The sequence below is a fragment of the Enterococcus sp. 2G9_DIV0600 genome (assembly GCF_002140615.1).
Taxonomy (GTDB): domain Bacteria; phylum Bacillota; class Bacilli; order Lactobacillales; family Enterococcaceae; genus Enterococcus_D; species Enterococcus_D innesii.
The window spans coordinates 100,179-151,805 of the sequence record NZ_NGLL01000001.1 but is presented as its reverse complement, the minus strand read 5'-3'; the positions used below and the strand labels follow the sequence as shown (position 1 = coordinate 151,805).

General features: G+C 39.9%; 52 protein-coding genes and 3 pseudogenes. 21 read left to right on the top strand and 34 right to left on the bottom strand.

The genetic code is table 11. From position 1 onward, the window contains the following. The first annotated feature begins 424 nt into the window (after nt 1-424). Nucleotides 425-712 (top strand): SdpI family protein, encoded by a 288-nt coding sequence (locus A5870_RS17765; protein ID WP_226818314.1) that lies wholly within the window; start codon nt 425-427, stop codon nt 710-712. Here A5870_RS17765 and A5870_RS17510 read toward each other — a convergent pair. The 10 genes and pseudogenes from A5870_RS17510 to A5870_RS00680 all read right to left on the bottom strand — a co-directional run. Beyond that, nucleotides 641-823: pseudogene (locus tag A5870_RS17510) on the bottom strand (hypothetical protein); the annotation flags it as partial. The gene A5870_RS17765 and the pseudogene A5870_RS17510 overlap by 72 nt on opposite strands. Before the next feature lie 24 nt (nt 824-847). Further along, entirely contained in the window at nt 848-1,360 is a 513-nt protein-coding gene (locus A5870_RS00720) for a GNAT family N-acetyltransferase (RefSeq protein WP_086291516.1), read from the bottom strand. A gap of 50 nt (nt 1,361-1,410) precedes the next feature. Beyond that, a pseudogene (locus A5870_RS00715) lies at nt 1,411-1,986 on the bottom strand (recombinase family protein). 15 nt (nt 1,987-2,001) lie between these two features. Next, nucleotides 2,002-2,606, bottom strand: a pseudogene (fic, locus tag A5870_RS00710) (protein adenylyltransferase Fic). 274 nt (nt 2,607-2,880) lie between these two features. After that, nucleotides 2,881-3,759 (bottom strand): AraC family transcriptional regulator, encoded by an 879-nt coding sequence (locus A5870_RS00705; RefSeq protein ID WP_086291514.1) that lies wholly within the window; start codon nt 3,757-3,759, stop codon nt 2,881-2,883. 542 nt (nt 3,760-4,301) lie between these two features. Next, nucleotides 4,302-4,514: a hypothetical protein gene (locus A5870_RS00700; protein ID WP_086291513.1), complete on the bottom strand. Its 213-nt coding sequence runs from the start codon at nt 4,512-4,514 to the stop codon at nt 4,302-4,304. Nucleotides 4,515-4,524: 10 nt separating this feature from the next. Next, nucleotides 4,525-5,172, bottom strand: coding sequence for a hypothetical protein (locus tag A5870_RS00695; RefSeq protein WP_086291512.1), 648 nt, complete (start codon nt 5,170-5,172; stop codon nt 4,525-4,527). 170 nt (nt 5,173-5,342) lie between these two features. Continuing rightward, nucleotides 5,343-5,537, bottom strand: a complete 195-nt coding sequence (locus A5870_RS00690) for a hypothetical protein (RefSeq protein ID WP_086291511.1) — start codon at nt 5,535-5,537, stop codon at nt 5,343-5,345. A gap of 23 nt (nt 5,538-5,560) precedes the next feature. After that, nucleotides 5,561-6,076 (bottom strand): helix-turn-helix domain-containing protein, encoded by a 516-nt coding sequence (locus A5870_RS00685; protein WP_242595943.1) that lies wholly within the window; start codon nt 6,074-6,076, stop codon nt 5,561-5,563. A 16-nt stretch (nt 6,077-6,092) separates the two neighbouring features. Next, entirely contained in the window at nt 6,093-6,545 is a 453-nt protein-coding gene (locus tag A5870_RS00680; protein ID WP_086291509.1) for a DUF5626 family protein, read from the bottom strand. A gap of 191 nt (nt 6,546-6,736) precedes the next feature. On the opposite strand from A5870_RS00680, the gene A5870_RS00675 reads away from it, so the two are divergent. The 3 genes from A5870_RS00675 (at nt 6,737) to A5870_RS00660 (ending at nt 8,839) form a co-directional block, all read left to right on the top strand. Beyond that, complete coding sequence (locus A5870_RS00675) at nt 6,737-7,687, top strand: hypothetical protein (RefSeq protein ID WP_086291508.1); 951 nt, start codon at nt 6,737-6,739, stop codon at nt 7,685-7,687. A gap of 239 nt (nt 7,688-7,926) precedes the next feature. Beyond that, entirely contained in the window at nt 7,927-8,400 is a 474-nt protein-coding gene (locus A5870_RS00665) for a hypothetical protein (protein WP_086291506.1), read from the top strand. 13 nt (nt 8,401-8,413) lie between these two features. After that, the gene (locus A5870_RS00660; protein WP_086291505.1) at nt 8,414-8,839 is read left to right on the top strand and encodes a hypothetical protein; all 426 of its coding nucleotides are present in this window, start codon (nt 8,414-8,416) and stop codon (nt 8,837-8,839) included. Between the two features lie 164 nt (nt 8,840-9,003). On the opposite strand, the gene A5870_RS00655 is transcribed toward A5870_RS00660, so the two are convergent. Together A5870_RS00655 and A5870_RS00650 are read right to left on the bottom strand one after the other, a co-directional pair. Further along, complete coding sequence (locus A5870_RS00655) at nt 9,004-9,645, bottom strand: hypothetical protein (RefSeq protein WP_086291504.1); 642 nt, start codon at nt 9,643-9,645, stop codon at nt 9,004-9,006. Between the two features lie 15 nt (nt 9,646-9,660). Next, on the bottom strand, nt 9,661-10,329 hold the full coding sequence (locus A5870_RS00650; RefSeq protein WP_242595942.1) for a hypothetical protein: 669 nt from the start codon (nt 10,327-10,329) through the stop codon (nt 9,661-9,663). Between the two features lie 165 nt (nt 10,330-10,494). Here A5870_RS00650 and A5870_RS00645 point away from each other — a divergent pair, with 165 nt between their 5' ends. Then, entirely contained in the window at nt 10,495-11,070 is a 576-nt protein-coding gene (locus tag A5870_RS00645) for a hypothetical protein (protein WP_086291503.1), read from the top strand. Nucleotides 11,071-11,307: 237 nt separating this feature from the next. Here the strand turns inward: A5870_RS00645 and A5870_RS00640 are convergent, their stop codons facing one another. From A5870_RS00640 to A5870_RS00625, 4 genes are all read right to left on the bottom strand, one after another. Then, entirely contained in the window at nt 11,308-11,934 is a 627-nt protein-coding gene (locus tag A5870_RS00640; protein ID WP_086291502.1) for a helix-turn-helix domain-containing protein, read from the bottom strand. Between the two features lie 965 nt (nt 11,935-12,899). Next, nucleotides 12,900-13,094 (bottom strand): hypothetical protein, encoded by a 195-nt coding sequence (locus A5870_RS00635; protein ID WP_242595941.1) that lies wholly within the window; start codon nt 13,092-13,094, stop codon nt 12,900-12,902. Between the two features lie 206 nt (nt 13,095-13,300). Next, nucleotides 13,301-13,504 carry a hypothetical protein gene (locus tag A5870_RS00630; RefSeq protein WP_086291500.1) on the bottom strand — a complete coding sequence of 68 codons (204 nt, stop codon included), beginning with the start codon at nt 13,502-13,504 and terminating at the stop codon, nt 13,301-13,303. A 202-nt stretch (nt 13,505-13,706) separates the two neighbouring features. Next, nucleotides 13,707-14,603: a LysR family transcriptional regulator gene (locus tag A5870_RS00625; RefSeq protein WP_086291499.1), complete on the bottom strand. Its 897-nt coding sequence runs from the start codon at nt 14,601-14,603 to the stop codon at nt 13,707-13,709. Between the two features lie 116 nt (nt 14,604-14,719). On the opposite strand from A5870_RS00625, the gene A5870_RS00620 reads away from it, so the two are divergent. Together A5870_RS00620 and A5870_RS00615 are read left to right on the top strand one after the other, a co-directional pair. Continuing rightward, nucleotides 14,720-16,381 (top strand): malolactic enzyme, encoded by a 1,662-nt coding sequence (locus A5870_RS00620; protein ID WP_278014713.1) that lies wholly within the window; start codon nt 14,720-14,722, stop codon nt 16,379-16,381. 13 nt (nt 16,382-16,394) lie between these two features. After that, on the top strand, nt 16,395-17,675 hold the full coding sequence (locus A5870_RS00615) for a 2-hydroxycarboxylate transporter family protein (protein WP_086291498.1): 1,281 nt from the start codon (nt 16,395-16,397) through the stop codon (nt 17,673-17,675). A gap of 178 nt (nt 17,676-17,853) precedes the next feature. Here the strand turns inward: A5870_RS00615 and A5870_RS00610 are convergent, their stop codons facing one another. Together A5870_RS00610 and A5870_RS00605 are read right to left on the bottom strand one after the other, a co-directional pair. Next, on the bottom strand, nt 17,854-19,236 hold the full coding sequence (locus tag A5870_RS00610; protein ID WP_170924052.1) for a lytic polysaccharide monooxygenase: 1,383 nt from the start codon (nt 19,234-19,236) through the stop codon (nt 17,854-17,856). 274 nt (nt 19,237-19,510) lie between these two features. Beyond that, the gene (locus A5870_RS00605; RefSeq protein ID WP_005233089.1) at nt 19,511-21,034 is read right to left on the bottom strand and encodes a flavocytochrome c; all 1,524 of its coding nucleotides are present in this window, start codon (nt 21,032-21,034) and stop codon (nt 19,511-19,513) included. A 478-nt stretch (nt 21,035-21,512) separates the two neighbouring features. Between A5870_RS00605 and A5870_RS00600 the strand changes: the two genes are divergently transcribed. After that, nucleotides 21,513-21,932, top strand: a complete 420-nt coding sequence (locus A5870_RS00600; RefSeq protein ID WP_008381850.1) for a phosphate-starvation-inducible PsiE family protein — start codon at nt 21,513-21,515, stop codon at nt 21,930-21,932. Nucleotides 21,933-21,947: 15 nt separating this feature from the next. Here A5870_RS00600 and A5870_RS00595 read toward each other — a convergent pair whose 3' ends face one another. Next, a complete protein-coding gene (locus A5870_RS00595) occupies nt 21,948-23,753 on the bottom strand; it encodes a sensor histidine kinase (protein WP_086291497.1) in 1,806 nt (601 codons plus the stop codon). A gap of 53 nt (nt 23,754-23,806) precedes the next feature. Between A5870_RS00595 and A5870_RS00590 the strand changes: the two genes are divergently transcribed. After that, complete coding sequence (locus A5870_RS00590; RefSeq protein WP_008381846.1) at nt 23,807-24,523, top strand: response regulator transcription factor; 717 nt, start codon at nt 23,807-23,809, stop codon at nt 24,521-24,523. Here A5870_RS00590 and citG read toward each other — a convergent pair. From citG to A5870_RS00575, 3 genes are all read right to left on the bottom strand, one after another. Next, entirely contained in the window at nt 24,500-25,363 is an 864-nt protein-coding gene (gene citG, locus A5870_RS00585) for a triphosphoribosyl-dephospho-CoA synthase CitG (protein WP_229045659.1), read from the bottom strand. The two genes, A5870_RS00590 and citG, sit on opposite strands and share 24 nt — an antisense overlap. Then, entirely contained in the window at nt 25,356-26,051 is a 696-nt protein-coding gene (locus A5870_RS00580; protein WP_005233081.1) for a GntR family transcriptional regulator, read from the bottom strand. The genes citG and A5870_RS00580 overlap by 8 nt, the downstream gene beginning before the upstream one ends. Before the next feature lie 116 nt (nt 26,052-26,167). Continuing rightward, nucleotides 26,168-27,514 carry a CitMHS family transporter gene (locus A5870_RS00575; protein ID WP_034872423.1) on the bottom strand — a complete coding sequence of 449 codons (1,347 nt, stop codon included), beginning with the start codon at nt 27,512-27,514 and terminating at the stop codon, nt 26,168-26,170. Nucleotides 27,515-27,910: 396 nt separating this feature from the next. On the opposite strand from A5870_RS00575, the gene A5870_RS00570 reads away from it, so the two are divergent. From A5870_RS00570 to A5870_RS00515, 11 genes are all read left to right on the top strand, one after another. Continuing rightward, nucleotides 27,911-28,294, top strand: coding sequence for a hypothetical protein (locus A5870_RS00570; protein ID WP_086291495.1), 384 nt, complete (start codon nt 27,911-27,913; stop codon nt 28,292-28,294). A 9-nt stretch (nt 28,295-28,303) separates the two neighbouring features. Beyond that, nucleotides 28,304-28,717: an acetyl-CoA carboxylase biotin carboxyl carrier protein subunit gene (locus tag A5870_RS00565; protein WP_086291494.1), complete on the top strand. Its 414-nt coding sequence runs from the start codon at nt 28,304-28,306 to the stop codon at nt 28,715-28,717. 23 nt (nt 28,718-28,740) lie between these two features. Then, on the top strand, nt 28,741-29,856 hold the full coding sequence (locus A5870_RS00560; protein WP_081119350.1) for a sodium ion-translocating decarboxylase subunit beta: 1,116 nt from the start codon (nt 28,741-28,743) through the stop codon (nt 29,854-29,856). Between the two features lie 24 nt (nt 29,857-29,880). Next, nucleotides 29,881-30,006 (top strand): OadG-related small transporter subunit, encoded by a 126-nt coding sequence (locus A5870_RS17505; protein ID WP_008381833.1) that lies wholly within the window; start codon nt 29,881-29,883, stop codon nt 30,004-30,006. A 12-nt stretch (nt 30,007-30,018) separates the two neighbouring features. Continuing rightward, nucleotides 30,019-31,014, top strand: a complete 996-nt coding sequence (gene citC / locus A5870_RS00550) for a [citrate (pro-3S)-lyase] ligase (protein ID WP_086291493.1) — start codon at nt 30,019-30,021, stop codon at nt 31,012-31,014. A 12-nt stretch (nt 31,015-31,026) separates the two neighbouring features. Continuing rightward, nucleotides 31,027-31,335 (top strand): citrate lyase acyl carrier protein, encoded by a 309-nt coding sequence (gene citD, locus A5870_RS00545; protein WP_005230465.1) that lies wholly within the window; start codon nt 31,027-31,029, stop codon nt 31,333-31,335. Then, nucleotides 31,323-32,210: a citrate (pro-3S)-lyase subunit beta gene (citE, locus tag A5870_RS00540; RefSeq protein WP_086291492.1), complete on the top strand. Its 888-nt coding sequence runs from the start codon at nt 31,323-31,325 to the stop codon at nt 32,208-32,210. Before citD ends, citE begins: the two co-directional genes overlap by 13 nt. A 2-nt stretch (nt 32,211-32,212) precedes the next feature. After that, nucleotides 32,213-33,745, top strand: coding sequence for a citrate lyase subunit alpha (gene citF, locus A5870_RS00535; RefSeq protein ID WP_086291491.1), 1,533 nt, complete (start codon nt 32,213-32,215; stop codon nt 33,743-33,745). Beyond that, nucleotides 33,738-34,280, top strand: coding sequence for a citrate lyase holo-[acyl-carrier protein] synthase (citX, locus tag A5870_RS00530; protein ID WP_242595940.1), 543 nt, complete (start codon nt 33,738-33,740; stop codon nt 34,278-34,280). Before citF ends, citX begins: the two co-directional genes overlap by 8 nt. Next, a complete protein-coding gene (locus A5870_RS00525) occupies nt 34,277-35,668 on the top strand; it encodes an oxaloacetate decarboxylase subunit alpha (protein ID WP_086291489.1) in 1,392 nt (463 codons plus the stop codon). The genes citX and A5870_RS00525 overlap by 4 nt, the downstream gene beginning before the upstream one ends. Before the next feature lie 274 nt (nt 35,669-35,942). Further along, nucleotides 35,943-36,482, top strand: a complete 540-nt coding sequence (locus A5870_RS00515; RefSeq protein ID WP_086291487.1) for a DUF1697 domain-containing protein — start codon at nt 35,943-35,945, stop codon at nt 36,480-36,482. A 442-nt stretch (nt 36,483-36,924) separates the two neighbouring features. Here A5870_RS00515 and A5870_RS00510 read toward each other — a convergent pair whose 3' ends face one another. The 11 genes from A5870_RS00510 to A5870_RS00460 form a co-directional block, all read right to left on the bottom strand. After that, nucleotides 36,925-37,794, bottom strand: a complete 870-nt coding sequence (locus A5870_RS00510) for an ROK family protein (protein WP_086293360.1) — start codon at nt 37,792-37,794, stop codon at nt 36,925-36,927. A 51-nt stretch (nt 37,795-37,845) separates the two neighbouring features. Next, nucleotides 37,846-38,838 carry a LacI family DNA-binding transcriptional regulator gene (locus A5870_RS00505; RefSeq protein ID WP_002323463.1) on the bottom strand — a complete coding sequence of 331 codons (993 nt, stop codon included), beginning with the start codon at nt 38,836-38,838 and terminating at the stop codon, nt 37,846-37,848. 176 nt (nt 38,839-39,014) lie between these two features. Continuing rightward, nucleotides 39,015-40,499 (bottom strand): glycoside hydrolase family 32 protein, encoded by a 1,485-nt coding sequence (locus A5870_RS00500; RefSeq protein WP_086291486.1) that lies wholly within the window; start codon nt 40,497-40,499, stop codon nt 39,015-39,017. After that, the gene (locus tag A5870_RS00495) at nt 40,500-42,107 is read right to left on the bottom strand and encodes an ABC transporter substrate-binding protein (RefSeq protein WP_086291485.1); all 1,608 of its coding nucleotides are present in this window, start codon (nt 42,105-42,107) and stop codon (nt 40,500-40,502) included. Nucleotides 42,108-42,155: 48 nt separating this feature from the next. Beyond that, nucleotides 42,156-43,040 carry a carbohydrate ABC transporter permease gene (locus A5870_RS00490; protein WP_010748894.1) on the bottom strand — a complete coding sequence of 295 codons (885 nt, stop codon included), beginning with the start codon at nt 43,038-43,040 and terminating at the stop codon, nt 42,156-42,158. A 15-nt stretch (nt 43,041-43,055) separates the two neighbouring features. Continuing rightward, nucleotides 43,056-44,048, bottom strand: a complete 993-nt coding sequence (locus A5870_RS00485) for an ABC transporter permease (RefSeq protein WP_005233042.1) — start codon at nt 44,046-44,048, stop codon at nt 43,056-43,058. A gap of 928 nt (nt 44,049-44,976) precedes the next feature. Continuing rightward, entirely contained in the window at nt 44,977-46,287 is a 1,311-nt protein-coding gene (locus A5870_RS00480; protein ID WP_086291484.1) for an alpha-glucosidase/alpha-galactosidase, read from the bottom strand. Nucleotides 46,288-46,357: 70 nt separating this feature from the next. Then, nucleotides 46,358-46,930 carry a YesL family protein gene (locus A5870_RS00475; RefSeq protein ID WP_086291483.1) on the bottom strand — a complete coding sequence of 191 codons (573 nt, stop codon included), beginning with the start codon at nt 46,928-46,930 and terminating at the stop codon, nt 46,358-46,360. Between the two features lie 59 nt (nt 46,931-46,989). Further along, the gene (locus A5870_RS00470; RefSeq protein WP_086291482.1) at nt 46,990-47,823 is read right to left on the bottom strand and encodes a carbohydrate ABC transporter permease; all 834 of its coding nucleotides are present in this window, start codon (nt 47,821-47,823) and stop codon (nt 46,990-46,992) included. Next, nucleotides 47,813-48,682, bottom strand: coding sequence for a carbohydrate ABC transporter permease (locus A5870_RS00465; RefSeq protein WP_086291481.1), 870 nt, complete (start codon nt 48,680-48,682; stop codon nt 47,813-47,815). The genes A5870_RS00470 and A5870_RS00465 overlap by 11 nt, the downstream gene beginning before the upstream one ends. Before the next feature lie 29 nt (nt 48,683-48,711). Continuing rightward, nucleotides 48,712-50,019, bottom strand: a complete 1,308-nt coding sequence (locus A5870_RS00460) for an ABC transporter substrate-binding protein (protein WP_086291480.1) — start codon at nt 50,017-50,019, stop codon at nt 48,712-48,714. Nucleotides 50,020-50,574: 555 nt separating this feature from the next. Here A5870_RS00460 and A5870_RS00455 point away from each other — a divergent pair. Then, the gene (locus tag A5870_RS00455; RefSeq protein ID WP_242595939.1) at nt 50,575-51,018 is read left to right on the top strand and encodes a helix-turn-helix domain-containing protein; all 444 of its coding nucleotides are present in this window, start codon (nt 50,575-50,577) and stop codon (nt 51,016-51,018) included. A 301-nt stretch (nt 51,019-51,319) separates the two neighbouring features. On the opposite strand, the gene A5870_RS00450 is transcribed toward A5870_RS00455, so the two are convergent. Further along, nucleotides 51,320-51,627 (bottom strand): DUF4411 family protein (locus tag A5870_RS00450; protein ID WP_176277847.1); only part of this gene is annotated, 308 nt, incomplete at its 5' end.

Here is a 51,627-nt window from a genome sequence, read left to right as displayed (position 1 = left end):
GTACTCATATTATTTTGCATCTATTATTCTCACAAAGTAATCTTTCTCTAATATCTATGACGTATCCATGTTTGGAAGCGGCAGAAAAATTTTAGCTTTACAACATAAAAGCACTCCCTAACTGCGAAGAAAGGGAACGCTTTGCTTGCTAATAACGACTAATATAAGTCGGCTTGCTACACTATCTTTAATTTTTTTCTATTCATTATAAATTTTAACCATATTTCGGAAATTTAATTTTCAAGTTATTAAAAACAGATTCACTTCGATACTTTCACCTTTTTCAAACTTATTGATAACATGCTTAAAAATAAGTTGGACATCTTCAGCCACAAAGACACTCGATTACTTTCTGTGATACAATTAATATATATTAATATATATGTTATAACAAGGAGGGTACATAGTGGATATTGGGTTATTTATGCTGACGCTTTCATTATTAGCATCACTTGCGAGTATTTTCAAATTAAATTCATCACCAAATTTTCTAATCGGCTACAGAACTAAACAAAGTATGTCTAACGATCAAAACTGGAGGTTCGCTCAAAAAACATTTTTCCCTATGTCGTTTATTTTTGTTTTCATCGTAATACTATTTAATAGGAATGGATTCATTGGAGATGGGGTCTATACTGTTTTATGTCTCGTCGTTTATATGCTTGCAGCTGTAGTCACTGAATATATGTTGTATAAGAAGAATAGGAAGTAACAAACAAATATGCTTAATTTTATCCAGAATCATTTCAAAGGTCTCATAGGTATCTATATCTAACTGGCACAACCAAAGCAGATACTTCTTTTCTTTGTAGGTCCAATCAACATTTGAATTATTACTTTCATAAAACTAATGATAGTATTTTGCCATAAAAAACTCATCTTTATTTTCTCCATCTATCTTCATTGATATCTTCCGTACACCTTCTATAACAAAACCGTTATGAGTATATAAATCAACGGCTCTTTTATTATGTGAAAGAACTGTCAGCTCTATTCTCTCAATCCCATTATCTTTAGCCCATGAGTCTAATAATACAAATAGCTTTTTCGCAATACCTTGTCCGCTATAGTCCTTTAATACTCCAATAGTTAAGTAGGCTACATGTTGATTTCTAGCAAAAATTCCACGTTCTGCTGATAGATAGCCTACCAATTTATTATTGTTCAATGCTACCTTAAGAAAGTCACGTTTTTTAATGGCTGATTTAATATTCTCTTCAATCTGATTTAAACTCTCCTCATCTTTCACTCGTTCTGACGGTTCATACATCATATACCTAGTTTCTTGATCCAATAACTTTTTCAAATCCCAAAATAAATGAACCTCACTCAGATTTAGATTTCTATAGGTGATATCCATCGCTAAACCAGTCCTCCTTTACTAGTCATCCTAATATAGTTGATACTTTTTTACTCATCCTCTTCAATTTTTTTCTTTATTCTAAAAAGTGTACTGCGGCTAAACCTAGTGATAGCTTCTACTTATTTGTATGATTTGCCGGAAATAAGAAGTTCATATGCATGGTGTTTCTTTGGAGTAATTGTAGCTTTCGGGCGTCCTTCTTTAAAGTTCGGATTATTCTTTTTAGCAAAAATCTTTCCTTCTTGAGTACGTTCTACGATCATGGCACGTTCCATTTCAGCAATACTCCTCAAGATGCGGACGATCATTTTCCCCATCAACGTATTTTCAATTGTCCCTAAATTCAAAACCTTGATCGTAACGGTTTCATCAAGCAAAGGCTCAATGACTTCTAAAGCTTCCCGTGTATTACGGGCGAACCGATCAAGTTTCGTAACAACGATTTCGTCTCCAGGCTTGAGACCAGCCAAAAGCTGATTGAACTTTGGCCGATCTCGTTTTGTACCTGTAAATTTTTCAGAAAAAATATTCTTCTTCTTAACATCGTTCTCAAGCAGCTGTTGAATCTGCTCCTTCGTACTTTGAGAAGTAGTTGAAATACGTGCATAGCCATATTTTGTCATTTGATCCACCTGCTCTTACAAATCATCGATCGTATATTCAGAGTACCCTTCATAAAAATAGCTAACATCGATTCCTTTCATATATAACTCACGATCGTCAATTTTATCAGTCAGAGCATTAGAAATTAAATAGCATATTTCTAAGTCATTTATTGGACTGCGCTCCATTGCGGAAAGATAGTCTTCTTTGTTGATTAAGCACCAATCGACAACTTTCTGCAATTCTTTTTTTTAAATGAGAGCCAGCCAAATTCTAGTAGTCCGACCATTTCCTTCACGAAAAGGGTGAGCGATATTCATCTCTACATATTTCTTGATAATCTCTTCAAAAGAAGTTTGCGGCAGCTGATCAATATGCTTTAACGAACGCTCCAAGTACATGACCAGCGCAAATTGAAAATTTCCTTTTGTGATATTGACTGTTCGAATTTTTCCTGCAAAATCGTAGATTTCTGAAAAGAGAAACTCATGAATTTCAGCTAAGCCTTTAAACGTGCCAACTTCGATTTCATTTATTTTTCCTGAATCATATAATTCCTTCGCTTTTTGCTTGCTTAGTTTTTCTTCAGCCTTGTCTAATGCAGCTTGATTGGTTAAACCAAAATGTTATCTAAAATCATGCAAAATCCTCTTAACTTTATGAAATAAGTTTATGGAAGACTCTCAAGCCTATTATACCGAGTGTTTACCAACGTATCAAAAACTATTAAGTTTCTGACCCTGTAACTCGCACTTCAAAACCTTACTTAAAAAGAAGTCTGAAAGAAAAAAAGAGTATTCAAAAATTCTTTTTTCTAAATAGCTACATCATATCTATATATTGACACTCAAAGAACCAGAATAAGTTATCTGAAAGCCGACTTATTCTGGTTAATGATGATCTTTATTATATTTTTACATTGAAAGAATTGCTTCCTTCTCTTTCACTGCAACCCAAATCTCACTGTAACAATTTTCTAGCCCTTCATCATAGTTTGTAAAAGAAAGCTCTGGGGCTTGGACCAATTCGTAGTTTGAAGAGGGCAGCCATTCAGAGTAGATCTTTCCCCAAGTATCTTGTAAAGTCTGAGGAAATGGTCCCTTATTTGGGAAAATCGCCCATTTGTGTTTCGCAATAGGTAGTTGCTCCAAATCATCAAAAAGATTTTCTTGTGTTGTCGCAAAACCGATGAAATGTGTTAGTTCTCCTGTTTCCTCCATCCTTCCTTCATCGAACCCGTAGGAAGCGTTCAACACCTGATTAGGATACATATTCCCTAATTTACGCATTTCTGTTCGTTGCTTTTCCGTCATTGATTGTGCCAGCTCTTGAACCACCTTGTTTGTTCCTTCAAATTGTATGGGAACACGCTTTGAGACACCCACTAAATTGAATGTGGGTTTTTCTTCAATTTTAAAATCCATTGAAACTCCTCCTTTAACATTAATATAAAAGGATAGTGGAGGAAAAGACTTTTGAAACTGATTTTTGATAATCTCGGAAGGCAAGAAGCCTGACCATTCTCGGAATGCTCTTGAAAATCCCTCTACGGACTGGTAGCCGTATTTAAAGGCTACTTCTGTTACGGATTCACCGTTGATTAAATCACTATTAGCCAATGCCAACCGTCGATTTCTAACATATTCTACTAATGAAATCCCAGCAATAAATGAAAACGTACGCTTTAAATGGTATTCAGATAACCCCATCGTTTTAGCAGCCTCTGCCAGTGAAATCTCTTGTGTTAATCGCTCTTCGATATACGTCATCAACCGATTCAACTCTTGAATCATTTCTTCCACCTCACCTATGTACTGATTCTATATAAGATTCCGTTATCGGACTTGATAAATGCTAGACTAATATTATCGGTTTCACCTATTGGAATGACGAATCGTTTAATCTCAAACTTCATGCACGTATTCCTATAAAAATAGTGCCTATTTCCAACTTGTTTTTCTTCAACACCTATTAAACACCTCCTTACTCACAATTGCTAACAGAATACTCGATAGATTTGAATGAGTCTAGAAGATTTTTTATGTTTTTATCGCTTTTCTCTGAAACTTCGTGGATATTCTTCCGGTAACGAACTGTTCTAAAATTCATCGTCTCCTATTTTCAGCTGAACATAGATTTTGTTACGAGTTTCTGTGCACTATATAGAATACTTTTCATAGAAATTTGTTCAAAGAAAAGAATGTCCAGAAAACAGTCATTTTCTGAACACTCCAATTTTAATGGTAACCACAGTTTTATAATTTTTCTTAATTTTGAATTCCATATCGAGATTATGTTAATTTGGGGAAGAATTAACACGCGCACTAATTTATTATCATTTCTTAATCGTTTTATAAATACCATATGCACAATATAAAATAAACAAGACGGGGATAGCGATTAATGGCGTTTTTAGTAATAAATAAGGATCTAAAACACCATTGACTGTACCTTGTTTAACCAAAAGATAGTTGCAGTAACTGATCAATTGTAATTGAAAAAATAGAATGAATCCGATAAATAAACTATAAATGTATTGTTTCTCCATCTTTTTCTCCTTAGAGGTTTTTAAATGAGTAATCCCAATGACCAAAGGTTTTTACAGTAGCGGTTTTAGTTGTCTTTGTTTTGACCCCACTTATATATTCACGCTGTACTACTTTTGTAGATTTGTACACTGGTCTAAAAATTATTTGTTGTCTTTTACCTGCGGGGATGTTTATAGAATAAGATACTCCGTAAGTCTTTGATTGCCCAATTGTAATTCCCAACGATGCTCCGATTTTATCGGCACCAATTGGATAACTACCTGAAATAGAAGACGAAACAGATCTACTAGAAGTATTTGAGTTAGTGGCTGACAATGTTGCTTTTCCCTTTCCAGACGGTCCATTTCTCCATGCGCCATAGGATGTACCAGCTGATGTTTTCGATTCAATTCTCCACATTCTATATTGAGCTACCCTAGTATTTACTTGTATACCTTTCGAGTACAAGTTCGTATCATTATCAAGATTAATTTCAGGAATGTTTAAGTACTCTGCTCCTTCGTCCGAAAAAATTGGTGCATTTTCGTCAGGAAGAATAAGTTCGTTAGTTTCTTCCATTGTTTCTGCTTTAGCATAAGTTACTGCACCACCAAAAGCTGTAAATACAGTGGATGCAATTATTGCTGTTAACATAGTTGTTACGATAGATTTATTCATTTTGATCCCTCTTTCATTTTTTATATACTAAGTATCCTTGAAATATGAAAAAAATGTAAGGAACAAAAAGTTTACATCATCGGTTTACTACTAAAGGTAAACGAAAAGGTTATTTTTAGTAGTTACTATTACACCTTCAGAATTAAAATTGTCTTCACCATAGAATGGGACTACTCATTTAATAGTTTATCTCTTTCTTGAACTAATTCTTTTTCTTTATCAATCAGTGTAAGAAATGTTTTATCAGAATACAGTTCTTCCTGAGTATTACCCCTAAATAGAAGAAATTCTTCCGCATAGTTTAATTTTTGCTGATTGACGCTTCTTCTTTCGTTACAAACAGTAAGTAAATTTCGTTTTTTCATTCTTACTCCTACTGATTTTGACGTTATTCAATCTGTTCGATCGAAACTGATCCCCAACCCATATAATTTGCTAAGTGTCCGTATCCAGCATATAAATTTAACGCCAGTGCTAAAATGCTGATAAGCCAAATTAATTTGTAGTATGAATTACAGCGCTTATTTCTGACAAATACGAACATACACACAATAATGCCTACTGGAAATATGAACGATGCTAACGCTGAAAGACCGATTAAAACCAGACTTTCATATTTTCCCAAGGTATTTCTTAAAAGTCTGAGCTTCTGTTTCTTACTAGCAATATCTTCATTATTATGTTCAATTTTTTTCTTCAATTTTTCATTCTCATCGAGTAGCTCTCCAATAGAAACTTCATAAAGTTGGCTCAATAGAATTAAGTTATCGTAGTCAGGATAGCCTCGGTCATTTTCCCACTTTGAAATAGATTGTCTTGAAACATTAAGCTTTTCAGCTACAAACACTTGTGAGAATCCTTTGTTTTCTCGATGTGACTTAAGTTTTTCCCCGAGTTCCATCATTAAATACACCTACTTATTATTTTACAACCAGTTTACCATTTGAAATAGTCGTCGTCACGCTCGCATTAGAAGTCATTGTTCCAATCTTGTGTTTGAAATTACAGATAGCTCTTGATGAATTGCTACTCAAAGAACTTGAAGTAATACTTCCTTGATAAGTGGTCATATTTAAATTAGTTGCAGATGTGAATTGTTTGTTCGAGTTAACAGTCACATTGTACGACACTAACCAATTACCCGTGCTTTTTTTTGAGACTTTGTATGTCCCTTTACCTACCCTAGTACCGGATGAAATATTTTCAATCATTAGTTCAATGGTTTCTCCCGAGTCATCTATATACGATGACTCGCTTCTAATAGTTGTTGAATCAAGGTCAAATACTAATTCCTCATTTTCGTGCGCAAGTCCCGTGGCTGGAAAAAAAAGAATACCTACCCCTAATATAAATAACGCAAATATTTTGTTCATTTCGTTCTCCTATTCTAAATTTTTCTCTTAGTATACATTGTAATAATGGCATTTATAAGTATCGTTCTATTTACACTACGTAAACTTCAGGTTTACATCCCTTCGTAAACCTGAAATGTAAATAGATTAGTCCTTTAAAGTAAATAGATATGTGGCATTATGAAAATGTAAATGGAAAAGGAGTGTGAATGATGGAAAAGAGAATATTTAAAAATAAAAAAACGTCATTATTGTTTACCATACTTTCAATAGTTGCATTATCCATACTTATTTTTTTAGTTTTGCCCGGCCTCTTATTAACTAATCCTAAGTCCGAAGAAACTCAAACTATTGTTTTCGAAAACACCATAAGTTATGGATTACGTGATAGTAATGGTCAGATAGTTGATGTAGGTACACAAATAAACCAAAGCGGCTCATCTTCATTTTCAGGGGATCTTGAAATTATCCAAGATATGGAGGGACAATACCTTTATTACTTAAACATTTTAAAGGACTTGCATGAAATTCCCTATGAAGTTAATGGTAAAGAAGTTACTTCGGCAAACATGTTTTCATTGACCAATAAACAGAAAATAAATATAGACCTTTCAATAGATAATATTTCTGAGGGAAACGAACTAATGGTTTTACTTTTTAAATATCCGAAATCGAACGACTCGATGACCTTGGAAAGAAGTTTAGAATACTCGGTTATGGGACTAAGATTCAATTTGACTAATAACAGTACCTATCCTCAGTCCATTAAATTTCTTAATGATAATGATACGAACGATTACAATGCCAGAATTTCAATGGTAAATGTTCAATCTTCAAATGAAGCGATCCTCGAACTTGAAAAAAGATCTAATGACAGTGTGGAGCTTCTTTTGGGACAAACTAGTCATGAGAACAGCAGACACTCTATCCTTTCCTTTGTAAATGGCTCTCTCATAGAAAAAAACGAACTGCCTCCAAACACCGTGTATGAAATCTCTGATAATAAATTGTATAGGATTCCGATTAAAATTCCCTTCACAAAAAAAGAAAACAGTATTTTTCAATTAGTTGATGTTCTGTCGCCATATCAAATGAACGATGGGATATATTCTATTACTGAGATTGATTTCTCAAATCCTATCCTCATAAAAAATAGTAAGTAGGTGGAAAAATATGAAAAAAACAGCAAATCTTGTAAATAACTTAATTTTCGCATATTTCATATATTGTATATACGTCATAATCTCGCCAATAGTTGTGCCATTTATTTTCCAGTTATTGTTAGCAAAAGAGGTTCCTTTGGATACAGTAAATCACAGTTTCTCTTTCGTGAAAGCAGTATTATTTATTGTTTTCATCTTGAAAGGTAACTTTGAGAATAAAAAGAAAGAAGGTCATCATAATGAAAAAAGTACTATATAAAATGGGGGTACTGAGCCTCTTACCACTCACGACACTACCAGGTTTTGCATACGCCTCTGAAGAAGGTGGAAATATTCAAGAAGAACCAATTCTAGAAGAAGTAGTCGTCTCGAATAGTGATTCCAGCTCCATGGCTGGTGGAGTTTCACGGGCTTCCATCAAGTGTACTACTACTGCTACAATCCATTACACACTCGCTCCAATAAGTGCAGCGTCCTCTGCAACTGGAGAAGCTGCTAAAATGATGGACAGTATCTTTGTACGATCACGACTTTACAATTCAAACGGTGTACTGAAAAATGATAAGTCCTCTACTAAAACAAAAACAGCCTATAATTCTGTTAAAACAAATCATGCACCAGTAAGTGTTTCAAAAAACTATACCTATGCAAATTCGACATTTAAAAAGTCAGGCTATTCAACAGTCACTCATGAAGTTAGAGCAAATCAATAAAGGAGAATAAGTAATGAAGAAAAAAATTATGCTTTTTACACTCTTTCTAAGTACCATAGCACTCACTGCCCCAACGACATCTCTTGCAAGCGAACAAGGAAATCTACTTGAAGTTGTTGACTCAAACGAAGCAACAATGGCGAACGCACGCACACGCTCTTCTATTTCAGTAAAAGGAAATCTATCAAAATCTAATCTAGTTTTTGTGGCTACTTCAACTGCTAGTCAAAAACAAGATTCTATCTGGTCGAAATGTGAGTCTTATACATCTGGAAAAAAACTCATAAACAGCGATCAGAATACAGTAAAAAATAGCAAATATGGAAGCGCTCAAGCAACGTTTGGTATACTGCACACTAGCCCTAAATCTTTAGGGTATCATCAGTTTAAAAAATCAGGCTACAACACTGTAACACTAACAACAAAATATAATTGGTAAAATGAAAATGGGGGCGTGACATAAGTTAATTAGATACGCCTTCCAAAAAATAAGGACCAAAACTCAAATTTTTATATGTATATTTTGGACACCCAAATTCCCTCGCCAATAAAGTGAATCTGGCGAGGGATATTTATTATTATAATCAAATATTTTTCAAGCAATTACAGGTTTAGTGCTGCTTCCAAGAATAATCTTCCCATACCACTAATACTGGTATAAGCAGACATGTATGCACGTCCATTTCCAGCTGTATTTTGGGAAGCATATCCCCATCCAGTATTATAAGAGAAGGTATTGCTAGTAGGATATTTCCATGCAGTCTGTTGAACATTTGGTCCTCTATAAGTTACATAACGATCGGAGACGATAATTGATGCGGTAGAAGCTTTGCTCCAGGATCCATGACATTTTTCAACCTTGATAGTATTACCAGAAATCCAATAGGTCAACGTTATACTCGATTTCGCAACACCATTATTAGCTGAACCAGTATTAGTAGATAATGGGGAAATATTAGTATTATCAGATTCATCAGGAGTAAAGTAATAGTCGACTTCTATAGTAGTCTCATACTTCTTTTCTTCAAATGCAGGAACTATTGAAAATTTACTTAAATAAGTTAATTCCTTATGTTCGATAACTTTTGTTTGCGTACTTCCTTCTCCGACAGCACCTTCAGCGGAAGTAATCTTTGCCTCAACTGTAGGAATAGTTGCTAGAGAATCGGCTTTAGCCTGTAAAGTATTTCCAAACAATATTGTTAATGAGACAAATCCGATAAGAGTGATAAGTATTTTTTTCATTTGTGTTCTCCTTTTTTATAATCTAGAGGCTGTTGCAGAAACTCTATAGCTAGCCATTCCAGACATTGTTACTGTTCCTGATACCGTAGTTTTTGCAGTAGCAGCTCCACCATAATTGTAAACATATCCCCATCCAGTATTATACGTGGTTAATGAATTAGAAGTAGGCGTTCTTTCTAAGGCATTGGTAAAACCCTGTTGAACTTTTAAGTTTCTGCTTGAAACACTTGCAAAGGAACTGGTCAATGTAAATCTGGAAGAAGCGCTAGTTACTTTAATGTTGTCTCCAGATTTTGTATAAGTAATTCTTGCGAGTACTTTCACAGCTCCAGTTGAATTTGTTTCATTATCATTACTAGCAAATGGTTTGATCATATCGCCGATAGTTTCATCTTCAGGAGTAAACTCAATCTCAAACTCAGAAACGTAGCTCTTTTCTTCGCTAACATTGCCATCGGTTATCATACGTGATCTTAAAGAAGGTACTTCATACGTTTTATTAGTTAGTATCTCAACATTTTCATTTGCGTACTCCCCAGTATCAATATTTTGAACTGAAAAATTAATTTCGTCAGTTCTCTCAATTTGACTAGCTGCACCTTTATCTGACAACAAAAATACGCGACCAACAAAACGGAAAACGCAAGAACGATTTGTTTCATGATTACCTCCAAATATATCCATCAAACTAATTTGATTGTAATCAAAAAATATCTTTTCGCTTCAAATACATTTAAATGTTTTTATTCTATTTTAAAAACACAAAATTTATTTGTTTGCATATTTGGGATTTAACCCTATATAATAGAATAAATAAGATTTATATTATAAAACAAGGAGGGATTTATAATGAAAAAAATCAGTTTAAGTATTTCAGCATTACTAGTACTTGTGGTTATAGGGGGATGTACTTCCAGAAATAACAATAACGGAACGAGTAGTTCCAGTATCGAAGTAAGTGCTACAAGTGATTCTGCTACTAATCCTACGGGAGATAGCATCGATAGTATGAGAACTGATGGCGATAACGCAAGGTTTAAAGTAGAACAAAAAGCGGGGCAATCCATTCATATCATGTCTACTAATCTAAAGACTGAAGAAGCGACAGAAATAGTTACTTCGGAATTTGTAAATAACTCCCAAAGCAGAGAATTAGAATTGATTTTTACCACTCAAAACAATAAATTTGAAGTCTCATTGTCGGCTTCAGGTAGTGAAGAATTATCTGATACTAGTACTTTTACGGCTGATCAAAAATATGTTGCATTCATCCCCTACAGTTCTGAAGAAAAAAACAAGTTAGGTGTTTTCGTAATGAGTAATGAGCAGAAGATTATTACTGATATAAAAAATGATTTGGATAATATAACTAACTATATTGAAAGTGATTCAGATTTTTACGAACAATCGATAGAGGTAAAATAGATTAGTATCTCCCGTCCTAGCATAGTTTATTAGATCAGATGTTAAATTTATAATATTAAGTTGATCAAAATAAAGAGTGCCCAGATAATAACTCTGGACACTCTTTATTTTGTGGGTAAAACAACCTTTGGGTTTACAATACACTCTATTAAATAAGGGGAAGATTTTCATAGGTTGACATTACCTGGATACTCTCACGTGCACTATATGTTCGTTAAGTAATACTCAACGAGAGAATTAGTTAGTTACAGTTCCTGTTTCTAAATTGATGGTATAATTCGTGTTTTTAATTTTGATAGTTTCCTTATCAGATAGAAAATCATTAGGAATTTCTAGATTCACTCTCTTCTTTGGATTAAAAATAGCTTGTAGCTGTATCCTTTTCGAGACTTCAATAATCCCCTTTCCATCCTCTAGATCCGGATAATATTCCCAGACTTCAGGTTGTTCAAATACATTGAGATTCAATTGAACCTCAACATTAGTGTGATCCTTTGATTTAGTAACAGTAACAGAATCTACATCGTCTTTACCAATATCCATTGAGGGAGAAAAATAGTTTAAAACAAATATAGAAATTAATAAGGTTAAACAAAGTGTCGCTATTTTCAATCCTTTGTATTTTTTTGACATATTAACCTTTTGTGCGAAATCTTTTACCATTACAGAATCACCTCGTAAAATTTCATCTAAGGAAAATTCAAAAAAAATGCTAAGTTCTACAAGAGTATCTATATTAGGGTATGATAATTCATTTTCCCAGCGAGAAACAGTTTGACGTGTAACATTAAACTGCTTCGCAATATCTTCTTGTGTTAAATTTAAATCAGTTCTCTTTTGGCGTAACATTTTTCCGATTTCCATAAATAAAGTTTATCCTCCAAGGGTTCGTTTGTTTAGCAATTACCATTTAACAATTGATTTTGTAAAACATAAATTGCTCTAAGTATTTTATTGTACCTGTAAACGAGTAAGAATTGTTTATCAAGTTACCATTATAAAATTGAGCATACCAAGTTGTACTAGATTTAATTCCATTCCAGGTTACTGTCCGGCTTTTCCCTGCTTTGACAGAAAAAGAAATATACGTTGTACTACTATTTTTACACTTTATATCTATAACATTTTTTCCTGTATTACTAATCGATACGGTATAAGAAGTTTTTCCTTTGAATGTATAAGAAGAATACACGTATCCCCCTCGATCACTACTTCCACTAAGGGAATATTTACCTTTGGAGGCTATGTTCCAATTGCTACTTGGCACATTAGCTCCTCTAGTCAACCCAGGGATAGTTATGCCAATATTTTCAATTGGTTGATCGCTTAAATCGGCATCCGTTTCAACATCACTAATAATTTCAATTCCCTCAGAAACCCAAATCTCTGATTCTTCAGCTGAAGCTGCTACACCCCATTAATAAAGATAGAACAGCTGCAATCCCTAAAATAATTTTCTTCACAATGATCATCTCCGATTTTTTCTGATTACTATATCAGTCAAGTAGGATTATACATTGTGTTCGACAAAACAGGCACGCAATTATCATGTTACATCCCTGAAAACATGCTATTCTACCGTATTCGTCTTTCTATTTGTTGCCCCCCATCTTTTCATGAGAGGGACCCACTCTTCTAAAGATTCGATTTTTCCACCAGCCTCTTCGATCTATCTTTTTTGCTTTTGCACAATATGGTTATCTATTTTAGTAATCCCTTGAAAATAAAAGGTCAGTATTTTGGTAATCTTTTTGATTTATAGGCTGATCGATTTCATCATAAATTTTACCCTAACTTAATACCGACTGAATAACTGAACTTAGATTTTGTTACGTGTTTCTGAACACAATAATTAAGACTAATGAATAAAACTGTAGTCTACGATAAATCACTTTCTTGATCAACTGGTAACCAGCTTCATCAACACCAGAAAATGCTTCTAACAGAGAATTATTGTACCTCTTACCATCTTCGAATCCATAGAAATCTTGATTGGTAAACAAGTGATACGCCAAAGCGACCAATCGTTGCTCCCCACCACTTAGGAGGACAAAAAAATAGACGTGCAAAACACGTCTATAGCGTCAATGATTGATATCTCACCGAAATCTTGCTATAATTACTGTGTAAAGAGGAGTTGCGCGAACAACCCCCCTACAGCACCGCTTAAGACGGTGGCCAGATTTAATTACTTTTTAAAAAATAATCGTCGCCTGGCTAAAGAGGACGGTTATTTTTTTGCACTCTTTTTTCGTTTCTTCTTGCTTTTACGCTCAGAAGAACGAGTGTTTATAATCGTATCTGCTAGTTTCACACATGCTTCGATTAAACCAATAAAGGCTAATAAAACAGGCGCTATTGCTAACAAAATGCCGATTATATCTACACCTTGCAAAAGACTGCTCCTTTCTTCAGATTTCGATAGTACATTCATAATGCACCACCTCACTTTCAAAAAAAGCGCCACCGTCACAAACTTTACTGTATCCTTATTATACCAAAACCCACGCTAAAAACCGATATTTATCAAGGTTTTTAGCGTTTATTCATGCGATAAAAAGGGCTAAAATAAAGGAACCATTCACTCGTTTTATCTACTTTGAAAGATTTTTCTTACCTCAAGAAATCCCCATTCTTCACCCTTCATCCTCCCAAGACAGCTCATCCAAGATCCTAATCACCTTTTGAACCTCTTGATTCAACATCGCACTCTTTAAATAGGCATATTGAATATAAAAAATTTCCTTATCTTCAGGGACTAGCGGTATTTTCACTAAGCCTTCCATTTCTTGAAACACAGGAAATTCCGTCATCAAGGTAATGCCGATATTGGAACTGACCAGCTGGCCAATCGTCTGGACGTCTGAAAAATAAAAGGGGACTTCCGGCTTCTTCTTTGATTTCTCACTTAAATTCTGAAAGGCGCGCATGTGGGTATAGCCTTTTTCCAGCAGGATAAAGGGATATTCGGCAGCTTCTTCAAATGAGATTTCCTTTTTTCCTGCCAATGGGTTTTCTTTTGACACAAAGATAAAAAACTCTTGCTGGTGCAGCAACTTCACCTGCAGATTCGGGTGGACGAGGGGATTGACACTGCCCAGCAAGCTAAAATCGATTTTTCCTGACAATAGTTTTGAAAGCAATTCATTGGATCCCCCAGATACCAAGTGAAATTTCGAAATAAAGCGGATGATCTCTTTTTCATCTATGAGTTTTGAAAAAACTTTGGAACGAATGATTGGCGGCAAACCGATGTGGGTCCGGTTGTTTTTAGCATGGTCGATGGCTCGGTCCAAGGTCACAAATTCATCTAAGATATATTGCGCATGAGCCTTCAAAATTTCCCCTTCAGTGGTCAATGAGATGGAGCGATGCGAGGCTTCTCGCACGATCAAATCACAGCCATAATGCTCTTCCAAGCGTTTGACAGCGTAGCTGACGGTTGGTTGACTGACGGCAAATTTATGCGCCACTTGGGTAAAAGAAAGCATATCTGCCAAAGCGTTAAAGTATTCTAAATCTCGTATATTCATCGTCTGATTCCTCCCTTAACCGGTTTAAACTAGCAGCGGTTTTGTTATAAATAATTTTTATTATACCACCGATAGTTGACTATAATTCTGTCCGAGGATTAAAGTAGCTAATGGAAATGAACGAGTACTCAAAATATATCCATTGGAGGAACATAATGAAAGCACATGACATTTTAAATAACCCATTTTTAAACAAAGGAACCGCGTTTACACAAGAAGAACGAAAAGAACTAGGATTGATCGGTTTATTGCCCCCACACGTGCAAACGATCGAAGAACAAGCAGAACAAGCTTATTTGCAATATGTCACCAAAGAATCAGACATTGAAAAACGTCACTTTTTAATGGAGATTTTTAATACCAATCGGACATTGTTCTACTATTTGTTCAACCAACATATCGTTGAATTCAATCCGATCGTCTATGATCCAACGATTGCTGATACCATTGAAAATTACAGCCGCCTATTCGTTGATCCTCAATATGCAGCATACTTAGATATCAATCATCCAGAAAACATCGAAGAAACGTTGAAAAACGCCGCTGGCGATCGGGACATTCGCTTGATCGTAGCCACTGACGCTGAAGGAATTCTTGGGATTGGTGACTGGGGTGTCCAAGGTGTCGATATTTCTGTCGGTAAATTGATGATTTATACAGCAGCTGCTGGGATCGACCCTGCTTCTGTTTTACCAATCGTGATCGATGCTGGGACCAACCGTAAAGAATTGTTAGAGGATCATTTGTATCTAGGCAATCGTCAAGAACGTGTCTACGGTGATGCCTACTACCAATTCATCGATCAATTTGTTCAAACGGCAGAATCACTGTTCCCTAAACTTTACTTGCATTGGGAAGATTTTGGTCGTTCAAATGCTGCAACGATTTTGGACAAATACAAACAATCGATTCCAACTTTCAATGATGATATCCAAGGAACGGGAATCGTTGTACTGGGCGGTATCTTCGGCGCATTAGATATTACAGGTGAAAAATTAACGGATCAAGTCTACTTATGTTATGGCGGTGGTTCCGCTGGTGCCGGGATTGCCAGCCGTGTCCATGCCGAAATGGTCAGCGAAGGTCTTTCAGAAGAAGAAGCCTACAATCATTTCTTTATGGTTGACAAACAAGGGCTTTTGTTCGATGATATGTCCGATTTGACTCCTGCACAAAAACCATTTGCCAAAAAACGGGCTGACTTTGCCAATGCTGGCGATATGACGCAATTGATCAATGTCATTAAAGTCGCAAAACCAACGATTTTGGTCGGTACTTCAACCAATGCCGGTGCCTTTACCAAAGAAGTTGTGGAAGCGATGTGTGAAAACACAGCTCGTCCAGTGATTTTCCCTATCTCGAATCCAACCAAAAAATTAGAAGCAACGGCTGAACAAGTAATCGAATGGTCTGATGGAAAAGCCTTTGTGGCAACCGGTGTCCCTTCAGGAACGATCCAATACAAAGGGGTCGACTACCAAATCGGTCAAGCAAACAACGCCTTGATCTATCCTGGTCTAGGGTTAGGTATGTTGGCTTCAGAAGCCTCTCTCTTGACCGACGAAATGATTGGTGCCGCTGCTCACTCATTAAGTGGTTTGGTTGATTTAAGCCAACCCGGAGCACCTGTTCTTCCACCATTTGAATACGTTGCGGACGTTTCTATCAAAGTGGCTGAAGCAGTTGCCAATAAAGCCAAAGAACAAGGACTAGCCCAAGCGCAAGAAACCGATATGGCAAAAGCTGTCCAAAATCTGAAATGGTATCCAACATACTAGGAAGGTCTGAAAAATGAATAAATTAAAAACGATGACGATTTCGGGAATTAGTCTTCCCTTGTATCTCTTTTTCATGGTTGTCATATTCAGTGCGATTGCCTTAGACAAGTTGCCATTAAATATGGTTGGGATCTCCATTTTACTAGTTGCCTTAGGACACCTGCTGTATTTCATTGGGGAAAAACTCCCGATCATGAACTCTTATCTTGGCGGTGGGTCAGTTTTTACCCTGCTTGGTGCCACCCTTTTAGCCTCCTTCCATCTCGTTCCCACGAAAGTCATTGACGCGGTCAGTGACTTCATGGGGGGCGGTTTTGGTTTTCTTGATTTCTATATTGCCGCTTTGATTTGCGGCTCGATTTTAGGTATGAACCGCAATTTGTTGGTGAAGGCTTCTACGAAATTCATTCCTGTTGCTTTGATCACCATGGTAGTAGGCTTTTTCTCCGTCGGCCTTGTCGGGATGCTGCTAGGCAATGGCTTTGCTGATTCGGTGATGTATGTATCTCTACCAATGATGTCTGGCGGGATGGGTGCGGGAATCACCCCACTTTCACAAATTTATGCCGATGGCTTGGCAAACGGCAATCAAGCCGCCATCTTTTCTCAATTAGCGCCAGCAGTTACTTTCGGGAATATTCTTGCCATTATTGGTGCTTTATTTATCGCTAAGGCCTTTGCTAAAACCAAATACAATGGCCATGGTACCCTGATCAATGCCACCAAAGAAGAATTAGAAAAACCAAAAATAACGCTTGATGCCCAACAAATCGGGGTCGGGATGCTCTTTTCCTTCTCACTGTTGGTCGTTGGTGCGATTTTAAGCGACTTTTTCCCTAAAATTCACGAGTATGCCTTTATGATCGTGATTGTCTTTATTCTGAAAGCCTTGAACATTGTCCCTAAGAAACTCGAAGATTCTGTGGTGATGTTCAACAATGTTGTGATGACGAATTTGACCCACGCAGTCTTGGCGGGGATTGGTTTAGCATTGATCGATCTGTCAACATTGGCTTCTGCCTTTACTTGGCAATTTGTCGTGCTTTGCCTAACCAGTGTCGTATCTATGGGGGCTGCCAGCTGGTTCTTCGGGATGGTATTGGGGATGTACCCCGTTGAAACCGCAATTGGCGCCGGTATGATCAACAACTCGATGGGGGGAACAGGTAATATCGCTGTATTGTCTGCCTCTGATAGAATGGAAATGATTGCTTTTGCCCAAATGGCCAACCGTTTATGCGGTGCGATCGTGCTGATTCTAGGTGGAATCTTGATCCGTTTCTTCTATTCTTGATCTAAAACTAAAAACAAGTGCTGCTACGCATGATGCATAGCAGCACTTTTTTGCATTCCTCAAACGAATTCGTCCAATTGGTTGCACGAATCAAACAAAGGTTCAATCATTTCCTCATAAAAGAGCCAAAAAGAGCAGTGCCTCCGCACTGCTCTTGCTTTACTGATTCATTCAAGGTTTACAGCTTCTGAAACAAGGTTGGGGCTTGATCAGGAGACCAAGTGGTGTCCCCGTAATTTGAGTGGGTGTTAATCACGACATAATTGCTGCCTTTATGGCTCACGATTTCACCACTTGTATACACTTCTGGTGCCGAGAATGTACCTAGTTTCCACACACGGTATTCTGACTCCCCGCCTCCAGGTGTTTCCGTTTCTTCTTTGGCATTGGTTTTCACGCTCAGCTGGTTACTGAAAGCGGATTGTTCGCCCGTTTTGCTGATTGCTTTGATTTGGTAATTGTAGGTTGTATTCGCTGCTAGATTCGTGTCTTCATAGGTTGTCCCTGTGGCTGTAGCGATTTTGACGCCATTGCGGTAAACGTCATATCCAGCGATCCCATTTGTATGAGTCGATGCTTGCCACATTAAGGACACGCTGCTGTCTGTCACGCTCATTTGGTGCAGGTTGCCTGGTGTCGAAGGTGTTTCGACTTGATTATCTGCTGAGGTAGTCACTTTCACTGCAGCACTTTTTTCTGAAACTAACGCAGTAAAGCCAACTGCTTCTACTTGATAGCTATAGGTTGTGTTGGCTTTTAATTGTGTGTCGGTAAAAGTTGGCTCAGTCGTCGTTGCCACTAAGGCACCATCGCGATACACGTTGTATTCTTTCGCATCGGCTTGACCGTTCCATGCTAAAGCCACCGTGCTGCTAGTCACTCGTTCTGAGCGGACATTTGCTGGTGCTGCTGGTTTTTCGGGAATGACTGTTGAACCAGAAACGTTAACGTCGATCACGTTATAAAAGGCATTTGGCGTATCTGCAACATCCCAGACCGCTAAAATGACATGGTAACCGAGACGATTTTCTGGAATAGTAATGGTATGGCTTGGGCTATTGCTGGCAGCCGAACCATCGTGATTCACAGTAGCGATCAATTCCAAGCTATCTCTTGAAAGTGGCGCGTTTTGATCCCAACCTGGTTTCGTGATATAGTAATGCCATTTTGTGGTCTTGTGAGGCGCTGTATAATGCCAATTGACCCGCAATGGTCCTTGATTGATGTCTTGTTTGGTCCAACGATTGGTTCCTTGTTCATCAAGAACAAAGTCCCCGATTTGTCCGAGTCCACCATCTGCTGAAGCGATACGACCATCTACTGGTCCTGCTTCTGGAAAGCCTTTTTTAGTTTCCAATGATTGTGGGTTTGAAATGACATTGCCATATTTTTCAAACGCAGCGCTCCACCCTAACGTATTGCGATCCAAAGACCCTTGATAGCCCCGACTGACAGGTGATTCCACATAACCATGAGCAAATACTTGTTTCCCCGTGAAGAACAAGGTCCCTCCAAGTAAGATTGCCACCCCGACCGACCATTTTACCAATGCGTTTTTCATACTCTGCCTCCTAAAATTTTTTATCATCGAATAAACCAATCCTATCCGTTTATTCATTGATTCCGATTCAGTGAAAAGCAAACCCTCCATTTAAAAATAGTTTATTTATATATGTATAATAAATGACCTAATCATTATAAGATTATAATGACTAGTTTTCCGTCCTTTCAGTGAGAAATACAAAAAAACTTGAAACGATTCTCCTAATCACTTAAGAGGATTCGTTCCAAGTTTCTTTCTTTATAGACGATCTTTTTCAGGAAAAAACAGCCGCTTATTTCCCGTTTTCTTTCACATAGTCAGAGGATTGCGCGCCTGCTTGGCGACCAAAGACCATAATGTCGGCTACAGCATTGCCGCCGATTCGATTTTGTCCGTGGATACCGCCGGTCACTTCACCTGCTGCATACAAGCCAGTGATTGGTGTGCCATCTTCTTTCAACACTTGGGTCTTCGTATTGATCTTGACGCCGCCCATTGTATGGTGGATCCCAGGTGCAATTTGAATCGCATAGAATGGTCCTTCCGTCAAATCATAGTCCATCGCCGTTTCACGACCGAAATCTTTGTCGGCTTTGTCTGCCACTGCTTGGTTCCATGTATCTAAAGTTTTCTTCAAGGTTGCTGGATCAACATCAATTTTTTCAGCTAACGCTTCGATGGTGTCAGCTTCTACCACTACACCTTGTTCTTTGTAGTAATCGACTTGTTTGGCTCTACCTGCTAACGCATTATCAAAAATCAAGTAGGCATAGCTTTCTGGCAGATCCGTAATAGCAGCTGAAACATTGTCGCGGGTTTCTAATTCATTGTAGAAACGTTCCCCTTGTTGGTTCACCAAAATGGCGCCTTCTCCACGAACGGTTTCACTGATCAACATCCCTGTATCTTGAACCACTGTTGGATGGACTTGGATTTGATCCATATCAACCGTTGCGCCGCCTAATTCTTCGATCATCTTGATGCCATCGCCTGTACTTCCTTCAGAAGTCGTGCTGACATAGCCTTTCAGATCTGGACGATATTTTTCGATCAGTTCTTTGTTGGAGCCAAAACCACCAGTAGTAACAACCACTGCATCACCAGCGATTTCTTTTTCTTCGCCATTGATTTTCACGTTGACGCCAGTGACTTTGCCGTCTGTTTCATTGATTTTTGTCACATCAGCATTTACAAACAAAGGAATTTCTTGCTCATGAATGTTTCTCAACAGGCCATCCACCAAATACGTACCGACTGCTGAACCGTCATGAGGACGATGGATCCGTTTCACACTGGCACCGCCACTGTAACTGATATTGTCTAAAGTGATCCCCATTGAATCCAACCAATCAATCGCTGAAGCAGAGTTGTCTACTAAATAATGCAGCAATTCTTGATCGTTGGTTCCTTTACCACCTTTAAGGGTATCTTCAAAAAATTGTTCATTGGAATCTTCAATACCTTGGGCTTCTTGGAATTTGGTTTCTGATGCGTTCATTCCGCCAGAAGATTTCAAGGTATTTCCGCCTGCGATCGGCATTTTTTCTAAAATGACTGGATTCATTCCAGCATCTTTAGCCGACAAGGCTGCTGCCATCCCTGCACCGCCAGCACCAACGATGACGATATCATATTGATCTTTTAACTCTGCTGGATCGGTATACTCTTGTTGGGAAGCACCTGAAGTGACTTCACTTTCTGAAGAAGAGCTTGCCGCACTGCTGCTGGCTTTTGTTCCGCCATCGGCACCACATGCACTAAGCAACAATAATGAGGCTGCCCCAATCACCCATTTTGACCATCCACTTTTTTTCATTTGTTTCCCTCCGTTTTTCTTGCTCTTTTCTCCTCACTGATCCCCGTCATATATGATGAGAAAAGAAGCTTTTTTCTTGTGAACTCTGCCCAACTTGTTACTTTATTAACAATGGTAAATATCTTGCGATCGGACTATTTTTCTATTCGACAGCGATAAAAACATTGTTTAAGCAACATTTCAACAGCGCTCTATTCTATTTAACCATTGTAACAAAAAAAGAAACTAAGTGTCTCGTAATAATTTGTGTATATTTTAACTATATATTCTCATCTTTTTCTAATTTTATCGGAAAAAGATACTATATTTTCCTCGCTACTTTCTGCTATTGAAAGCTATCACAAAAGACATGCCCATAGAATGACCGTTAAGCTTGTGGTCAAAAAGATATGGCCGCGATTGTTCTTTCTCTGTTCTTTTCCCTTTGTCCTACGCCTTCTTTTGTATAATAAAAGAAAAAGCAGAAATGGAGTGGCAAATGGAAAAATTGACCCGGATGTTCGAGCGAGTGATCAGTATCTGTATTGATAGCATGTTAGCGATCTTAGTCGTTGTCGTCTTGATTTTTATGGGAAAAGCGATTTTTATGATCAGCACGACGCTCTTTCCTTTAAGCGAAGCGCCCCACCTGTCCTTTTTGATTGAAGAAATTGCCACGTTATTCATTTTATTAGAAATCATTTTGATGTTGCTGCGGTATATGAAGGACGGACACCATATTCCCGTCCGTTACTTGATTTTGATCAGTATCACTGCGATTTTGCGCGAGTTATTATTGACGCAAGGCATGGCGAACGATGCCCTATTTTTTGCTTTAGCGATCTTTGTCTTGGTACTGGTCTTGCTAGTCCTGCAAAAAATCAATGCCTTCCAGCATGCCCAAGAAAAAGACCACTGAAACTAGCCCGTCGGATCAGTTGGGTTCAGTGGCTTTTTCGGGATCAGTTAGAGGAATACCAATATAAAAGGTGGTTCCTTTAGGCGTACTCGTAACATCAATCAACCAGTCGTTTTTTTCCACGATCGAAGAGACAGTAAAGAGTCCTAGACCAGTACCACCAGTGGCACTCTTGGTCGTGAAGAAACGGGTAAAGATTTTTTCTTGGATCGCTTCTGGTATGCCGGGACCGTTGTCGGCAATTTCGATCAAAGCAAATTCCTGTTGCGCTGGGAATGCTTGCTTACGAAACGGAATGTTGGCGGTTTTTGTCGAACTGCGACTCAATCGAATGCTGCAATCGGCATTTGCTTGGTACACATTCATCAACAAATTGTAAATGATCACTTGCAGATCGATTTTCTCGTAGACGGCATATCCCGCTTCTTGGATATCATACGTAAGGGAAAAGGCTTTTGGCAACAGTGCGCGCATAGTATCGATGGCTTCTGTCAAGGTAGTAGCGATCGACTGCACAGTTTTATCGGCACTTTCGAGTTTCGAAAAACGTAGCACATTGCTGGCTAACTCTTTGCCTTTTTCCGCCGCTTTGCAGACTTCTTGCAAGTCCTCCACTAAGACTTCATCGTGTTGGTTTTCCTCGATCAGCAATTGCAGATGACCAATCATTGGCGTCAAAAAGTTGTTTAGGTCATGGACGATCGAGGTCGTTAGCAAGCCAATGGTTTCCAGTTTTGATTCTTGCAAAATGTTTTTTTCGATTTCGTGCTTTTCTTTTAACAGCCGTTGTCGTTCTTTCAATGCTTGGTTTTCGACATAGGCTTGATTGCGTTTCATGTAGTTTTTGATCAGGACGGTCAATAAAATCATAATGACAAACAACAAACCCAGTAGGCCGATCAAAATCAAGTTGTCTTGTAAAAAGAGACCGCTTTGCTCCAAAAAATCGGCATTGCTAGCGACGATCAGCCGACTGTCGCCGATGGTGATCCATTGATAAGCAGCCAATTTCAGTACTTTTTGCAATGTTTCTTCATTCCACCAATAAGAATAATAGACAGAGGTGCCTGCTTCATTGTCGATTTGTTCTTGCTCCAAGCGCTCAAGATCGGTGAAATCCAGCTCTGGAAATTCTTTTTTGCGGCTCTCAACGATGGAAAAACCAATTTGTTCGTCCGATGGGTGCATAACGATCCGCATATCGGCGTTTTTGACCATCGTATAGCCGGAGACATTGCGATCGGTGGTAAATTCATGATGATACATGCGCTGTAGATTCAAAGGCATCACAAGAACCGCTTCTTTGTCGTCAAGGGTTAGGGACTGATACACATTTAGATAGGCCTCTTTACCATCGAAATAGACTTGCCCATTTTGTACTTGCCGTCCTGCCAATACTTTGTCTAAGGATGGGTCTTTGAATAACAATTCTTGCACCGGCGGGTCTTCTGGTTTATTGACCGCCGTTGCGGTATTTTGGGCGATGACCTGACCTTGTTGGTCGATCAAAAACAATCCGACCATGGCATTGTTCGCGGAATTGATCACTGGTAACGTTAAGGGCCGCTGCAAGTCAGCCAAGGCGGCACCTTCGAGGTGGTCATCGGCATAATTGGCAAGAGCCATGTGGTACGATTCGATACTACGGCTGATCAGCTTGATCGCCGCTTGGTTGACCGTTTCTAACTGCCGCAACCCGACGGTTTCAGCTTGTCTTTGTGCGCTTTTATAACTTGTAAAGGTAAAAATAAGTCCAATCAATGTAATGAATAAGGTAGCGACCACGCTTAAATACAGCCAAAACTTTGATGGCGGTTTCATTGTAAACCCCTTTCATATTTACTATAATACTATTGATACAGGAGGCGGATATTTTGCGAGATGAAAAAATTTTAATCGTTGATGATGACCCTGCCATTCGGCGGCTGATTTGGAAATCTTTACAGTCGACGGGCATTTTGATCTACCAGACTGATTCCGTTGAAAAAACGATTGCGATCAATTCTCGTGTCAGCTTTGATCTTTTTTTACTGGATATCAGTTTGGAGCATGAAAATGACGGCTATCATTTGGCACAACTGATTCGAGAAGAAAACCCCACGGTGCCGATCGTCTTTTTGAGCGGTAAAAGTGACGAAAAAGATATGATCAACGGCTATGAGATCGGCGCTGATCACTACATTACGAAGCCTTTTTCACCGGCACTCTTAAAAGCACAAATCGTTTCGATTCTAGATCGCCGCAACGTGCTGCGAGAAAAAGGGATCGCTAAACCGGAAGGAGATCTGTGCAGCGGCATGTTTCGTTTTGACCAAAAACGCTATCAGTTTTTCAAAAATGATCAGCCCATCAAGTTGTCTTCAAAAGAAATCATGCTGATGCGCTTTTTCATGGAAAATCCGGATCAAGTGTTCTCGAAAGAACAGATTTACAGTAATGTTTGGCAAGATGGCCAATTCGATGCCAATACCGTGATGGTTTTTATCAATCATCTGCGAAACAAAATTGAAGATGAGCCGAAGCAAGCCCGTTTTTTGAAAACCGTTTGGGGGATCGGCTATACCTTTTTACCAGAAGGAGACGCCTTCTAGCTGCAAGAAATAAAGGGCCAAGGCTAAAAGATCCGCCGAGCCGCCGGGACTCAAATGGCGTGCAATCAATACTTGATCATAGGTCGTTAATTCACGAAGCAAGTCTGTATCCGACAGATTGGCTTGGTGAATTTTTTGCATCTCCTGCTGCACGGTCTTCATCGCCTCGTAGCCGCCTCGGTGGACGAGGTTGCTGTCTTCGGTTTCACTCATTAGATAGACCAACCCTCGCAACAAGGAAACGGAGGTTTTTTGTGGTTGCTGCCGCAAGTACTCCAGCAGTTTTTTGACCGTTGGATACCCAGCTGCAGCTTCTCCACGAATCCCCATCGTGCCATAGGTCAAATAATTTTTTTCTCCGTAAGACAACTGGTCTTTGTGGGTGATTTGCTGCAGGTCTTGCTTGACCAAATGCTGGCAGATATCGGCAGCAAGCTGCAGGATCTGATTGGTATCTTCAGCCGTCAGCTCCGCCTTGCCATTTTGTTGATAATAGACTCCTGTTGCCCCCAACAAAACTGCAAAGGAAAAATTCGCCCCCTTGTGGGTATTGATGCCTTTGGTTGCCTGAAGCATCGCTTCTTCTGCTTCTTGACCGATGCCTCGTAACTGGTCAAACAGCTGGATCAGCGAGCCTGTATGGGCAAAACCGGCTTGGCTATAGCGCTGAAAAAACGGCGCCAAACAAGTGATACTATTGATAAAGGTAAACACATTCATGTCCTGATGCGCACCGGATGAGCAAGGATCTACTAAACCAGGCTTGGGAGCTAACACTACCTCATAATGCAGCGCATTGACTGCATAGTTGCTGGCGGTAAAAAGACGGGAATCAGTCAATTTTTCTTCGCTCCATTTCAGCAAGAATAAATTGCAGGGAATGATCCAAATGTTCATGGGTCAACAACGTGATCTGTTCCGTGTCATTGGTTCTCATGCCGCGATAAATCAGCCAATGTTCCGCCAATGCCGCATCCCTTCTTCTAGAAGAGCGAATCGCAATGTCGCGGAAATACACGAGGTACGCTTGCAGATCCAGCACGATACTTTTTAACCGCAGCATCTGGCTTTTTTCGTAAATAAACGCATTGAAGTCAGAAAAGTTTTTCAAGACCCCATCCACATCATCCTCACGATTCAGCTGTTCGCCATGTTCTAACAAGCAGCGCATCTCCCGGAAATCTTCCTCACTCATCAAGGCCATTGCTTTGATAGTCGCCAACGTATCCAATGATTTACGGATATCATAAATCTCATAGGCATCTTTGATACTGATCCCTTTTACAACGATGCCGATTTTTGGCACATGCTCCACCAGTTTTTCAGCCACCAGCTGAGTCATGGCGTAACGAATCGGGGTTCGGCTGATATTTAGCGTATCGGAAAATTCTTTCTCATTGATGCGAGAGCCTGCGGGAATGTCTCCTAAAATGATGGTTTTTTTGAACGCTTCATAGATCAAATCTTTTAATGGTTTATTTTTGGTCAGATCCAGATTTTTATTTACTGCATCAATAATTGGATTCATGATTTACTCCTATCATACTAAAAACAAATGAGATTTTTGGGAAAAAATAAGTTTATCGATAAACAAGGAAAACTACCGAGCAAAATGGCAGCCTGCTCGATAGTTTCTGTATGAAATTACTGTGGAATATAAAACGGCATGTGACCTAATAGCACGATCGTAACGACGAAGATCACGAAAATCCCCAGTGCGTATTTCGCAGCTTCTTTTTGCCATTGTCCCATATCTAAGCCCGTCAAGCGCAACAGCAAGTAGATGAAGGCAACCAATGGACTTAACAAGTGGAACGCTTGGCCCATTAAAGAGGCTAAGGCCATCTGCATATTGGTGAAACCATACGAACGACCTGCTTCTGCTAAGACTGGCAGGACCCCAAAGTAAAATCCGTCATTGGAAATAAAGAAGGTCCCAGGTGCAGAAATCAGGGCAATGACTAATCCCCAGAAACCAGCCAATTGTTTAGGGATGATTTGCGTGAAGCTATTCGCCAAAGCCGTTGCCATCCCTGAGCCTTGGAACAAGCCCATGAAGACGCCCGCTGCAAAAACTAAAATTACGACTTGCACGGCGTCGCCGCCGTTGGCACCGATCCGTGACGATTGATCTTTCAAAATTGGGTAGTTGACCATCAATGCGATACAAGTACCTACAAGGAATAACAAGATTGGTGGTAAAGCGATACTAGAAATAAAGGAGCTTGCTACTAACCAGCCAATCAAGACGATCGTTAAGATACCATTGAAGACAAAGTTTTTCGGACGACGGATCGCTAATGTATCAGGATCAGTCACAGTCGTCATTTCTAAAATCTCATCGTTCGTCAGTTCCGTAACCCCTAAACGTTTCCGTTCTTGGATCCCCATTCTGCGAGCTACGAAGAAAATCACATATAACAGAGACAAAATCATTCCTGGCAACAAATAAGAAAGAATATCCGCATCAACTTCCAACACCGCCATTGCCCGAGCAGTCGGTCCGCCCCATGGCAATAAGTTCATGATGGTGTTTTGCAAAATAATCAAGACACCAAGGTTCATCATTTTCATATTCAGCTTCTTGTAGATGGGAATAAACGCAGAACAGCAGATCAAGGTAGTGGTCGTTCCATCACCGTTCAAAGAGACTGCAGCGGCAACGACTGCCGTTGCCATCAAGACTTTCATCGGATCGCCTTTGGCAAAATAAATCATTTTTTTCGTGATTGGATCAAATAAACCGGCATCCAACATAATGGAAAAGTACAAAATCGCAAACAGCAACATGATCCCTGTGTTGGCTGTAGTGGAGATTCCCTCAAGAACAAAATCTCCGATGTTGCCTTTTTCGGAAACACCGGCAACCATCGCAACGAGGGTAAATAGTAATGGGATAATTACTAAGGATGTAAAGGGTGACATTTTTTTCTTCATGATGACAAACATGAAGACAATAATCATGGCATAGGACAAAATTGTTAAGAACATTTTCTTCTTCCTTTCATGCATCGAAATGTGTAAGCGTTATCAAAAAACATTTTTAAAAAAATTACAGGCCCGTAATTTATTAGTGACAAGCGCCACTAGTTTGTGAAAATTTTTCTTTTCTTAAAGTAAACAATGTTATTGAATGCTTTACACGTCTAAGAATAAACAATCAAGAATTAGAAAAAAAGACCCGTTTACAAAAAGAACAGCAAAAAAACAATTTCTCTTTTCAAATCTTATTTTTCGTTTAAAAAGTTCTTAACAGAATATTAACGCAAGAAAAACCTTGATAAAACAACGTTTATCTCGGTTTTTCGCTCTTTTCTCAAAAAAGGAACACCGAAAAAACAATTTTGAGCTGAAATAATTCTCGCTGATTGAACAGGAGTTTCTATAATGAAAGAGAACGAATCATTGAGAAAGGAGAAGCCCATGAATCTTATTAAAAGATTGTTCAAAAAAACGCATGATGAACCAGATGCGCCTGTCAGTCCTCCTCTGAAGCCAAGGGAAATGATAGCGGATCCACCCACATCTGTTTGGCAAGAAATGTCGAGCTATCAGCCGGCGCCAGCAGAAGATTATCCACTAGTCAGTCTGATAGCCGCCGCACTAGGTGCCGAGTGTTCCCCTGAAAGTCAGTTTGTCATTCGTAGAATTGAGAAACGCAATCCTGAATTTAAGCGAGTCACCCTGATAGCCGCCAGTATTGCCGCCGGAGAGCTGCCTGATTCTCAGTTCACAATCAAAAAAATAGCCAAAAAAAATGAAAACAAGTGAGGGAAAAACATGTTACGTAAATTTAAAATAGCAATCGATGGGCAAGAATATCTTGTCGAAATGGAAGAAATCGGTGCGCCGCAAATTACCGCTCCTGCCCCAGCAGTGCCAACACCGGCTCCCGCAGCGGTACCTGCTCAACCAGAGCCAGTCAGCACACCAGAACCAGAAGCCGCACCACAGCCAGCGCCAGCTACGCTCCCTGCTGACGGCGAGCCGATTCATTCTCCGATGCCGGGAACGATTTTACGTCTCTTGGTCAATGTAGGTGATACTGTACAAGAAAATCAGTCATTGATGATTTTAGAAGCCATGAAGATGGAAAATGAGATCGTGGCACCAAAAGCCGGAACCGTGGTTGCCATTGCAGTCAATGCGGGCGATATGGTCAACCCAGGAGAACTGCTGATTACGATCGGCTAATTTATTGAAAAGGAAGTGACGTAGTGGAAACGTTAATTGAAGGTGTAGTCGGGTTAGGATCAGAGCCGGGACGGATCGTTATGATGTTCATCGGTGGTCTATTGATGTATTTGGGGATCAAGAAAGAATATGAACCAACCTTGTTAGTCCCTATGGGATTGGGCACGTTGTTAGTGAACTTCCCGAACTCAGGTGTGTTAAGTGCTGGTGGAGAAGCTGGCCCGTTCCAAGTATTGTTTGATATGGGGATCTCAACTGAATTGTTCCCTTTGCTTTTGTTTATCGGGATTGGTGCGATGATCGACTTCGGTCCATTGCTGCAAAATCCATTTCTTTTGTTGTTTGGTGCCGCTGCGCAATTCGGGATCTTCTTTACGATCATCGTTGCCGTGCTGCTTGGCTTTGATTTAAACGACGCAGCTTCCATCGGGATCATCGGTGCCGCTGACGGACCAACGTCGATTTTTGTCGCAAATACGCTGAACTCGAAATATATGGGTGCGATCATGGTGGCAGCTTACTCTTACATGGCGCTAGTACCGATCATTCAACCGGTAGCCATCAAAGCAGTGACGACCAAGCATGAACGAAAAATCCGTATGACGTATCGTGCCGGAGAAGTTTCGCAAACGGCCAAAATTTTGTTCCCAATCGTGATCTCGATCGTAGCAGGGTTGATTGCGCCTGTTTCATTGCCATTGGTCGGATTTTTGATGTTCGGAAATCTCTTGCGGGAATGTGGTGTCTTGGATCGTTTGTCCATCACTGCTCAAAACGAACTGGTGAATATCATCAGTATCCTCCTAGGTTTATCAATTTCTGTGAAAATGCAATATGAAGAATTCTTACAAGTCGATACATTGATGGTCATTGGTTTAGGGCTGGTTGCCTTCATTATGGACTCGGTCGGCGGCGTGTTGTTTGCGAAAGTGCTGAACTTGTTCCGTAAAGAAAAAATCAACCCAATGATCGGCGCAGCCGGAATCTCTGCGTTTCCAATGTCTAGCCGGGTCATCCAAAAAATGGCGACAGATGAAGATCCGCAAAACTTTATCTTGATGCATGCAGCCGGTGCCAACGTTTCAGGACAGATTGCTTCGGTCATCGCTGGTGGCTTACTGCTGGCACTGATTGCTTAGGTTACTAGAAAGGAGAGGAAAACTATGAGTCAAGATTTACTGACTTCATTTGAATTGTTGTTATTCGGTTGGGGCGGCGTCTTTGTCGTGATCCTGATCATCTACTTCGCATCCTTGCTTTTGTCGAAGCTCTTTCCAGTAAAAAAATAAAGAAGGCATTGTATGTATACCTTAAAAAGAATCTGGCTGCAAAAAGATCCGGAAGTCTTTTTGCAATGGCAAAAATTGATCACTCATGCTGGCTTAGCCGTCGGTGAAGAAGTAGCCTATACCGTGGGCATTTTTGACCAGCAAACCTTGATTGCTACTGCTTCTTGCTATGCCAATATCATCAAGTATGTGGTGGTCTGTGAAAAAAAACGCTCCGAACAGCTGTTGACGCAATTGATTTCGCACCTGAGCGATCATATCAAAGACGAGGGCTATACCAAGTCCTTCGTCTATACAGCACCGAAAAATCGCCTGTTTTTTGAATCCCTCGGGTTTCATGAAGTACTGGCAGCACAAGACATCTTGTTCATGGAACAAGGCGTCCCTTCTTATGAAAGCTATGCCCAACAGCTGCAACGGCTGCGAATCGGACAAAAAAACGGCGCGATCTTGATGAACGCCAATCCTTTTACCAAAGGACATTTGTACTTAGTTGAAACAGCTGCGAGTCAAAAAGAGCAGGTTTATGTGTTCGTTTTGTCAGAAGACCGTTCACAATTTTCTGCCAGTGAACGGCTGCAGATGGTGACGGAGGGCGTGGCTCACCTGTCAAATGTAACGGTGCTGCCGACCAACAACTATCTCGTCTCTTCGGCAGTTTTTCCCAGTTATTTCTTGAAAGAGCAAGCACCTGAGGCGATCGCCAAAAAACAAGCCGCCTTTGATGCGACCCTCTTCAAAGAAAAAATTGCCCCGCTGTTGGCGATCACCACGCGTTTTGTAGGCTCAGAGCCTTATTCGCCCGTGACCCAACTCTACAATGAGGCGATGGCTACCGTTTTTTCTCCCGAGCTTAAACTGATCGTGATCGACCGTCTGAAGATCAACCAATCAACCGTTTCGGCTACTAAAGTTAGGAAAGCGATTGCAGAAAAAGATTTACCTTCCTTGCAGCAATTTTTGCCAGAAACAACGTTCACATTTTTAATGCAGCATAACTATATTTAGAGGTGATAATAAGTGGAAATCAAAAAAAGTGCGGTTGCCGGCTCCGTTGAATCCAGTGATATCTTGATCGCGATCGAGCCTACCACAACCCAAACCATCGAGCTGACCCTCGATAGCAGTGTCGAAAAACAATTCGGCAAACAAATTCGCGCCGTCATCCTTGAGACACTGAACCATCTAGGCGTGACACAGGCCAAAATCACCGCCACCGATAAAGGCGCATTGGACTGTACCATCAAAGCCCGAACTCTGACCGCCGTTCATCGGGCAGCCGAACAAGAACAGTATGCTTGGAAGGAGATCGACACATGGAACGTTTAAGAAGAACGATGATGTTTGTACCAGGAGCTAACGCTGCCATGCTACGAGATGCACCATTGTATGGCGCCGATTCCGTCATGTTTGATTTAGAAGATGCAGTCTCCTTGAATGAAAAAGACTCCGCTCGGACACTGGTGCATTTTGCCTTAAAAACCTTTGACTATTCTGCCATCGAAACCGTCGTACGCATCAACGGCCTCGACACGGTGGGTGCCCTTGATATCGAAGCGATGGTCCTAGCGGGGGTCAACGTCATTCGTCTACCGAAAACCGAAACCGCCCAAGACATCATTGACGTTGCCACTGTGATCACACAAGTAGAAGAAGACAATGATCTACCGGTAGGAACCACCAAAATGATGGCTGCCATCGAGTCGGCCGAAGGCGTTTTAAATGCCCGAGACATCGCCACAGCTTCCGAGCGCTTGATCGGGATCGCTTTAGGGGCAGAAGATTATGTCACCAATATGAAGACTCGTCGCTACCCAGATGGGCAAGAATTGTTGTTTGCCCGCAGTATGATCTTGCATGCAGCTAGAGCTGCGGGAATCGCCGCCATCGATACCGTCTTTTCTGATATCAATGATACAGATGGCTTTATCGCTGAAACGACCCGCATCAAACAGCTTGGTTTTGACGGAAAATCAGTGATCAATCCACGGCAGATTCCCCTAGTCAATGGGATCTATGCGCCTTCAAAAGCCGAGATCCAGCAGGCCAAAGAAGTGATCTGGGCCATTCGCGAAGCCGAAAGCAAAGGCTCTGGTGTGATCTCCTTGAATGGCAAAATGGTCGATAAACCAATCGTTGAGCGAGCGGAACGCGTGATCGCCCTTGCCAAAGCAGCGAAATTGATTACCGAGGAGGAAGTGTAATTATGGTGTTAAACAAAGCAGGAAAAGACATCCCTGAATGCTATGCCAACCAATACGGGGTCTTTGAAAATGAAACGGCCAATATCCATGGCTACAAAGAAGCGAGTCGCAAGATCGAGCCAGTCCTGCCGGGCAAAAGCAAGGTCTTGGGCAGTATTCGTGAAGCCATTGAAAAAACAGGGTTAACGGACGGCATGACGATCTCCTTCCACCATCATTTTCGCGAAGGGGACTTTATCATGAATCTCGTTTTGGACGAGATCGCAAAAATGGGCATCAAGAATCTTGCGATTGCCCCTAGTTCCATCGCGAATGTTCATGAACCATTGATCGGACATATCAAATCTGGGGTCGTGACCAATATCACCTCCAGCGGTCTGCGGGACAAAGTCGGTGCCGCAATCTCCGAAGGCATTATGGATGCACCGGTCATTATCCGTTCTCATGGCGGTCGGGCTCGTGCCATTGCCGCCGGCGATATCCACATCGATGTCGCTTTCTTAGGGGCGCCTAGCTCAGATGCGTATGGCAATGCCAATGGCACCGTCGGAAAAGCAACCTGCGGCTCATTGGGCTATGCGATGGTCGATGCAAAATACGCCGACCAAGTCGTGATCATCACCGACACCCTTGTGCCGTTTCCAAATACCCCAATCAGCATTCCCCAAACGGATGTCGATTATGTCGTGGAAGTCGACGCCATCGGTGATCCTGCAGGGATCGCAAAAGGGGCGACCCGCTTTACCAAAAATCCAAAGGAATTACTGATTGCTGAGTATGCAGCCAAGGTCATCACCAGCTCGCCTTACTACCAACAAGGCTTCTCCTTCCAAACTGGAACGGGCGGTGCCGCATTAGCCGTCTCTCGTTTTTTACGCGAAGCAATGATCAAAGATGAGATCAAAGCCAGCTTTGCCCTCGGCGGCATTACCAATGCCATGGTGGAACTGTTAGAAGAAGGATTAGTGGAAAAACTGATCGATGTCCAAGACTTTGATCATCCTTCCGCACAATCGCTAGGGAAAAACGCCAACCATTACGAGATCGATGCCAATATGTATGCCTCACCATTAAGCAAAGGGGCGTTTATCAATCAATTGGATACCGCCATTCTTTCCGCACTGGAAGTCGACACGGATTTCAATATCAATGTCATCACCGGTTCTGACGGTGTGATCCGCGGTGCTTCTGGCGGACACTCAGATACTAGTATGGCGTGCAAAATGAGCTTAGTGATCGCTCCTCTTGTGCGGGGACGGATCCCAACGATCGTCGATACCGTCAACACGATCGTCACTCCGGGTGCCAGTATTGATGTCGTCGTTACGGAAATCGGGATCGCCATCAATCCTGCTCGCAAAGACTTGATCAGCCATTTTGAAGCATTGGATATTCCCCAATACACTATTGAAGAATTAAAAGAAAAAGCCTACAGCATTGTCGGTCAACCCGAACCAATCAAGTACGGGGAAAAAACCGTCGCTTTGATCGAATACCGCGATGGCACGATCATTGATGTGGTCAAAAATGTCTGATGCCCTATTTTCAGGAAACCCTGTGACGCTAACCGATATGCTGCAGGCGCGAGAAAATAGAAGCTCCCTTCAACGGGAGCTTCTCGCTGCGGATGAAAAAGCGGCATTGCTTGTTGCCACCATGAATATTCCCGGTCCCGTGAAAAATTCTGTCCCATTGACCGCCGTTTTTGAAGAACTCATTACGGAAATCGAAGAGGCCGTCAAGGAACTGATTCCACTGGCAAACCTCTACCGTAGTTTGGAAACTGGACCGGAATATTATCTCGTACTGCCCACAGATCCTTATGAACTAAAACGAATGATGGTTCAGATTGAGACCCATCATCCTTATGGTCGATTGGTGGATCTGGATGTCTTAGCCAAAAACCAAGACCAGCTTTTACCTATCAGCCGCACCGAAATCGGACTGCCGGCAAGAAGCTGCTACGTCTGTGAACAAGATGCCAAAGTTTGTGGCCGTTCTAGAACTCATAGCGTAGCAGATATGCAGCAGCAGATCCGTAAAATCATTCAGGAAAGAGTGAAAGAATGAAAAAAATCCAACTTACCGAAACCGTCTTGCGGGACGGCCAACAAAGTCTGATCGCCACGCGAATGCCTACCAGCGATATGCTACCGATTTTAAAAACCATGGATCAAGCAGGCTATCATGCCCTTGAAATGTGGGGCGGCGCAACCTTCGATGCTTGTCTGCGTTTTTTAAATGAAGACCCATGGGAAAGATTGCGGGCGATCCGCAAAGAAGTGAAAAAGACCAAATTGCAAATGCTCTTACGGGGACAAAATCTCTTAGGTTACAAAAACTATGCCGATGACGTCGTTGCTGACTTTGTGACCAAATCGGTCGAAAACGGCATCGACATTCTTCGTTTGTTTGACGCCTTAAATGATGTCCGCAATTTAGAAACCGCCATCCATGCCACAAAAGCAGCCGGTGGACACTGTCAAACGGCAATCTCTTATACTACTAGCCAGATCCATACCGTGGATTACTTCGTTGACCTTGCCAACAAAATGGCAAACCTCGGCGCCGATTCCATCTGTATCAAAGATATGGCCGGCGTTTTGACGCCGCAAACCGGCTATGAGCTGGTCAGCCGAATCAAAGATGCCGTCGATCTGCCGCTAGAAGTCCATACCCATGCCACCAGCGGCATCGCTGAGATGACTTACTTGAAAGTTGCGGAAGCCGGTGCAGACATCATTGATACCGCCATCTCCTCTTTTGCTGGCGGTACCAGTCAGCCAGCAACCGAATCTGTGGCAATCGCCTTAGAAGATTGCGGCTTTGCTACGGGACTTGATCTGCAGAAAGTCGCTGAGATCGCGGAACACTTCAATCCCGTTCGTGATCGCTTCCGTGAAGAAGGACTACTGAATCCGAAAGTCAAAGATATCGAACCTAAAACCCTGATCTATCAAGTACCTGGTGGCATGTTGTCAAACCTACTCAGCCAATTGACGGAACAAGGATTGCAAGACAAGTATGAAGAAGTCTTAGCAGAAGTACCAAAAGTCAGAGCTGACTTGGGCTATCCGCCACTAGTGACCCCATTGTCGCAAATGGTCGGTACCCAAGCCTTGATGAATGTGATTTCAGGAGAACGCTACAAACTTGTCCCAAGTGAGATCAAAGATTACGTTAAAGGACTTTACGGTCAATCGCCAGCACCCATCAGCGACGAAATCAAAGAAACAATCATCGGAGATGCCGAAGTGATCACCGTTAGACCAGCTGATCTACTGGCGCCACAACTGCCAGCCTTCCGGGAAGAAATCGCTGAGTATGCCAAAAGCGAAGAAGACGTGCTGATGTACGTCCTCTTCCCTCAACAAGCCCAAGACTTTTTAGGCCGACGAGAAGATCCCTTTTATGATGTCCCCGTACAGACCGTGTCTGTGAGGATTGCGGTGGATTAACAACGAAGCCAGAAACAGAGAAAACGACTGAAAGTGCCCCTCACAAATTCGCTTGCTTGAGCAGATTTGTGAGGGTTGTTATCATTTCCAGGCTGTTTCTTCGTTTTTACTAATTAGCAGCGCAAAAATGCATGCGCCACAGCCACTCCACCAATAAGCTTGCATTCGTCGCTTCTCGCTCACGTATTTTGGGCAGCTGAGAAGCCAGGATTGTGCTTCTTCTCCATCCATTCTATAATCAGCTAAAAGAAGCGTTTTAAAGGAGGGTCTAGCCATGCAACGATACATCGCTTTATTAAGAGGCATCAATGTCGGTGGAAAGAACAAAATTTCTATGAAAGAATTGAAAGCCGGTTTTGAAGAACTGGGGTTTAGAGATGTGGTCACGTATTTGAATAGCGGCAATGTGATTTTTTCCAGTGAAGGGTATGATCCACAAGCCCTTGCCGAAATGATTAAAGCAATGATCAAACGGTACTTTTCCTTTGATATCGCTATTTATATAATTGGCCAAACAGATCTGCAGGAACGCTTGGCCCATAGACCTGACTGGTCAGGAACGGAAGATAAAACCATCTATGACAACCTGATCTTTTTGATGCCTTCACTGACCTACGAGGTGTTATCTGAAAAACTCGGGGCTCCAAATGCCGACCTTGAACAGGTTTTCCCTTACAAAGACGTCGTTTTCTGGTCCTACATCCGCAAAGACTATCAAAAAACCAATTGGTGGAAAAAAACAGCCAGCACCAGCGTCGGTAAACAGATTACGATTCGGACTATCAATACCGTGCGGAAGATTGCGAAGATGTGAGGAATAGCAAGCCTTCTAATAATTATAAAACCCGTCAGGTAGACTCTTCTGACGGGTTTCTTATAACATTCTAATGTCTCATTAGTTCTCGTTACTACTATTCGTGACGCACTTTAACTGACGTTAAGTTTCTACGCAATCATCCCAACTAGAAGCAATAAACTACCGAGAATAATAGATTTTCACATCGTGTCTTTCTATAATGAATATCTGTGATAAAACAAAAACCAAGCACTAAGAAGTAATTTTGAGGCAGCTAGATAACAATATAACTGAAGACGAGAACGAAAGAAAAAATTCTTATTTGCGACAGTCGATTACGCAAAAAAATATATATGAACATCTATTATTAGCCATCCTTTTTTCTAGCTCTCATTTTAGTTAACCTTTTTATCTATCCTAACTGCTATAAAAACTCTCTCGCACGTTCTTTAACATGCTGCTATTGTTCCAACTTCTTTATTGCTAAAGCTAAGCAGCCGATCAAACCTGCATCGTCAGCAAGCATTGGAGTTAGTAAGTATTCTTCAAGAGCAGGGGCATCCACATAGGAACCCATTTTTTCTTTAAACGCTTGGCGAATCAACTCGAGTAGTTGCGGCTGTTTCATTACACCCCCACCTAAAATTATTACTTCCGGTGCATATAGTAAAGTTGTGTTATACACACACTGAGCAAGATAATCTGCCTCAATCGCCCAATAAGGATGATCAAATGAAATGGTCTGGGCTTTTCTTCCAAAACGTTTTTCAATCGCGGGGCCTGAGGCTAACCCTTCCAAACAATCATGATGAAAAGGACAGATTCCTTCAAATTGATCTTCATTATGACGTTGTAGGAGCATATGTCCCATTTCAGGATGACTGAAACCTGTGACTATTTTTCCATCGACTACAGCACCACCACCAACACCAGTACCAACGGTGTAATAAAGAACACTATTTTTACCTTTTCCATACCCTGCCATATATTCTCCATAACAAGCAGCATTTACATCGGTAGTCCAATAGATGGGAACCGACAAGGCGTTTTCCAAAGCTCCTACAAAATGATAATTTTGCCAAGCTAACTTCGGGGTGTTGGTGATATATCCGTAAGTTCTTGATTCGATTTGAATATCAATTGGCCCAAATGCTCCTACACCAATTGATGCGATATTTCCTTTGTACTTATCAAAGAAATCAAACACTTGCTTCATCGTTTCTTCTGGTGTTGTGGTAGGAAAACTTTTCCGTTCTATCACTTGTAATTGTTCATTACCAATCCCACAGACAAACTTTGTTCCACCAGCTTCAATTCCACCATATAACATTTTATCTACACCTTTCATTCACTTATCTTCAAAAAAAGAAACGTATTTGCACTAAGCAAAATCGTTTCTCACTAAAGGTTTCGTTGTGCCACCTTCGCCAAATTCAATCGGCAATACGGTACGTTTTTCTACTGTCTCTCCATTAATGACAGCAATTAATTTTGCCACTGCCACTTCCGCCATTTGCTTTGTAGGTTGGGCAATTGTTGAGACGAGATAAGGGTCTCCTTCTGTCATCTTTTGACCATCAAATCCGATAACTTGGACATCCTCTGGTACGTTTTTCCCTATTTTTTCAAGCATACCAATGACAGCTAATGCCATCGGATCGTTGATCGTAAAAATCCCATCGATATCGGGATTCTCTAACAAAAAATTTGTTACACGTTCTGAGAGATGGTCTAAAGGTTCTAACATATCTAACGCTTTATAGGAAATCCCCAGTTGACGGCACTCGATCTCAAAATATTTTCGACGACTCTTCGTTTCATTCGGTGTTTCTTGGTACCCACCGATATATGCTACATTCTGACATCCTCGGCGATAAAGTTCATTTGCAGCCAAACGTCCACCGGCCGCATTGTCAGCGGTCACATAAATCACCTCTTCAGTGAAATAACGGTCAATACTAACAAAAGGCAGATTACTCGAAATGTATTCATCGATATCTGAATAAGTAATTCCAATGATGCCGTCTACTTTATTTTGGCTGACCATCTGGATATATTCTTGTTCTTTTTCACTATTCCCACTGGAGTTACACAAATAAAGCTTGTAGTTTTGTCTTTCTAATGCTGTTTCTACATGGTATGCAAATTCGCCAAAAAATGGATGCCATACAGTGGGTAGAATCAAAGCAACCGTATTCGTATGCTTCATCTTTAACCCCCGGGCATAAAAATCTGGTTGATAGTTTAACTCTGTCATTGCTGCTTCAACTTTTTCTCTAGTAGAAGCTTTAACAGAGCCGTTATTCAATACCCGGGAAACAGTTCCTACCCCGACACCTGCTAATTTTGCGACATCTTTCATTGTTGCTTTCATAGTTGATCCCTCACATTTCTGCACAAGTTTAGTATAATGAATTTTGTCATAAATTACTAATTTTTTCAAAATACTAATAGCAAAGTCATGGGAAATCTAGCTATCTGTTCTTTTCTAAAAATATTATCCTTCAAAACCTATTAAATAATTGATACACCGCCTAAGCAATCAAACATTTATTTCACACTCGCTGTTTCAAAAGCTTGAATACGACTTTCTCCAATCGAATGAAACAAGATATCTCGAGCTTTTTCCAGCTCATAGAAAGTAGCCGTCATAACTTCTAAACCATTAATAAAGACTTCAACTGATGAGGTATCTCTAAAAATCTCAAGAACGAGCTGATTATCAATCAAAGGTACTTCAACTTTTCGGACATTCAGAGATTCTTCTTCCGCCCCTGTAAGCTCTCTTCCTAGTTTCTGACGATCCAATTCAAAAACCTGTTTAGCAGTGTCATAAGTTAGTTTGAGACAATCCGTCTTAGACCGCAGTAATTCAATTGTAAAAACTTCTGCTTTCTCCAAATCTGCGACTAGATGTAAATATGAAGAATCCGACAGTGCGTTTCGAAATACGACTGATGTGTCAGTCACTGCGATATTTTCACTGCCTTGTTGATAAACTAAATGACTATATACAGTTGAGATGGGTTTTTGTACCAATCGATTTTTTTTCACTCTTAACTCTCGGGGCAAACTCATAGAGCCTGCCCAAAGATGGCCTAACTCATGTGTAGGCAATGTACGATCCCACATCTGCATCCAAGCAATCATCACCCGTCCACCATTATGATCTGTTGTTGTTTGTGGTGCATAAAAATCCATTCCAAAATCCATTTCATGGAAATTATCAACTATCATCTGACCTGTTCCCCAGTTTACCTCACCAATACAAGCCATGGTAGAACTGATATTATGATATTCCAGTCCGTTCTTCTTGATTTGTATCGGAGACATGATTAAGACATCTCGTCCGTCTAAACGGAATAAATCAGGACATTCCCACATTATTCCTTGCTCTGAAGTCCCTTCTAGCAACACAGAGTAAAAGTGCCAAGTATACAAATCTGACGATTGAAACATCACTATTCTACCAGTAGACTGTGTAGATTTAGTAGCTACTACCATATAGTAAGCATCGTTGTGAACAATTACTTTAGGATCACGAAATTCTTGTATCAGCCCATTTTCACCTAGCTGTTTTTCTGCTACCACAGGATTACCATTGTATTTGCTAAAATGAATACCATCTTCAGAGACCGCCAAACATTGATGCTGATGGCTAATACCATCAATTTCTTGACAGCCTGTATAAAATAAATATAGTTTTCCGTCTCTTTCAATTGCACTTCCTGAGAAACACCCGCCGCTGTCATAAGGTTGATCTGGGGCTAACGCTACTGGTAGATCTTCCCAATGGACCAAATCACTACTGCGCGCATGTCCCCAATGCATGGGCCCCCATCGACTATCGTAAGGATAGTATTGATAGAAGAGATGGTAATGCCCTTTGTAATATATAAACCCATTGGGGTCATTTATCCACCCGATGGGTGCGGAAAAATGATAGTTTTGTCGATACTGAGGGTTAACTTTTCCTCGCATCATTTCAATAAATCGATTTGCTTTATCCAAAATCGCCGTTTCTTCTACTAACACTTATTGTGCTCCCTTCAAAAAATTATCATAGCCAGTTTGCTTTATTTGAATCCATTCTTCCAAACCTACACGTTCCAATTCAGCAAGGTATTCTTCCCATTCTTCATCGATTTTACCGCCGGTGATCCACTCTGCTCTTTTGCGATAGATGTAATCCCACATATCTGTTTCAATTTTTGCTAATCGGTCTGTATCTTCTTTTTCTAAAAAGACACGTGGATAGATATTGTCTTCCGTAATATATGGCAAATACGTATCATGCATTAAATCTAAACGCCACTTCGCATCATCTGGCATAGTAGTGACTGTGCCGTAATAAGAATCAAGAACTGCTAATGGTCCTCCAGCTTCGGTTTTTTGTCTTAGTTCCCCCGGTGCTGTCCCCTCTAAAGGCAAATGTTTTAACATACCATCCTTTAATTCAAAAATATTGGCCTGTGCTTCATCACCGTAGGTTCCCCAGTTATTTTGGACAGACTGTAACGGTTCATACATTTTATCTATCCATCTAGCTGTAAGTTCCAAGTTTTTATTCGCACTAGTAATTACGAAACGATCTCTTGAGAAACCCATGCCATTCGTACGAGTAACGTGTTTCGTTCCATCTGGTCCCGCTAAGACTGGCAAGACGTCATAACTATCATCTGCACCCGTGATATTTGCTTTATCCCAAGTAAAATACACGCCATACTTATGTTCTTTTCCTTTGGCAACATACGTATTCCAATCTTGTTCGAAAGCCTCTTTATCAATAAGACCTTTATTATTCATTTCATTGAAATATTTGATGGCTTCTTTATACCCTTCTTTGTTAGCAGTAAATTGTACCTGGCCATCGTTATCAACGACTAAGTGGTCATCATTATCACCTAGACCGAATGCCCCCATTAAAAATTTTAAGTCTTCATTTCCTCCATTGTTAATAAAGCTAAAAGGAATTTCATCTGCTTCACCATTACCATTTGGATCTTGCGTCTTGAACGCCTCCAACACAGTCATCAACTGATCAGTGGTTTGCGGCATTTCAAGACCCAAATTATCCAACCACTCCTTGTTGATCCAAGCCATCCCATTTACTGTATGAATCGACTCTTTTCCTTCGCCTAATTCTTCAATCCAAGGCATAGAGTAAATGTGACCATCAGGTGCAGTAGACATTTGTCGGTATTCGGGGTTTTCATCAAAAATTTTCTTCAGATTTGGCATATAATCTTCGATCAAATCTTCAATCGGTACAATAACGCCACTTTCCGCCCAGTTTAATAAATCATAGTCACCTGCAGCGGCGTTGAAGATGGCATCTGGTAAATCCCCACTAGCGATATCCAAATTTCTTTTTTCGGCAAAATCACTACTGTAGTTTGTCCAATCAATATGGAGATTGGTCTCTTCTTCTAACCGTTGGAAAATAAATTTGTCATTAGGATCATTGGGAGCCAAAGGGGCACTTTGAGACATCATTTTTAAAGATACTTTTTCTTTCAATGGAAAAGAGACATTTTCTAGTTCATAATCAGGGCTTGATGTACTCTTTTCTTTTGAGCCTCCACAAGCCCCCAAAATTAGTACGGAAGTAAAAACGATTGGCAGCATCCATTTTGCTTTCATCTTAAAATCTCCTTTATAATTTTTATTCATACAAATAGTGAACAATACTTACCCTTTAACGGAACCAACTAAAACACCTTTATCAAAATATTTTTGGAAGAAAGGATACATTATGATTAATGGCAGACTAGAAATGACGATCGTTGCGTATTTAATCAACTCAGCAATTTGTTTCATTTCTGCCATGGCTGTATTGGCTCCCACCATGTCTTGTGAGGGTTGGTTTTGGATCAAAATATTTCTTAATACGAGTTGCAACGGCTGTAAGTCGGGATCTTTGATGTAAATCATGGCATCAAAATATGAGTTCCATTGCCCAACAAAGGCATATAAAAACAATACGAACATAATTGGTTTAGCTAATGGAAGCATGACTTTGAACAGTATTTGCAAGTCATTGGCGCCATCGATAGTAGCAGCTTCAGAAAGTTCTTTTGGCAAAGCACTAAAATAGGTACGCGCTAAGATAATATTCCACACATTTATAGCACCTGGTATGATAATCGCCCATACACTATCTAACATGCCCAAGTTCTTTACCAATAAATAGGTAGGTATCAAGCCGCCACCAACGAACATTGTAATGACAAAAAAAGTCATAATAATCTTTTTCCCAGCCAAGTTAGGTCGAGATAAAGGATACGCAGTGATCATCGTAATAAATACAGTCAATAAGCTGAAGCTAAAAGAGTAAAACAACGAATTTACGAAACCGCGTAAAATGGAATCATCTGCAAATACCCGTTGATATCCTTGTATTGTCCAATCTTTCGGATTGAAACTTATACCTTTATTGATCAAAGTAGCTGGGTCCATAAAAGAAGCTACCAGTACATAAATCAGAGGAACAATGGTGATGACGACTAAAAAAGTTACAATCACTCGATTCAACCATAAGATTTGACGGTCGATTTTTGATAAAGCACTATTCATAATTTTCTCCTTTCATTATAAGCCTTGACCATCGTTTAGCCGCTTGGTTATATTGTTGACAATCAGTAATAAAACGACATTAATAATCATATTGAACAGACCAACAGCAGCAGAGTAGGCATAATCACCTGATTGCAAGCCGACTTTGTATACATAAGTGGAAATGATTTCTGAGGCAGGGATGTTCATTGAAGTTTGCATCAAGTAGGCTTTTTCATATCCTACATTCATAATACCGCCGGCGGCCAAGATGAAGCTGATCACCATCACAGGCCTCAATGCAGGCAAATCGATATGCCAAATCTTTTGTAAAATATTTGCCCCATCGATATTTGCTGCCTCATATAAATCGGTACTGACTCCCGCCAGCGTCGCGGTGTAAAGAATGGATGACCAGCCGATTCCTTGCCAAATTCCAGATAAAATATAAATCGTTCTGAAATAAGCTGGATTAGACATGAACATAATTGGTTGCCCCGTAACCTTTTCTACTAACCCATTAATAGGTCCATTTGCGGATAGGAACAAAAACAGCATCCCCACGATAATAACTACTGAGATAAAATTCGGCGCATATAGAATCAACTGGATTTTCTGTTTTATTTTTTTATTGATAATTTGATTCAAGCTCAGTGCTAAAATAATTGGTGGAAAAAAACCTAACAATAAACCATAAATGCTAATTTTTAATGTGTTGCTCAGCAAAAGCGTAAAATTTGGTGAACTAATAAATTCCCTAAAGTGATCAAGTCCTACCCAAGGACTTTCCAAAATTCCTAGCATAGGATTATAGTCTTTAAATGCAATCACAGCACCGTACATTGGCACATACTTAAAGATAAACGTCATGATGATACCTGGTAAGAGCAACAAGTACATCCACTTATCACGCCGCAACTGTTTCTTTAATTTTTCCCACTTCGAGATATTTTTTTTATCCCGTTGTACCGCCCTTATCTCACCACCTGGTCCCAATGTCTTTTCCAATTCGATCTCCTCCCAATACATTTTAGAAACGTTTCCATTTTTGTTTAAAAAAATAAAAATTTAACGAAGATTCATTTTGGAAACGTTCCCACTATTTTCGTTTATAGATTACCATAGCCATTTTTTTAAGTCAATATTTTTTTGTAATTATTCTTTCACCCACACTAAGCTTCCTTCAATTCATTTATGGTTTTCGAAAATTGTTAAAAAATAAGGATCTCGATTATTTCATTAATCCTATTTTTCTCTACTTTTCTAGCATTCTTCTTTTATGAGTTTACTTATCACAACTTGCATTCCCTAATCTCTTTTCTATCAATCATTCACTGTTTAACCGTTCCAATCGGAAGATTATCTGGTTAATTGTTTAAAAATAGCTCGGATTCACATTTATTTTTCGCTTTTTAACTAACTAAAAGCGAAAAGATAAGAGTTAGATATGTAAATGTATATAAGGTTAGGAGCTGTTAGATGAGCTTTATAGGGGAATCTTGGAAAACTAAAGATATTCAAAAAAATTGTGAATTTACTCCAAATCAATACAAAGCTTTTTTTTCAAGTAATCAAGTTTTATATAGAGATGCTTGCGCTTTCCTCCTATAGCAGCCCCATACTTAGTCAATCTCAACATTCAGCTACGAAATGCTTTTGCATATGAATGATCTGTGATTAAATAACGAAGTACTTGTTTTCGTATCATTTCAGATTAGTATTAAAAGAAAGATTCGGTCTAAAATTTCTCAGGTTTTCTATTGAACGAACTTTTTGTGTTGGACCATTTTCTACGCAAGTACAAAAAAAATTCATCAACAAAGTGAACATCTTTGTGCCATAACTCCTAATATAACAAAAAAAAGAAGTGAATCTCAAAAATTATTTTACAATTTTTGAGTTCGCTTCTTTTTATAAACTTCCAGCAACATAACCATAGACTAAAGCCGAACTTTCTCTATTTGTACTCTGGCAAATAACCTGCATGGGCTTCAATTAATTCGTCTACTAGGCAAGTAATTGCTTCTAGCGAGAGTTCCGAAGAAAGATGCGGATCTAGGTAAGCTGCTTGATAGATTTTCGACCGATTCAACGTCAATGCAGCTTCGACTGTTAATTCTTGTACGTTGATGTTTGTTCGATTTAACGCTGCTAACTGGGTAGGTAGTTGACCTACATAGGTTGGTTGAACGCCGTTCTTGTCCACTAAACAGGGAACTTCGACACAACAGTCTTCAGGAAGATTGGTTATGAGACCTTTGTTCAAAACATTCCCTGCGATAACAGAAGGAGTACCAGTTACAATTGAATCCATAATATATGACGCATATTCATTACTGCGAGTATGGGTTAATTCCCCATTCATAACAATACTTTCCCTCATCTGATTCCAGTCACTAATCTGATCTTCACAGCGGCGTAGATACTCATCTAGTGGAATATCGAAACTATCGATTAATTCTGGGTACAATTTTTTAATAAAGTAAGGATGATATTCTGCATTGTGTTCACTGGATTCTGTAATGTAATAGCCAAAACGTTTCATCAATTCAAAACGCACCGAATCTTGATGAGGATGTGGCTTTGCTGCTGCTAGTTCTCTGATTTTTGGATAAAAATCTTTCCCGTCTTTTGTCAATTCCAGTAAAAAAGCCATATGGTTGATCCCGGCGATCTTCCACTGAAATTCATCAGCATTATATTGTTCTGAAATCCCAAGTTGCTTAAACAACTCTGACACACAAACTTGCACACTATGACAGAGTCCAACAGTTTTAATCTTCGTTCCTTTCAAAATCCCCATCGTCAACATCGCCATTGGATTGGTGTAATTTAATAACCAAGCTTGAGGGCAGACCTCCTCCATTTCTCTTGCAAACTCTAGCATCACTGGCAATGTCCGTAGGGTACGGAAAATCCCACCGATCCCCATGGTATCACCAATGGTTTGTCTTAGACCGTATTTTTTGGGAATCTCAAAATCAATCACTGTAGATGGCTGGTAGCCGCCTACTTGGATTGCATTAATGACAAAATCTGCGTCGGTTAAAGCTTCTTTGCGATTCTGATAGGTTCGGATTTTTGCCCGATCATGATTGGCATTTTTATTGATAGTTCTCAACATTAGCTCCGATTCTCTAAGCCGCTGTTCATTGATATCGTATAATGCAATATCAGCCTCAGATAAACTTGGGGTCAGCATCGCATCCCCCAACACATTTTTTGCAAATATCGTACTTCCTGCACCAATAAATGTAATTTTAACCATATACTTGTTCCTCTCAATCTCTTTCATATTTTCTCGAAAAATCCATCTTCTATTTTCCTATTGATAACATTTACTCCATCGATTGTTTGTCTATTTTCTTCTGTAACAAGACATAATTTTTCAACACTAGATACATTGATACACTTCCAGAAAAGAACAACAGAAACATCGGAAAAAGAAACCCTATACACGCTATGAAAATAAGCAAAGCCAAGACCTTGGCTGTTTGAACTGGAAATGTCAGTGCAAAGCATCCTGCCGAAAAAAAGGTCTGACACATCGATCTTCCCCAATAAACACTGATAGGAAACACATAGACAAGCATGGATAAAGTACCAATAATCGCTAATAGTATGGGAATGCGTAGACCGATAAACAGCGGCTCTTCGGAGGTTAAAACTATGTGAAAATTGATCCCTAAGCTGCCGAGAATCAACCAACAGATGCATCCTAATTTATTACTACGAAAAAATACTTTTTTATAGCAACTAAAGAAGTCCTGCGCTGTCCATTCGGTTTCACCCTCAACGACGAAGCGCTTTAACAGAATGAAGCTAGTCATCGTAGCTGGAAAAAATCCAAAGAGACCACCGCTTAAAAGGGTAAACCCTAGCCAGAGAATGTTGAGGTACGCAAATTTCATTATCCACTCTAGATACTGTGCCAGTTGATTGATTTTCGTTTACTAATCATCCTTTTTATCTATCCCTTGATCCCTGTCAATGTGATTCCTTCAATAATATAGCTTTGGGCGAACAAATAGACCAGAATAATTGGAATCACAGAAATCGTGGCACCTGCCATCATGTAAGACCAATTTGTCACATAGAGTCCTTTAAAGTTATTTAGCAATAAAGGAACCGTGAATTTTTCAGGCGTTGAAAGATAAATCAATGCATCCATGAAGTTATTGTACGTGCCCATAAAGATAAAGATCGTCATGGCTGCAAGCGCCGGTTTGATCAATGGTAATATGACACTCCAATAAATACGCGGGATGCTCGCACCATCCATCACTGCCGCCTCTTCTAATTCTTTGGGGATTCCTCGAATAAATTGTCTCAATAAAAAAACTGCAAAGGCGTTAAATAAAGCACCAGGAATGATCAATGGCAAATGCGTGTTTAACCAACTTAACTTGTCCATAATCAAATACAATGGAATCATGGTGACTTGCTTAGGAATCATCATTGTCGCTAAAAATAGCAGAAACAGAGCCTCGGAGCCCTTAAATTTCAACTTTGCAAAAGCATAAGCAGCCATCGATCCAGTAAAAAGCTGACTAACAACGACGATGATCGTAATGTAGAAGCTGTTCCAATAGGCGCGACCAAAAGGCATCGCTTGCAATGAATCAAGGTAATTTTGCCAAACAATCGGATTCGGGAACCAAACAGGTGGTATTGCAAAAATCTGTGTCATGTTTTTTAAGGAACTACCGATCGTCCAGAGAAAAGGAAAGACCATCAAAAAAGAACCGATTGCTAGTAATCCGTGTAAGCACAATTTGCCTACGCTAATTTTCTTATTCTTCATAATGAACCCACCTTTTTTGCGCATAAAATTGAATCAATGTAAGAACCAAAATCGCTACAAATAGGATAACCGCACCTGCTGAACTTGACCCAAAACGAAAATCAATAAAGGCCTGCTGATAAATGTGATAAACAAGTGTATAACTGGCTTTCCCCGGACCCCCTCGAGTAAGAACAAACGCTTGGTCAAACACTTGAAACGAACTAATAATCGCCATAATGGATAGAAAGAATGTCGTTGGTGAAAGCATCGGTAAGGTGATTTTAAAAAATTGCTGCAACTTACTGGCTCCATCCATTTCAGCGGCCTCATAATAGGATTTGGAGATATTTTGAATACCTGCTAAAAAAATTACCATGTTGTAACCTAGTTGCCACCAGATGCTTAACATAGCGATAGATAGCATCACGATCCGAGTGTCCGTCAGCCAATTAGGTCCTTGGATACCGATCATCCCCAATACCTGATTCAATATCCCAATATCACCATTTAAAATCCACATCCACATGACGGACACAGAGACTGAGCTTGTCACAACCGGCATGAAAAAGAACAATCGATACACATTTTTTCCAGTACGTTTATTCAAAACGACCGCTAATACCAGTGCCAAACTCAGACCGATCGGAACAGTGAATAAGGTATAGAGCAATGTATTGTATGTTGCTGTCCAAAAATCAGGATTGGCAAATTGATTGATATAATTCTGAATCCCTACAAATGTCCGAGCACCAAATCCATCCCATGACATAAAGCTCAAGCCAATTGCTATTGCCACTGGAATCAGAGAAAAAATGATGAGCCCCACTAATTGTGGCGTTAGAAATAACCAGGCCCATTTTGTTGTGCTTTTCCTCATCCTACCACCTCCTCATCCAATAAGTATTGCTACGGTTGATTGGCTTCGATCAACTCATTGGCTGTGTTTTCCAAACGTACTACAGCTTCATCAAGCTCTAACTGCCCTAAGAAGAGTAGATCCAGAATACTTTCTAATTGATCACTTAGTCCTGGAACCAATGCCTGTTTATCTTCTACTTTACCGATATCTCTGGCATCGATTAAATAGTTGGCATGCTCAGGTATCGTAGCATTTTCAATGATGTCATCTGCTGTCGTCACAGAAGGAACAGCATTCCCTTCATCTTCTAACCGATCCCGTTGTCCTTGCTCCGAAGTATAGTAGGATAGAAAGCGCAACGCTTCTTCTTTATTTTTTGAATGATCACCTACTGCTAAATACGCGGTTGCAATAAAGCTAGGCTTGATTTGTTCACCTGTGTTAGTAGGATATGGAATGTAATCAAATTCTAATGCCTCATTTTCGCTGAACATTGGTGTAAACCATCGCCCTGCTGACACAAAGGCTGTTTGGTTGGACATAAACATGGCGTCCCCACCTTGCCCCTCTGGCAAAGCCCCGGCATAGGTGAAATTCCCGTCAACTACATTTTTCGTCAAATAAGCAAAGGTTTCTATTCCTCGTTCATTTTCAGGTAAAATAAACGAACCATCGTCCCCATACATTTCTCCCCCATTTGACCACAGCCAACTGAAGTAGTGATGCGCACCATTTTCTAGGACATGACCATATTTTCCATTAGCAGTGACCGTCTCATTTATCTTTTGGAAATTATCCCAAGTCCAATTTCCAGATTCATATAATTTTTGTGGTTCGTTAGGATCAAGTCCTGCTTCTTCCAGCACCTTTTTGTTGTAATACAACAACATCGGATTCGAATCGACAGAAACACCGTAGATTTGCTCCCCTCTTCGAGCAGGTCCCCAGATTCCTGAGGCAAAGTCATCAACTTTGACATAGCTATCCTCTGATTCCAAGAAATCTGTCAATTCAATCAATCGCCCCGTCGCAATCAGTTGCGCCATTTGCACCTCCCCTACATAAAATAAGTCAGGAGCTTGACTTCCTTGCAACTGCGTGAGTAATTGCTGCGTATACGTATCACCAGGAGCAGGAATCAGCTCAATGGATACGTTTTCATTTTGTTTCATATAGGCATCAATCGCTCGCTGATATACTTCTTGTTCTGCGGGATTTCCCCAGGCTGTCATGGTTAGCGAAACTTTTCCTTCGTTACTGCCAGACTCCCCTTGATTTGATTCATTGGAACAAGCCGATAGAAACATGATACTGACAAAACAAACTACCCCTAGTAAACACAATCTTTTTCTCATATAAATTCCTCCTTAGTAATTGTTTAGTTAAAAATCAAATAAAGCCTAAGCCTTTCTCGCAAACTTTGTCTGAAAATAAAGTGGTAACGTATAGAAAAGTCCTCCTTCCTCTTTCACATGCTATAATCGATCAAAGTTTTTATGGTGCTGTTAGGAAAGTCTTAGGTGTGTGATGAAACTCTTCTCCAGTTCGTGACTATGAGCATATTCTATTGAACTTTACCTTAATCATGAAGTTCCTTGGTAAGTTTAAAAATTAGTGTTGTATATGGACTTGCATTATCTGATTGATTTGACAACTCATGATAAAAAAGTAACTGGCAACAGCTGATTCCCATGGAAATATATTGATCGAATGTATTTCTCAGCGCATAGTCTCATTTCTATTTTTAACCTATAAAAGGTTTAATTAAAAACGTATCTATTTTGTATACAACTTATTTTATCACAACAAAATAGATATTTAAACGGTAAAATCTATTTTATATACAAAACATACCTATTTTGTATTCTGTGATACGCTTTTATAAAACCGGTATGAGAGGTGCAGAATTTATGTCCCAACGAGAGAACTTATACGAACCCTCAAGAATAGGGGAAAATGTGATTAATCTCAGAGAAAGTAAAAATTATTCTCAAGCGCATCTGGCAAAGCTAATGAACCTTAATAAAAATGTTCTCGGCAGAATTGAACGAGGCGAGCGACCGTTAAGAGATACCGAGATTTTAAAACTAGCAGAAATATTTCATGTGTCTACAGATTTAATTCTTGATAATCAAACCGAAGCTATCCCTGATTTGCAAAAGAATTTCTTAGACTATCGAAATAGCAGTCAAAAAGATATTTCTAAACAAATGGCAAAGTTTCTTGATTTCCTAAAAAAAGAACCTAACTTAACCTTCTCAGGAAAAGTACTTTCTAGGGAAGAGCGAAAGAACATCACTACGGCGTTTGAAGTGACGAATCGTTTGATTAGTGAACAGTTATCTCGAAAATAGAATAGTGGTATGGTTGCGTATTTCTAGTTGAAAAGCTGCGAGAGAAGTAAGATATCAATACATAAAAAAGAAGTACTCAAAAAAGAATCATTTTTGAGTACTTCTTTATATATATGTTTAGATTTTTTACTCTTTGCTAGTTTTACTGTATTTATAAGCGAATAAACTCACAACGCATCCAGCAATTAACATTTTAAAAATTTCAGTTGATTTCAACAAATTTGAAATCGATGATATCAATTTTTCAAAAAAATTCGAGCTAAATCATCAACTAAAAGCAATCGTTAATATTAATGGTTTTCTATATTTTTAATCCTATCTCTTTAAAAAAATCCAACATCGTTATACATCGGACTCCTAAATCAGATGCAATATCTGGAATTTTACAAGCTTTAGAAGGGTTAATTCTATTTATATTTGCATTCTTTGTTTCATCTGTTACGATTGTAAATCGCTCTCTTCTGGCTATTGCAATCAGCCATCCATCAGCAATTGTATCATTTGCCCAACCACGATCACTAGTCAATGCAGTTTCTTTATATAAATCACTTGAATCAATATGTTGTAATACACTTCCCCACTCTTGATTATATATTCTATGGTCAAGGA

What these genes read in the sequence shown, in the direction of transcription:
- A5870_RS17765 (WP_226818314.1), top strand. Translation starts at nt 425, where the DNA reads ATGCTGACGCTTTCATTATTAGCATCACTTGCGAGTATTTTCAAATTA.
- A5870_RS00720 (WP_086291516.1), bottom strand. Translation starts at nt 1,360, where the DNA reads ATGGATATCACCTATAGAAATCTAAATCTGAGTGAGGTTCATTTATTT.
- A5870_RS00705 (WP_086291514.1), bottom strand. Translation starts at nt 3,759, where the DNA reads ATGATTCAAGAGTTGAATCGGTTGATGACGTATATCGAAGAGCGATTA.
- A5870_RS00700 (WP_086291513.1), bottom strand. Translation starts at nt 4,514, where the DNA reads ATGGAGAAACAATACATTTATAGTTTATTTATCGGATTCATTCTATTT.
- A5870_RS00695 (WP_086291512.1), bottom strand. Translation starts at nt 5,172, where the DNA reads ATGAATAAATCTATCGTAACAACTATGTTAACAGCAATAATTGCATCC.
- A5870_RS00690 (WP_086291511.1), bottom strand. Translation starts at nt 5,537, where the DNA reads ATGAAAAAACGAAATTTACTTACTGTTTGTAACGAAAGAAGAAGCGTC.
- A5870_RS00685 (WP_242595943.1), bottom strand. Translation starts at nt 6,076, where the DNA reads ATGATGGAACTCGGGGAAAAACTTAAGTCACATCGAGAAAACAAAGGA.
- A5870_RS00680 (WP_086291509.1), bottom strand. Translation starts at nt 6,545, where the DNA reads ATGAACAAAATATTTGCGTTATTTATATTAGGGGTAGGTATTCTTTTT.
- A5870_RS00675 (WP_086291508.1), top strand. Translation starts at nt 6,737, where the DNA reads ATGGAAAAGAGAATATTTAAAAATAAAAAAACGTCATTATTGTTTACC.
- A5870_RS00665 (WP_086291506.1), top strand. Translation starts at nt 7,927, where the DNA reads ATGAAAAAAGTACTATATAAAATGGGGGTACTGAGCCTCTTACCACTC.
- A5870_RS00660 (WP_086291505.1), top strand. Translation starts at nt 8,414, where the DNA reads ATGAAGAAAAAAATTATGCTTTTTACACTCTTTCTAAGTACCATAGCA.
- A5870_RS00655 (WP_086291504.1), bottom strand. Translation starts at nt 9,645, where the DNA reads ATGAAAAAAATACTTATCACTCTTATCGGATTTGTCTCATTAACAATA.
- A5870_RS00650 (WP_242595942.1), bottom strand. Translation starts at nt 10,329, where the DNA reads ATGGATATATTTGGAGGTAATCATGAAACAAATCGTTCTTGCGTTTTC.
- A5870_RS00645 (WP_086291503.1), top strand. Translation starts at nt 10,495, where the DNA reads ATGAAAAAAATCAGTTTAAGTATTTCAGCATTACTAGTACTTGTGGTT.
- A5870_RS00640 (WP_086291502.1), bottom strand. Translation starts at nt 11,934, where the DNA reads ATGGAAATCGGAAAAATGTTACGCCAAAAGAGAACTGATTTAAATTTA.
- A5870_RS00630 (WP_086291500.1), bottom strand. Translation starts at nt 13,504, where the DNA reads ATGAATGTACTATCGAAATCTGAAGAAAGGAGCAGTCTTTTGCAAGGT.
- A5870_RS00625 (WP_086291499.1), bottom strand. Translation starts at nt 14,603, where the DNA reads ATGAATATACGAGATTTAGAATACTTTAACGCTTTGGCAGATATGCTT.
- A5870_RS00620 (WP_278014713.1), top strand. Translation starts at nt 14,720, where the DNA reads ATGAACGAGTACTCAAAATATATCCATTGGAGGAACATAATGAAAGCA.
- A5870_RS00615 (WP_086291498.1), top strand. Translation starts at nt 16,395, where the DNA reads ATGAATAAATTAAAAACGATGACGATTTCGGGAATTAGTCTTCCCTTG.
- A5870_RS00610 (WP_170924052.1), bottom strand. Translation starts at nt 19,236, where the DNA reads ATGAAAAACGCATTGGTAAAATGGTCGGTCGGGGTGGCAATCTTACTT.
- A5870_RS00605 (WP_005233089.1), bottom strand. Translation starts at nt 21,034, where the DNA reads ATGAAAAAAAGTGGATGGTCAAAATGGGTGATTGGGGCAGCCTCATTA.
- A5870_RS00600 (WP_008381850.1), top strand. Translation starts at nt 21,513, where the DNA reads ATGGAAAAATTGACCCGGATGTTCGAGCGAGTGATCAGTATCTGTATT.
- A5870_RS00595 (WP_086291497.1), bottom strand. Translation starts at nt 23,753, where the DNA reads ATGAAACCGCCATCAAAGTTTTGGCTGTATTTAAGCGTGGTCGCTACC.
- A5870_RS00580 (WP_005233081.1), bottom strand. Translation starts at nt 26,051, where the DNA reads ATGAATCCAATTATTGATGCAGTAAATAAAAATCTGGATCTGACCAAA.
- A5870_RS00575 (WP_034872423.1), bottom strand. Translation starts at nt 27,514, where the DNA reads ATGTTCTTAACAATTTTGTCCTATGCCATGATTATTGTCTTCATGTTT.
- A5870_RS00570 (WP_086291495.1), top strand. Translation starts at nt 27,911, where the DNA reads ATGAAAGAGAACGAATCATTGAGAAAGGAGAAGCCCATGAATCTTATT.
- A5870_RS00565 (WP_086291494.1), top strand. Translation starts at nt 28,304, where the DNA reads ATGTTACGTAAATTTAAAATAGCAATCGATGGGCAAGAATATCTTGTC.
- A5870_RS17505 (WP_008381833.1), top strand. Translation starts at nt 29,881, where the DNA reads ATGAGTCAAGATTTACTGACTTCATTTGAATTGTTGTTATTCGGTTGG.
- citC (WP_086291493.1), top strand. Translation starts at nt 30,019, where the DNA reads ATGTATACCTTAAAAAGAATCTGGCTGCAAAAAGATCCGGAAGTCTTT.
- citE (WP_086291492.1), top strand. Translation starts at nt 31,323, where the DNA reads ATGGAACGTTTAAGAAGAACGATGATGTTTGTACCAGGAGCTAACGCT.
- citF (WP_086291491.1), top strand. Translation starts at nt 32,213, where the DNA reads ATGGTGTTAAACAAAGCAGGAAAAGACATCCCTGAATGCTATGCCAAC.
- citX (WP_242595940.1), top strand. Translation starts at nt 33,738, where the DNA reads ATGTCTGATGCCCTATTTTCAGGAAACCCTGTGACGCTAACCGATATG.
- A5870_RS00525 (WP_086291489.1), top strand. Translation starts at nt 34,277, where the DNA reads ATGAAAAAAATCCAACTTACCGAAACCGTCTTGCGGGACGGCCAACAA.
- A5870_RS00515 (WP_086291487.1), top strand. Translation starts at nt 35,943, where the DNA reads ATGCAACGATACATCGCTTTATTAAGAGGCATCAATGTCGGTGGAAAG.
- A5870_RS00510 (WP_086293360.1), bottom strand. Translation starts at nt 37,794, where the DNA reads ATGTTATATGGTGGAATTGAAGCTGGTGGAACAAAGTTTGTCTGTGGG.
- A5870_RS00505 (WP_002323463.1), bottom strand. Translation starts at nt 38,838, where the DNA reads ATGAAAGCAACAATGAAAGATGTCGCAAAATTAGCAGGTGTCGGGGTA.
- A5870_RS00495 (WP_086291485.1), bottom strand. Translation starts at nt 42,107, where the DNA reads ATGAAAGCAAAATGGATGCTGCCAATCGTTTTTACTTCCGTACTAATT.
- A5870_RS00490 (WP_010748894.1), bottom strand. Translation starts at nt 43,040, where the DNA reads ATGAATAGTGCTTTATCAAAAATCGACCGTCAAATCTTATGGTTGAAT.
- A5870_RS00485 (WP_005233042.1), bottom strand. Translation starts at nt 44,048, where the DNA reads ATGTATTGGGAGGAGATCGAATTGGAAAAGACATTGGGACCAGGTGGT.
- A5870_RS00480 (WP_086291484.1), bottom strand. Translation starts at nt 46,287, where the DNA reads ATGGTTAAAATTACATTTATTGGTGCAGGAAGTACGATATTTGCAAAA.
- A5870_RS00475 (WP_086291483.1), bottom strand. Translation starts at nt 46,930, where the DNA reads ATGAAATTTGCGTACCTCAACATTCTCTGGCTAGGGTTTACCCTTTTA.
- A5870_RS00470 (WP_086291482.1), bottom strand. Translation starts at nt 47,823, where the DNA reads ATGAAGAATAAGAAAATTAGCGTAGGCAAATTGTGCTTACACGGATTA.
- A5870_RS00465 (WP_086291481.1), bottom strand. Translation starts at nt 48,682, where the DNA reads ATGAGGAAAAGCACAACAAAATGGGCCTGGTTATTTCTAACGCCACAA.
- A5870_RS00460 (WP_086291480.1), bottom strand. Translation starts at nt 50,019, where the DNA reads ATGAGAAAAAGATTGTGTTTACTAGGGGTAGTTTGTTTTGTCAGTATC.
- A5870_RS00455 (WP_242595939.1), top strand. Translation starts at nt 50,575, where the DNA reads ATGTCCCAACGAGAGAACTTATACGAACCCTCAAGAATAGGGGAAAAT.